This window comes from Ruegeria sp. HKCCD7303 (assembly GCF_013111185.1).
Lineage (GTDB): Bacteria > Pseudomonadota > Alphaproteobacteria > Rhodobacterales > Rhodobacteraceae > Ruegeria.
Genome location: NZ_WVRE01000002.1, coordinates 1 through 57,472 on the forward strand (window position 1 = coordinate 1; position 57,472 = coordinate 57,472).

At 57.2% G+C, this 57,472-nt stretch carries 53 protein-coding genes; 35 read left to right on the top strand and 18 right to left on the bottom strand.

Going from position 1 to position 57,472, the window contains the following annotated elements; translation table 11 throughout:
- Positions 1-312 precede the first annotated feature (312 nt).
- The 6 genes from GS630_RS04605 to GS630_RS04630 all read left to right on the top strand — a co-directional run bounded on the left by GS630_RS04605 (position 313) and on the right by GS630_RS04630 (position 5,658).
- Entirely contained in the window at positions 313-1,455 is a 1,143-nt protein-coding gene (locus GS630_RS04605) for a Coenzyme F420 hydrogenase/dehydrogenase, beta subunit C-terminal domain (protein ID WP_171618724.1), read from the top strand.
- A 255-nt stretch (positions 1,456-1,710) separates the two neighbouring features.
- Positions 1,711-2,706: a tRNA dihydrouridine(20/20a) synthase DusA gene (gene dusA, locus GS630_RS04610; RefSeq protein ID WP_171618726.1), complete on the top strand. Its 996-nt coding sequence runs from the start codon at positions 1,711-1,713 to the stop codon at positions 2,704-2,706.
- Positions 2,707-2,721: 15 nt separating this feature from the next.
- Positions 2,722-3,546: a sulfite exporter TauE/SafE family protein gene (locus tag GS630_RS04615; protein ID WP_171179467.1), complete on the top strand. Its 825-nt coding sequence runs from the start codon at positions 2,722-2,724 to the stop codon at positions 3,544-3,546.
- Positions 3,543-4,325, top strand: a complete 783-nt coding sequence (locus GS630_RS04620; protein ID WP_171179468.1) for a hypothetical protein — start codon at positions 3,543-3,545, stop codon at positions 4,323-4,325. Before GS630_RS04615 ends, GS630_RS04620 begins: the two co-directional genes overlap by 4 nt.
- A 36-nt stretch (positions 4,326-4,361) precedes the next feature.
- Positions 4,362-5,090 carry an STAS/SEC14 domain-containing protein gene (locus tag GS630_RS04625; protein ID WP_171618728.1) on the top strand — a complete coding sequence of 243 codons (729 nt, stop codon included), beginning with the start codon at positions 4,362-4,364 and terminating at the stop codon, positions 5,088-5,090.
- A 367-nt stretch (positions 5,091-5,457) separates the two neighbouring features.
- The gene (locus tag GS630_RS04630) at positions 5,458-5,658 is read left to right on the top strand and encodes a hypothetical protein (protein ID WP_171179472.1); all 201 of its coding nucleotides are present in this window, start codon (positions 5,458-5,460) and stop codon (positions 5,656-5,658) included.
- Between the two features lie 4 nt (positions 5,659-5,662).
- Here GS630_RS04630 and GS630_RS04635 read toward each other — a convergent pair whose 3' ends face one another.
- The 3 genes from GS630_RS04635 to ccmI are packed head-to-tail and all read right to left on the bottom strand — an operon-like array spanning position 5,663 to position 7,596.
- Entirely contained in the window at positions 5,663-5,896 is a 234-nt protein-coding gene (locus GS630_RS04635; protein ID WP_171179474.1) for a DUF1289 domain-containing protein, read from the bottom strand.
- 18 nt (positions 5,897-5,914) lie between these two features.
- A complete protein-coding gene (gene ruvX / locus GS630_RS04640; RefSeq protein ID WP_171179476.1) occupies positions 5,915-6,379 on the bottom strand; it encodes a Holliday junction resolvase RuvX in 465 nt (154 codons plus the stop codon).
- A complete protein-coding gene (gene ccmI / locus GS630_RS04645; protein WP_171618730.1) occupies positions 6,376-7,596 on the bottom strand; it encodes a c-type cytochrome biogenesis protein CcmI in 1,221 nt (406 codons plus the stop codon). Before ccmI ends, ruvX begins: the two co-directional genes overlap by 4 nt.
- A gap of 176 nt (positions 7,597-7,772) precedes the next feature.
- Between ccmI and GS630_RS04650 the strand changes: the two genes are divergently transcribed.
- From GS630_RS04650 to GS630_RS04665, 4 genes are all read left to right on the top strand, one after another.
- Positions 7,773-9,017 (top strand): sarcosine oxidase subunit beta family protein, encoded by a 1,245-nt coding sequence (locus GS630_RS04650; protein WP_171237832.1) that lies wholly within the window; start codon positions 7,773-7,775, stop codon positions 9,015-9,017.
- A gap of 76 nt (positions 9,018-9,093) precedes the next feature.
- Complete coding sequence (locus tag GS630_RS04655; RefSeq protein WP_171237855.1) at positions 9,094-9,423, top strand: sarcosine oxidase subunit delta; 330 nt, start codon at positions 9,094-9,096, stop codon at positions 9,421-9,423.
- Positions 9,424-9,490: 67 nt separating this feature from the next.
- On the top strand, positions 9,491-12,505 hold the full coding sequence (locus GS630_RS04660; RefSeq protein ID WP_171618732.1) for a sarcosine oxidase subunit alpha family protein: 3,015 nt from the start codon (positions 9,491-9,493) through the stop codon (positions 12,503-12,505).
- Positions 12,498-13,064, top strand: coding sequence for a sarcosine oxidase subunit gamma (locus tag GS630_RS04665; RefSeq protein ID WP_171618734.1), 567 nt, complete (start codon positions 12,498-12,500; stop codon positions 13,062-13,064). The genes GS630_RS04660 and GS630_RS04665 overlap by 8 nt, the downstream gene beginning before the upstream one ends.
- A 536-nt stretch (positions 13,065-13,600) precedes the next feature.
- Here GS630_RS04665 and GS630_RS04670 read toward each other — a convergent pair.
- Positions 13,601-14,359, bottom strand: coding sequence for an FkbM family methyltransferase (locus tag GS630_RS04670; RefSeq protein WP_171179486.1), 759 nt, complete (start codon positions 14,357-14,359; stop codon positions 13,601-13,603).
- A 100-nt stretch (positions 14,360-14,459) separates the two neighbouring features.
- Between GS630_RS04670 and GS630_RS04675 the strand changes: the two genes are divergently transcribed.
- From GS630_RS04675 to GS630_RS04685, 3 genes are all read left to right on the top strand, one after another.
- The gene (locus tag GS630_RS04675; RefSeq protein ID WP_171618736.1) at positions 14,460-15,059 is read left to right on the top strand and encodes a superoxide dismutase; all 600 of its coding nucleotides are present in this window, start codon (positions 14,460-14,462) and stop codon (positions 15,057-15,059) included.
- Between the two features lie 4 nt (positions 15,060-15,063).
- A complete protein-coding gene (locus GS630_RS04680) occupies positions 15,064-15,942 on the top strand; it encodes a metallophosphoesterase (protein ID WP_171234547.1) in 879 nt (292 codons plus the stop codon).
- A 219-nt stretch (positions 15,943-16,161) separates the two neighbouring features.
- Positions 16,162-16,623, top strand: coding sequence for a host attachment family protein (locus GS630_RS04685; RefSeq protein WP_171618738.1), 462 nt, complete (start codon positions 16,162-16,164; stop codon positions 16,621-16,623).
- Between the two features lie 42 nt (positions 16,624-16,665).
- Here the strand turns inward: GS630_RS04685 and GS630_RS04690 are convergent, their stop codons facing one another.
- Entirely contained in the window at positions 16,666-17,217 is a 552-nt protein-coding gene (locus GS630_RS04690; RefSeq protein WP_171234546.1) for a TIGR00730 family Rossman fold protein, read from the bottom strand.
- Positions 17,218-17,344: 127 nt separating this feature from the next.
- On the opposite strand from GS630_RS04690, the gene GS630_RS04695 reads away from it, so the two are divergent.
- The 3 genes from GS630_RS04695 (at position 17,345) to GS630_RS04705 (ending at position 21,393) form a co-directional block, all read left to right on the top strand.
- A complete protein-coding gene (locus GS630_RS04695; RefSeq protein ID WP_171618740.1) occupies positions 17,345-18,718 on the top strand; it encodes a LysM peptidoglycan-binding domain-containing protein in 1,374 nt (457 codons plus the stop codon).
- Positions 18,719-18,810: 92 nt separating this feature from the next.
- A complete protein-coding gene (locus tag GS630_RS04700; protein ID WP_216599746.1) occupies positions 18,811-20,601 on the top strand; it encodes an ABC transporter ATP-binding protein/permease in 1,791 nt (596 codons plus the stop codon).
- A gap of 99 nt (positions 20,602-20,700) precedes the next feature.
- Complete coding sequence (locus tag GS630_RS04705) at positions 20,701-21,393, top strand: TylF/MycF/NovP-related O-methyltransferase (protein WP_171237825.1); 693 nt, start codon at positions 20,701-20,703, stop codon at positions 21,391-21,393.
- A 50-nt stretch (positions 21,394-21,443) separates the two neighbouring features.
- Here GS630_RS04705 and GS630_RS04710 read toward each other — a convergent pair whose 3' ends face one another.
- Entirely contained in the window at positions 21,444-25,232 is a 3,789-nt protein-coding gene (locus tag GS630_RS04710) for an efflux RND transporter permease subunit (RefSeq protein ID WP_171618744.1), read from the bottom strand.
- Complete coding sequence (locus tag GS630_RS04715) at positions 25,229-26,455, bottom strand: efflux RND transporter periplasmic adaptor subunit (protein WP_171179504.1); 1,227 nt, start codon at positions 26,453-26,455, stop codon at positions 25,229-25,231. The genes GS630_RS04710 and GS630_RS04715 overlap by 4 nt, the downstream gene beginning before the upstream one ends.
- 227 nt (positions 26,456-26,682) lie before the next feature.
- On the opposite strand from GS630_RS04715, the gene GS630_RS04720 reads away from it, so the two are divergent.
- The 5 genes from GS630_RS04720 (at position 26,683) to GS630_RS04740 (ending at position 32,067) form a co-directional block, all read left to right on the top strand.
- A complete protein-coding gene (locus tag GS630_RS04720) occupies positions 26,683-27,354 on the top strand; it encodes a hypothetical protein (RefSeq protein ID WP_171618746.1) in 672 nt (223 codons plus the stop codon).
- A gap of 45 nt (positions 27,355-27,399) precedes the next feature.
- Positions 27,400-28,722 (top strand): PQQ-like beta-propeller repeat protein, encoded by a 1,323-nt coding sequence (locus tag GS630_RS04725; protein ID WP_171179508.1) that lies wholly within the window; start codon positions 27,400-27,402, stop codon positions 28,720-28,722.
- Between the two features lie 49 nt (positions 28,723-28,771).
- The gene (der, locus tag GS630_RS04730) at positions 28,772-30,235 is read left to right on the top strand and encodes a ribosome biogenesis GTPase Der (protein ID WP_171234539.1); all 1,464 of its coding nucleotides are present in this window, start codon (positions 28,772-28,774) and stop codon (positions 30,233-30,235) included.
- Positions 30,236-30,397: 162 nt separating this feature from the next.
- Positions 30,398-31,381, top strand: a complete 984-nt coding sequence (locus GS630_RS04735) for a fatty acid desaturase (protein WP_171179512.1) — start codon at positions 30,398-30,400, stop codon at positions 31,379-31,381.
- An 89-nt stretch (positions 31,382-31,470) separates the two neighbouring features.
- Entirely contained in the window at positions 31,471-32,067 is a 597-nt protein-coding gene (locus GS630_RS04740; RefSeq protein ID WP_171618748.1) for a helix-hairpin-helix domain-containing protein, read from the top strand.
- Positions 32,068-32,122: 55 nt separating this feature from the next.
- Here GS630_RS04740 and serS read toward each other — a convergent pair whose 3' ends face one another.
- Positions 32,123-33,415 (bottom strand): serine--tRNA ligase, encoded by a 1,293-nt coding sequence (gene serS / locus GS630_RS04745; RefSeq protein WP_171618750.1) that lies wholly within the window; start codon positions 33,413-33,415, stop codon positions 32,123-32,125.
- Positions 33,416-33,487: 72 nt separating this feature from the next.
- A complete protein-coding gene (locus GS630_RS04750; protein ID WP_171618752.1) occupies positions 33,488-35,152 on the bottom strand; it encodes a mechanosensitive ion channel family protein in 1,665 nt (554 codons plus the stop codon).
- Positions 35,153-35,353: 201 nt separating this feature from the next.
- Here GS630_RS04750 and yajC point away from each other — a divergent pair, with 201 nt between their 5' ends.
- The 10 genes from yajC (at position 35,354) to GS630_RS04800 (ending at position 42,296) form a co-directional block, all read left to right on the top strand.
- A complete protein-coding gene (gene yajC, locus GS630_RS04755; protein WP_171090782.1) occupies positions 35,354-35,641 on the top strand; it encodes a preprotein translocase subunit YajC in 288 nt (95 codons plus the stop codon).
- Positions 35,642-35,674: 33 nt separating this feature from the next.
- Positions 35,675-37,336 (top strand): protein translocase subunit SecD, encoded by a 1,662-nt coding sequence (gene secD, locus GS630_RS04760; RefSeq protein WP_171179520.1) that lies wholly within the window; start codon positions 35,675-35,677, stop codon positions 37,334-37,336.
- Position 37,337: 1 nt separating this feature from the next.
- Positions 37,338-38,306, top strand: a complete 969-nt coding sequence (gene secF / locus GS630_RS04765; protein ID WP_171179522.1) for a protein translocase subunit SecF — start codon at positions 37,338-37,340, stop codon at positions 38,304-38,306.
- A complete protein-coding gene (locus GS630_RS04770) occupies positions 38,299-39,045 on the top strand; it encodes a TSUP family transporter (RefSeq protein ID WP_171618754.1) in 747 nt (248 codons plus the stop codon). The genes secF and GS630_RS04770 overlap by 8 nt, the downstream gene beginning before the upstream one ends.
- A 9-nt stretch (positions 39,046-39,054) precedes the next feature.
- Entirely contained in the window at positions 39,055-39,411 is a 357-nt protein-coding gene (locus tag GS630_RS04775; protein ID WP_171179526.1) for an Mth938-like domain-containing protein, read from the top strand.
- Positions 39,412-39,506: 95 nt separating this feature from the next.
- Positions 39,507-40,121: a heme ABC exporter ATP-binding protein CcmA gene (ccmA, locus tag GS630_RS04780; protein ID WP_171179528.1), complete on the top strand. Its 615-nt coding sequence runs from the start codon at positions 39,507-39,509 to the stop codon at positions 40,119-40,121.
- Positions 40,118-40,774 carry a heme exporter protein CcmB gene (gene ccmB / locus GS630_RS04785; protein ID WP_171179531.1) on the top strand — a complete coding sequence of 219 codons (657 nt, stop codon included), beginning with the start codon at positions 40,118-40,120 and terminating at the stop codon, positions 40,772-40,774. The genes ccmA and ccmB overlap by 4 nt, the downstream gene beginning before the upstream one ends.
- Positions 40,775-40,835: 61 nt before the next feature.
- Complete coding sequence (locus GS630_RS04790) at positions 40,836-41,609, top strand: heme ABC transporter permease (protein WP_171179533.1); 774 nt, start codon at positions 40,836-40,838, stop codon at positions 41,607-41,609.
- Positions 41,606-41,764: a heme exporter protein CcmD gene (gene ccmD / locus GS630_RS04795; protein WP_171179535.1), complete on the top strand. Its 159-nt coding sequence runs from the start codon at positions 41,606-41,608 to the stop codon at positions 41,762-41,764. Before GS630_RS04790 ends, ccmD begins: the two co-directional genes overlap by 4 nt.
- A complete protein-coding gene (locus GS630_RS04800) occupies positions 41,757-42,296 on the top strand; it encodes a DsbE family thiol:disulfide interchange protein (protein ID WP_171237811.1) in 540 nt (179 codons plus the stop codon). Before ccmD ends, GS630_RS04800 begins: the two co-directional genes overlap by 8 nt.
- 26 nt (positions 42,297-42,322) lie before the next feature.
- On the opposite strand, the gene GS630_RS04805 is transcribed toward GS630_RS04800, so the two are convergent.
- From GS630_RS04805 to acnA, 3 genes are all read right to left on the bottom strand, one after another.
- On the bottom strand, positions 42,323-43,024 hold the full coding sequence (locus GS630_RS04805) for an SDR family NAD(P)-dependent oxidoreductase (RefSeq protein ID WP_171618756.1): 702 nt from the start codon (positions 43,022-43,024) through the stop codon (positions 42,323-42,325).
- A gap of 139 nt (positions 43,025-43,163) precedes the next feature.
- The gene (locus GS630_RS04810) at positions 43,164-44,666 is read right to left on the bottom strand and encodes a BCCT family transporter (protein WP_171179541.1); all 1,503 of its coding nucleotides are present in this window, start codon (positions 44,664-44,666) and stop codon (positions 43,164-43,166) included.
- Between the two features lie 117 nt (positions 44,667-44,783).
- The gene (gene acnA, locus GS630_RS04815; RefSeq protein WP_171618758.1) at positions 44,784-47,474 is read right to left on the bottom strand and encodes an aconitate hydratase AcnA; all 2,691 of its coding nucleotides are present in this window, start codon (positions 47,472-47,474) and stop codon (positions 44,784-44,786) included.
- Positions 47,475-47,700: 226 nt separating this feature from the next.
- On the opposite strand from acnA, the gene GS630_RS04820 reads away from it, so the two are divergent.
- Positions 47,701-48,402, top strand: a complete 702-nt coding sequence (locus GS630_RS04820; RefSeq protein WP_171618760.1) for a thioredoxin family protein — start codon at positions 47,701-47,703, stop codon at positions 48,400-48,402.
- Here GS630_RS04820 and GS630_RS04825 read toward each other — a convergent pair whose 3' ends face one another.
- From GS630_RS04825 to purB, 4 genes are all read right to left on the bottom strand, one after another.
- The gene (locus GS630_RS04825; RefSeq protein WP_171179548.1) at positions 48,403-49,326 is read right to left on the bottom strand and encodes a lysophospholipid acyltransferase family protein; all 924 of its coding nucleotides are present in this window, start codon (positions 49,324-49,326) and stop codon (positions 48,403-48,405) included.
- Positions 49,327-49,452: 126 nt separating this feature from the next.
- On the bottom strand, positions 49,453-50,547 hold the full coding sequence (locus tag GS630_RS04830; RefSeq protein WP_171179550.1) for a flagellar motor switch protein FliG: 1,095 nt from the start codon (positions 50,545-50,547) through the stop codon (positions 49,453-49,455).
- Positions 50,548-50,616: 69 nt separating this feature from the next.
- Positions 50,617-51,165 carry a hypothetical protein gene (locus tag GS630_RS04835; protein WP_171179552.1) on the bottom strand — a complete coding sequence of 183 codons (549 nt, stop codon included), beginning with the start codon at positions 51,163-51,165 and terminating at the stop codon, positions 50,617-50,619.
- Positions 51,166-51,544: 379 nt separating this feature from the next.
- Positions 51,545-52,849 (bottom strand): adenylosuccinate lyase, encoded by a 1,305-nt coding sequence (purB, locus tag GS630_RS04840; protein WP_171237804.1) that lies wholly within the window; start codon positions 52,847-52,849, stop codon positions 51,545-51,547.
- Between the two features lie 88 nt (positions 52,850-52,937).
- On the opposite strand from purB, the gene GS630_RS04845 reads away from it, so the two are divergent.
- From GS630_RS04845 to GS630_RS04855, 3 genes are all read left to right on the top strand, one after another.
- Positions 52,938-53,270, top strand: coding sequence for a hypothetical protein (locus GS630_RS04845; RefSeq protein WP_171618762.1), 333 nt, complete (start codon positions 52,938-52,940; stop codon positions 53,268-53,270).
- Between the two features lie 166 nt (positions 53,271-53,436).
- A complete protein-coding gene (locus tag GS630_RS04850; protein ID WP_171618764.1) occupies positions 53,437-53,997 on the top strand; it encodes a hypothetical protein in 561 nt (186 codons plus the stop codon).
- Between the two features lie 12 nt (positions 53,998-54,009).
- Positions 54,010-54,339 (top strand): hypothetical protein, encoded by a 330-nt coding sequence (locus GS630_RS04855; protein WP_171234521.1) that lies wholly within the window; start codon positions 54,010-54,012, stop codon positions 54,337-54,339.
- 30 nt (positions 54,340-54,369) lie between these two features.
- Here GS630_RS04855 and GS630_RS04860 read toward each other — a convergent pair whose 3' ends face one another.
- Positions 54,370-55,584 (bottom strand): bifunctional alpha/beta hydrolase/OsmC family protein, encoded by a 1,215-nt coding sequence (locus GS630_RS04860; protein WP_171179564.1) that lies wholly within the window; start codon positions 55,582-55,584, stop codon positions 54,370-54,372.
- Between the two features lie 473 nt (positions 55,585-56,057).
- Positions 56,058-57,401, bottom strand: coding sequence for a dimethylsulfonioproprionate lyase DddP (gene dddP, locus GS630_RS04865; protein WP_171618766.1), 1,344 nt, complete (start codon positions 57,399-57,401; stop codon positions 56,058-56,060).
- Positions 57,402-57,472: the final 71 nt, after the last annotated feature.

Sequence of the window (57,472 nt, forward strand, 5' to 3'; positions counted from 1 at the left end):
CTGAACTGAGCGTCGAAACCGAAAATGTCGAAGTCGACAACTGCGCTCATCAGGTGATCCTGAAGCTTGAGCAAATGGGGTTGATTTCGGGCAGTTGGGGAGAGGGTTGGTGATGGCTGTACCTGCCTTGAAGGCTTTTTGGGGCCCAATCGTCCAATGTAAACCCAACTGCCGGAACGGTGCCGTTACAGCCCGGGGTGATTTTGAGTGAAGAACATGGACCCCAACACACGCTTTTCAAAGATTTTGAAGGACGGATTGTGCATTGGCTGCGGTCTTTGCCAATCTGTGCTTGGGTCAGCAAAACTGCATATGGCAAAGGCGCAGGACGGAGAACTGCGCCCGCAGCTTCGAGGCGAGCTGACACGGGCGGATGTTGACCTTGTCTACGACGTTTGCCCTGGTACGCGTTGCGAGGCGATCCCATCCGAAGAAGCGAATGCCGCCCCCTTTGATGACCTGGTCTGGGGACATTACCACAGCCTGTCTCTGGCTTGGGCGGCTGATGCCAACACGCGGTACGAGGGCTCTACCGCAGGTGTCTTAACCGCGCTGGCGCAATACCTGCTACACTCAGGGCGGGTCTCGTTCATCTTGCATGTGAAAGCCTCGGAACAAGAGCCGACTTTTGGCGAGGCCACGTTTTCGACAACGATGGAAGAGGTTTTGAGCGGGGCAGGGTCTCGCTATGGTCCGACGGCACCGCTGATTGGACTGGTTGCGGCTTTGGACCGGAACGAACCCTTTGCCGTTGTTGCAAAGCCGTGTGATCTGAACGCTATACGCAATCTTGCGCACAAGGATGCGCGTGTGAATCGCTTGATCAAGTATATGCTGGCCCCGGTCTGCGGCGGCTTTATGCCCGATCAGGCCATGAACCGCTTTTTGTCGGACAACGACATCCCCAAGCAGGACATCAACGCTTTGCGGTACCGAGGTCGTGGGTGTCCGGGCCCAACGACAATCACTACAAATGACGGTCGACGTCGCGATTTTCATTATCTTGATTTTTGGGGCGAAGACGAAAGCAAATGGTCATTGCCTTTTCGCTGCAAGATTTGTCCCGATGGTATTGGCGAGGCCGCAGATATTGCGGCCGCTGACACCTGGCCCAATGCCACGCCGGACCGAGAAGGGTCAGTAACGGATCCTGGTACCAATTCAGTGATTACCCGCACGCAGCGTGGCGAAGCGCTTTTACAAGCAGCACTTGCGGACGGGTTTTTGGCCGCCGGAGGACAGGTTGATGTTGACTACATGAGTAACACGCAGCCGCATCAGGTATCTAAAAAGCGGTTTATGCATGCCCGATTCAAAGGGCTGAACCGGGCTGGTCAACTAACGCCGGCGACCTTCGGTCTGCGCCTGGAAGAGCTTTCCGATCAAAACACCAGAGAGGAAAACACCGCTCAGGAACGAGGAGCATTCGAGCGCGCTTTGAGGGTAAACGGTTAAAAATATACGTTTTTCTCTGCTGGCCTTTTGTGATCATAGGCACCGCAAACCGGTTTGAGACGGTCACGTCTGGTATGACCACGACAGTCACGAGACGTTGGCTTCTCGCACAGTGCCTTCGGCGTGCTGTTCGCGCCGCCGTGATGTGTTACACCCCAAGAACGCTCGAATCGTGATCTTTGGAAAACCCGAGGAGATACGGCTAAAACCGGGGATATCGCACGCAATGGAGTTTAGAGCTGTGGAGCTGGCGCTTTGAAAAACAACGCACAAAAAGCAGCGCGTTTAAGCGTGGCACCCATGATGGATTGGACAGATCGACACTGTCGCTTTTTCCATCGACTGCTCAGCACCGAGACCTTGTTGTACACCGAAATGGTGACAGCGCCGGCGCTTGTACGAGGCGGGGCGATGCACCTGTTGGAGTATTCGCCAGAGGAACATCCGGTGGCATTGCAGCTTGGCGGTTCGGACCCGGATGAACTGGCGCAGGCCGCACGGCTGGGGGCCGAGGCTGGATATGATGAGATCAATCTCAATTGCGGTTGCCCATCGGACCGGGTGCAATCGGGCACGTTTGGGGCGGTTCTGATGAAAGATCCGGGCCGTGTTGCCGAGTGCGTGTCCGCGATGTGCGCGGCTGTGGATGTTGACGTTACGGTCAAGTGCCGCATCGGGGTTGACGATCAAAACCCTGACGATGTGCTGCCTGCATTTCTGGACCAGATCCGTAACGCGGGCTGTCAGAGGGTGACAATCCACGCACGCAAGGCTTGGTTGCAGGGGCTGAGCCCCAAGGAAAACCGGGATATTCCTCCGTTAGACTATGATCTGGTGCACCGGATGAAGGCGACGTTTTCAGACCTTCATATCTCGATCAATGGCGGTATCGCTTCATTGGACGCGGCGAAGGCTCATCTGGATGCAGGCCTGGATGGGGTGATGATCGGACGGGCCGCGTACCACCAGCCCGGAGATATTCTGTCAGAGGCTGACCCGCGCATCTTTGGCATCGGAGATGCACGAGATCCGATTGCGATCGTTCAACAAATGGTGCCCTATATTGATAAGCATCTTGCCAAAGGCGGGCGGTTGCACCAGATCACGCGCCATATGCTCGGTCTCTTTGCAGGCCGCCCCGGGGCCCGTGCATGGCGGCGCGCCTTGTCAGAAGGGGCCGTGCACAAGGGGGCAGGGCCCGAAGTGATGTTGCAGGCGTTGGACCACATTGCGCCGATGGCAGAGGCTTAACAGGCAGGGGGAACAATGCCCGAGACGATGTTGCTGGCTCAGATGCTGGGCCTTTTGCTTGTGATCGGAGCGCTGGCTGGCGTTCTGGCAGGGTTGCTTGGGGTCGGCGGAGGTATCGTTCTTGTCCCCGCGTTCTTTTATGCCTTCCAAACCCTCGGATATGGCGGCCCGCAACTGATGCAGCTGTGTTTGGCGACATCGCTTGCCACGATCATTGTGACATCGGTTCGTTCAGTTATGGCGCATAACAAAAAGGGTGCCGTTGATTGGGACATTCTGCGTGGATGGGGACCGGGTATCGTCGTTGGCGCAATAGTTGGCGTTATGGTCGCCTCCGCCCTGCGGACCGAGGCCCTGCAGGCTTTGTTTGGCGTTCTGGGTATGGTGATTGGCGCGTATCTTGGGCTGGGCCGTGCTGAATGGCGACTGGGCGATGTTATGCCGGGGGGGATCAAAAGGGCAGTTCTGTCGCCCATGGTAGGCTTTCTTTCGGTTCTGATGGGGATCGGGGGTGGCAGTTTTGGTGTTCCGCTGATGAGCCTTTATAACACCCCGATCCACCGTGCCGTCGCAACAGCGGCAGGCTTTGGTGTGATCATTGCCGTGCCGTCTGTTATCGGTTTTCTGTTTCTTGAAATCGCTCCCGAGCATCGGCCTCCGCTCACCATCGGAGCGGTCAATCTTGTGGCTTTCGGGGTCGTTGTTGCCATGACAATGATGACTGCGCCCTGGGGGGTGAAACTGGCCCATGCGATGGATCCGAAACCCTTGAAGCGGGTCTTTGCGGTATTTCTGACGCTGGTTGCACTAAACATGCTGCGCAAGGCGGTTGGGCTATGAGTGATTTCTGGACCAAGGGCTGGGTCAAGTTTCCTTTTGATCCAACGCTTGCCGAATGGATTGGTCACGCGTTGCCCGCCGCACGGGCGTCAACTTCGGACCCGGAACATGCAGAATGGTTGGATTGTGAAGGAACATGGTTCATCGGCGTGGATGCATTACCCAATGACCCGCAGGGCAGGGTCGGGTCGTCTGGGCCTTTGACCGGACTGGCCCTGTCGTTCATTCGCGAACACTATGGTGATTTACCTCTGCACAAAGGGCAGGTTTCGGTCATCTATCCGGGCTACCCACGCCCGCGGCGTTGGGAAAACGAAGCCGCCACTCGGTATCGCCGGAATAGGGATGCTGCCCATGTGGACGGTTTGCGCCCAATGGGCCCGGATCGTCGTCGGCGTGTGGATGAGCCACATGCGTGGATATTGGGCATTCCCCTGACCGAGGCCAGCGCGGATGCGTCACCCATGGTGCTGTGGGAAGGCAGCCATCATATTCTTGGTTCTGCCTTCAGGGATGCGTTGCGTGGCACACCAGACGAGGCTCTGCATGAAGTAGATGTGACGGATATCTACCAAGCCGCGCGACGCGAGGTTTTTGAGACCTGCCCGAGGATCGAATTGCCTGCCGTACCGGGGGAAGCTTACCTGTTACACCGCCATTGTCTGCATGGTGTTGCGCCCTGGGCTGACGCGGCCACAGCCGGACCAGATGGACGGATGATCGCCTATTTTCGACCGGAATGTACCGGGGGTGTGGCCGAATGGATCAAAACTGCCTAACCTTCTGTCATTATTTGGCTTTGGAGGTTTTGAGGTATGATTAAGGTCCATACGAATTCTGATGGTGCCCTGATTGAAGTCGAGTTTTCAGGGCAAGTCACAAGCGCCGACTACACAAACACCTTGGTTCCTGCGATCGAGGCCGCGTTGACCGAAAATGATACGGTGCGTCTACTGGCCATCGTGCAGCCTGAATTCAAAGGGTATGATCTGGGCGCTGCATGGTCGGATACCAAGCTGGGGCTCAGTCATTGGCGTGGCTTCGACCGGATCGCAGTAGTTGCCGATCAGGGCTGGGTGAAAACCAGCGTTCGTCTGGCCGCCCCGATCCTGCCGTGTCCCGTGCAATTGTTTGATCTGGCTGATCTGGAAGCCGCCCGGCGTTGGATGCGCGAGTCGCTGGGCTCGATCCATGTGACCGACTTGGGCGGGCCGGGTGTGCAGATCAGCCTTTTGGGTAAACTGGACCCCGAGGAATACCAGCAGGCAGAGCGTGATCTGGATGGCTTGCTTCAGGACCGCGACGGGTTTCGCTTGCTGATCGACCTGCGGGAATTCGATGGATGGCAGGGACTGTCTGCGTTAGCGGCGCATTTCCGGCTGGCCAGTCGCCATATCGGTCAGTTGGACCGAGCTGCGATTGTTGGCGACAAAAGCTGGCAGCATATGGCCCAAAAAGTCGCCAGTCATGTTCTTGGCACTCGGACTCAGTTTTTCCCGTCTGAAGAGTTCGACAACGCAAAAACCTGGCTGGCTGCCGGATAAGCCCGCAGTGTGCTTAAGGTGGCGGCGATCAATCCCCAGGGCATTGATCGCTGCATCGCGCTCGCGAAATTCATGATGATTCGCCAACAATGGTTGGGTTGCAAAGTGCACACTTGTTATTTGCGTTTTGCTCAGACCTGAACGCCTAATAATGACGTGAGGGAACTTCAGGCGTTTATGGGTTTTTACTGACGGGTGCGTCAAATACGATCTGGACCTGAGTGTTTTCCCCCTAATTTTCGTTGGAAACACCTTTAGCCACACTTTGTCGCTGCGGGTCACCACTTACATAAGACGCGAGCTAGAACCCCTCGGAGCTCGCTTTCGATCCGCAGCGGCAGAAATGTTATTTAGCGGGAATAACAAGATGAAATTGAATGCTCTGTTTGGAAAGCTGTTAAGCCGCGCCGCGTCTGACAATCGGCGTGTGAAACCAAAAAGTGAAACTGTTCGACATGACCGGGCGACGCGATCCGAGATGACGGTTCTGCTCTGCAAAGAATTGCATAAACCTGTTTCGAAGCTGGCCGGACATGCGCAAATCGACGCGCGAGATAAGCTGGGCTAACTGCTCAGGAGTCGTTTAAGCGACCCGCACGTCCGCCGCGCCGTTTGGCAAGCCGGGGTTTGCGCGCGGGCAAGTCATCCATGATTTCTGCACGCTCAGAGCTGTCCATCTTGGACCAGCGCGTGATTTCGTCAATCGTGCGATAGCATCCGGTGCAGATGCGTTCAGTCGGGTGAACGACACAGATCTGGACGCAAGGGCTTTCGACCTCATTCCGTTTCCACACCATATTCGTCATTGACGGTCTCCGACCTCGTTACAAAAAGCGCAACCTGTCCAGCGCCCCTTGCAAGATATAACCTGCGGCTACGTGATCAATAACCTGTCCGCGACGTTTTCGTGTCGTATCCGCCTCCAGCAGTGCTTTTTCTGCCGCAACCGTGCTGAGCCGTTCGTCCCAGAATCCAATGGGCAGATCGGTCAAACGGGACAGATTTCGCGCAAAAGCCCGTGTCGACTGGCAGCGCGGCCCCTCAGACCCATCCATGTTTTTCGGCAGTCCCAGTAAGATACCACCGATTTCACGATCGGTCACAATCTCGATCAAACGCGCGGAATCCAAGGTAAATTTTTTGCGCCGTACGGTTTCCAGCGGACTGGCAACCCCGCGCATCCGGTCGGACACGGCAACGCCGATTGTCTTTTCACCAAGATCCAGACCCATCAGTGCTGTCATCGGCGGCAACGCTGCAGCGAAGTCCTCGAACGCATCGTGGATCATTGGGCAATCCCTGCCTGCAACGCGGCTGCGTCGAGGATTTCAAGTGCTTCGGAATTCCCGGCAAAGACTTGCATGGCCTCTTTGTGAATATCGATGGCCCTTTGACCCTGACCCAGAACACCCAAAGCTGCAATCAGACGTGCCCATTCCTCGGGCGCGCCGCCTTCGGTGGCCAGACGGTCTGACAGCTGGTTCACCATCCCCTGAATCATCTCTTGCCGTTCTTCGGGCGTCAATTCCGCCGCGGCGGCCATATCTTCCTGACTGGGGCCGGCCGCGGTGCTGAGGTCTGGTGCATTGAAAACACCTGCTCGAAAGGCCAGTTCATCGATCTGCGCCCGAATGGCACCGACCCAGGGCGCGCCGCTTGGGGAATCCTGTAAGGTTTGCACCCACATGCGATAGGCCAGGTCCGGGCGACCGACCTGAGCCAACATCTGCCCCCAGTAGTAACGCGCCGGACCATGGCGACGGTCCCGGTTCAACGCTTCGGTCAGGGCCTGTTCAGCCTCTGGCGAAACATAGCCGCCCGCCGCGAGGATCATCATCTCGGCAAGGTCAGCGTAAGCGTCGGCCGTTGCTGCGTCCCCGGACAGTTCAATCACGCGTTGCTGCGCGGTATATCCTGCCTTGAAGTTGCCAGCGTTGGTCTCGTGCTGTGCCAGCAGCATTTGCCCCTGCAGGTCATCCGGACGGTTGGCGACCGTTTCCCGCAACTGATTCAAAAGCGCTTCATAGCTTTCGTCCAACTGCGCAGGTTGCGGTGGGGTCGCCAGCTGTTCTGCGGCGTTTTGGGGCGGACGGTTGGCGCGAACCTCTTCCGCAAGCTCCAGCCTTGCGGTCAATGGCATGTCGGGCAAACCCACGGCACCGGTCCGATCATACAGTGCCGTCGCACCACCGATCAGGATAAGCGCAATCACGACCACCGAGATGATGGAAACGGCTCGCGAAGGCCCAGATTCGGCGTTGCCCTTTTTCATTTGTTCGTCGGCGGCCAGAATGCGACGGGAAATCTCGGTTCGGACCCGTTCGGCGTCTGCCTCGCCAATCACACCGCGCGCCAGGTCTTTGTCGACCCCGGCCAATTGTTCGCGATAAACCTCCAGATCATAAGCGGCTGAAGGTTTCTCCCCACTGCGATTGCGCAGCAGAGCGAAGCAAAGGAATGCCGCAATCAGGAGTGCGACAATAAAAATCAGAACCCAGAACGTCATGGTCCCTCCGAAGATGTTGCCCTGACTTAGACCCACGGGCCGCCCGACAAAAGGGACAAATGGCCGCGAATGAGCGACATGTCGCAATAGTGCGATATTGCGGCGTTGCGCGGCAGGGGTAAACTGCGCACACACGGCATATCTGCGCCCAATCACCGAACCGGATGGATTCGCACATGAAACACTATTCAGCCTTTGCTGTGGCGCGGGAAGCTCTGCGCTATCACACCGGATGGGAACGCGCCTGGCGTTCGCCCGAACCCAAGAAGAAATATGACGTCATCATCATAGGTGCTGGCGGGCACGGTCTAGCGACCGCGTACTACCTTGGAAAGAACTACGGCATACAGAATGTCGCGGTGATCGAAAAAGGCTGGCTGGGTGGTGGTAACACGGGCCGGAATACCACCATTATCCGTTCGAACTATCTGCAGGATCCATCGGCTGCGCTGTACGAAAAAGCGCGGGGGCTTTATGAGGACCTGAGCCAGGACCTGAACTATAACATCATGTTCAGCCCGCGCGGTGTGATGATGCTGGCGCAGACACAGCACGAGATTCGCGGTTATCAGCGCACGGCCCATGCCAATGCTCTGCAGGGTGTGAAGACCGAATGGATCACCCCCGAGCGCGTCAAGGAACTGGTGCCGATCATCAATCTGGAGGGTCCGCGCTATCCGGTTCTGGGCGCGTTGTGGCAGGAACGCGGCGGCACCGCGCGTCACGATGCTGTGGCCTGGGGCTATGCCCGTGCCTGTTCTGCCATGGGGATGGATATCATTCAGCAATGTGAAGTCACAGGCGTGCGCTCGGATAACGGGCGGGTCGTAGGCGTAGATACCACCAAAGGTGCCATTGATTGTGACAAGCTGGGCATCGTCGTTGCCGGCCACTCTGGTCAACTGGCCGAAATGGCGGGCTTCCGTCTGCCGCTTGAAGCGATTGCATTGCAGGCTCTGGTATCCGAACCGATCAAGCCTTGCATGGATGTGGTCGTAATGGCGAACACCGTGCACGGTTATATGTCTCAGTCCGACAAGGGTGAGATGGTGATTGGTGGCGGCACCGACGGGTTCAACAACTTTACCCAGCGCGGATCGTTCCATCACATCGAGGAAACCGTGCGCGCGCTGGTCGAAACCTTCCCGATGATCTCACGCCTGAAAATGCTGCGGCAATGGGGTGGGATCGTGGATATGACCGGCGACCGGTCCCCGATTTTGTCCAAGACACCGCTGGGTGGCTGCTTCATCAACTGTGGTTGGGGTACTGGCGGCTTCAAGGCGATCCCGGGATCGGGCTGGGGCATGGCACAGCTGATGGCCACAGGTCATTCGCCGCTGACCGAAGCCTTTACTCTGGATCGCTTCAAAGAGGGCCGCTTCATCGACGAAAGCGTCGCCGCCGGGGTGGCGCACTAATGGGTCTGCCCAAGGTCGCCAAGTAACAGAATTCAGGTCGGCTTCGATGCCGACCGACCGCCAAAAGGATGACAACATGCTGATCCTGAACTGCCCTTACTGCGGCGTTGACGCCGAAGAAACCGAACTGGCCGCTGGTGGCGAAGCGCATCTGAAGCGTTTTGGCCCCGGCTCGTCGGATGATGAATTCCACGACTACCTTTTCATGCGTGAAAACCCCAAAGGGGTGCATTTCGAACGCTGGCGTCATGCCAATGGTTGCGGCAAGTGGTTCCACGCCGCGCGCTGCACGCAGACGCTTGAGGTGTTCGGCACTTATTCCGCACAGGTCACCGAGCCGCCGAAAGAGATCAAGGATGCCATCACAGCCAAACGTCCTGACTGGACGTGGAGAGAGTTCTCCTGATGCTTCATCTTTTCAAAAATACTCCCGCCGGAGGCTTTGATGCCTCCACCTGCGAAAGGTCCGCAAAATGAGCACCCGTCTCGCAAAACAAGGCCGGCTGATTGACCGGTCGAAAAAGGTCACGTTTACGTTCAACGGCACTTCGATGCAGGGCTACGACGGCGACACGCTCGCTTCGGCCCTGCTGGCCAACGATCAGATGATGATGGGCCGGTCGTTCAAGTACCACCGTCCGCGCGGCGTCGTCGCCAGCGGTGCGGAAGAGCCGAACGCGCTGGTTGGTCTGGGGCAGGGTGCCCGGTTCGAGCCGAACCAGCGCGCCACCACGACCGAGCTGTTCAACGGCTTGACTGCAATCTCTCAAAACCACTGGCCGAACCTCGATTTTGACATCGGTGCAGTGAATACAGCGCTGGCGCGGTTCCTGCCGGCTGGTTTCTACTACAAAACGTTCATCCATCCGAAGCCGTTCTGGAAACACGTCTACGAGCCCTTCATCCGCCAATCTGCCGGTCTGGGCAAAGCGCCCGACAAGGAAACCAAGGACGCGGACACCTATGAACACTTCTATGCCTTTACCGATGTGCTGGTGATTGGCGGTGGTGTAGCTGGGCTGCAAGCAGCGAAAACGGCCGCGCAATCCGGTGCCAAGGTTCTGCTGATCGAGCAGACCGCGCATTGGGGTGGTCGCGCTCCGGTTGACGGCGGTACGGTGAATGGCGAGCCTGTGGATAAGTTCGTGGAACAATTGGTTTCCGAACTCGAAACAATGGACAACGTGACCATGCGCGCGCGCTGCATGGGGGCAGGCGTCTATGACCACGGTTACGTGCTGGGATATGAGCGTCTGACGGACCACACTCCGGGCGTGCAAGGCCCGCGTCATCGGTTGTGGCGTATCCGGGCCAAACAGGTTGTCACCGCCACCGGCGCAATTGAGCGTCCGTTGTCATTCGCGGGTAACGATGTGCCGGGCGTGATGCTGGCTTCGGCGATGCGCGATTATGTTGTGAACTGGGGCGTAACACCCGGTGAACGTGTGATTGTTGCCACCAATAATGACGACGCATACCGCACTGCGATCCAGATGAAACAGGCCGGTGTTGATGTTCTGCGCGTGGTTGACGCCCGTGCATCTGCGGGCCCTCTGGCGCAAGAAGCGCGGGACCTTGGTATCCGCGTTGATCCCGGCAAGGCCATCGCGAAGGTCAAGGGCGGCAAACGCGTCAAAAAGGTTGCCATCTGTAACCAAGAGGGTGTCGGCGGCGCGCGCGAGGAGGTCGAAGCCGATGCGGTCGCCATGTCGGGCGGCTGGTCTCCGGTTGTGCATATGTGGTCGCACTGCGGCGGCAAACTGATCTGGGACGAGGCGCACGCGCATTTCCGCCCCGATCCCGACCGCCCGCCGCTGGGTGCCGATGGTGAAGGCTTTGTTATTGCTGCCGGCAGCTCCAATGGTCCGTTGGCTCTGGCAGATGTTCTGAAAGATGCAGACGCAGCGGGCAAAGCCGCGGGCAAGGCCGTTGGTCATACGCCCAAACGCACCAAAGCCCCGGTTGGTGAAACCACTGCCGAGGCACCGATGGAAGCTGTTTGGCTGATGCCTGCCAATGCTGAAATCCAACTGCGCATGAAATCCTGGCTGGACTTCCAGAACGACGTCAAAGTGTCCGACGTTCAGTTGGCGGCGCGCGAAGGGTATGAAAGCGTCGAGCACACCAAGCGTTACACCACGCTGGGCATGGCGACTGATCAGGGTAAATTGAGCAATATCAACGGCCTGGCGATCCTTGCTGATGCACTTGAATCTGAGATCCCCAAAGTCGGCACCACCACCTTCCGTCCGCCCTATACGCCCATTTCGATGGGTGCGATCGGTGGCGAGGCGCGGGGTGAAGTGTTCCAGCCGATCCGTCAGACTCCGATGCACAACTGGCACGACAAAAACGGTGCCGATTGGGAACCGGTGGGTCATTGGCGCCGGACGTATGCCTATGTCCGTCCCGGCGAATCCGTGCATGACGCGGTGAACCGCGAGGTGAAGAACACCCGCGAAAACCTCGGATTGCTGGATGCCTCGACGCTGGGCAAACTGATCGTCAAAGGGCCGGACGCGGGTAAGTTCCTGGACATGATGTACACCAACATGATGTCCACGCTGAAGGTCGGCAAATGCCGCTATGGCCTGATGTGTTCGGAAAACGGCTTCCTGATCGACGATGGTGTTGTTGCCCGCATCGATGAGGATACGTGGCTGTGCCACACCACCACCGGCGGGGCCGAGCGTATCCATGGTCACATGGAAGAGTGGCTGCAGACCGAATGGTGGGACTGGAAGGTCTATGTCGCCAACGTGACCGAACAATACGCTCAGGTTGCGGTGGTTGGCCCGAACGCGCGCAAGGTGCTTGAGAAGCTGGGCGGCATGGATGTCAGCAAAGAGGCGCTGCCGTTCATGGAATGGCGCGACGGCAAGATCGGTGACTTCGATTGCCGCGCGTACCGCATCTCGTTCTCGGGTGAGCTGTCTTATGAGATCGCCGTTCCGGCAAGCCAAGGTCAGGCGTTCTGGGATGCCTTGATGGCGGCAGGTAAAGAATTCGGAGTGATGCCGTACGGCACCGAATGTCTGCACATCCTGCGGGCCGAAAAGGGCTTTATCATGATCGGTGACGAGACCGACGGCACCGTGATCCCACAGGATCTTGGGCTGCATTGGGCCTTGTCGAAAAAGAAAGAGGATTACCTGGGCAAACGGGCCCATTCGCGTACCCATATGGCCGATCCAGAGCGTTGGAAACTGGTCGGTCTTGAGACTGTGGATGGTTCTGTCATTCCCGACGGTGCCTATGCGGTGGGCGAGGGCGTCAACGCCAATGGTCAGCGCAACATGATCGGGCGCGTGACCTCGACCTATTACTCGGCCAATCTGGGCAAAGGCATCGCCATGGGCCTGATCAAGCACGGTCCGGATCGCATGGGTGAGATTGTCGAATTCCCGGGCACCGACGGTAAAACCTACAAAGCCAAGATCGTGGACCCGATCTTCTTCGACAAGGAAGGGGAGAAGCAGAATGTCTGAACCCATCAGCGCACTGAACCACGCCAGCTATGACGGCATCGCCAAGATCGCGGAATGTGGCCTGCAAGGCATGATCACACTGCGCGGTGATCTGTCCGACAAGGTTCTGGCCAAAGCCGTCAAGGATGCAACCGGACAGAAGGTGCCCGGTCAGCGTGAGGCTTCGTTCACTGGCGACACCGGCGTGGCTTGGATGTCCACCGATGAATTGCTGGTGCTGGTGCCTTACGCCGAGGTCGAGGCCAAACTGGCGGCAATGACCAACGCGCTCAGCGGCACGCATGCTCTGGCGGTCAACGTCTCGGATGCGCGTGCGGTATTCAGCATCTCGGGTGCCAGCGCGCGTGAAGTGTTGGGCAAGCTGGCTCCGGTTGAGCTGTCGGCAGAGGCATTCCAACCCGGCCAGATCCGCCGTTCGCGCCTTGCGCAGGTGGCTGGCGCATTCTGGATGGACGACGATCAGACCTTCCGCGTTGTGTGCTTCCGTTCCGCTGCGGACTACGTCTTTAAGTTGCTTAAGGTTGCCGCGCAGCCGGGCAGCGAAGTCGGCGTTTACTGATAGAAAGTAGAAAGCCCCGGATCACCCGGGGCTTTTCTTAGCTTTGAACACTGCAGATGCCAACGCCGGATGGCTTGTTCGCAAAGTTACCCTGCAAAAAGGCCATGCGCACAGTAACGGACTTATCGGAAGGTTTAAGGTTTGCCTGAGAGCGAACACGAACGTTTCCGCCTGCAGCCATGGTTTGGTCCAAGTGCCAGACAACACGATAGCCTTTCGCGCCTCGATCTTAAAATTGTGCCGCCTCTCATTCCCGGTAAGAGCTGGCTGCTAGTGAAGACGCTTGTGCTGTATCAATCTTGAACCTGTACTCTGGCGCGATCCAGCGGTGGGCGTCCTGTTTTGTCATCTTACATAAGCATATAACCGTTTCGGCTGCTCCTGTTTGTACAAGTACCAGCGCAGAAAACTTCAATAAAAATATTTTATTACAATGATTTATTTATTGAATTCAGGTGGGTGCAAGCACCCCGATACACCCAGAAGAGGCAAGATCTATTCGTTGAAGTTTATAGAATACCGGCCCCGGCGTTTCTTTATTGCAAAAGGATTGTACGATACCGGCTTAACCCCTCTGGCTTCAAAAGCTCCGCCGGTTTCAGCGGTTGCATCTTGTCATCCGAGAGAGAGGGGTAAAAATCCAGCGCCTCCAACAATCCGGCCACCCGGTCGCGTCTTTCAGCCTCGGGCAGCAATGGAGCATGCAGCGACAAAAACAGGGCGGGGCGATGTTCTTTGAGCCACGGTGCGAGGGTTGGTAAGACAAAGAACTCTGCCCCCTCGATATCCATCTTAACCAACGACACGCCGGACAGATCGTTTGCGGTTGCGAATTGGTCCCACGCGATGGTCAATGCATCAGAGCCATGCGCTCCGTCATGCAGAAGCGAACTGGTGGAATCCCCCGGCTCGCCCCGAACGGACGCCATGCGGGCCACGCCAAATTTGTCAGACAAGGCAACGCCCAAGGCCGAGACATTTTGAATGCCATTCAGATCCAGATTCCAAGCCAGATGCCGGTACGCTGTGGGGTCGGGTTCGAAGCACCACACATGCCGCGCTTTTCGCGCGCCATATAGGACCGTGGGACCGATCCAAGCCCCGATGTCCAGATAATCGCTATCTTGGGAAAGGAACTGATCCAGCACCGCAAAGGTTTCCGGTTCCCAAGCGCCAGCAGAGGCTTTGCGCCAGAATTTCGAATGGTAGGGGTCTAGGCGAAATGGCTCGCCGTTCAACGAACCTTCATAGTATCCGCGGGCGCGGTAAAACATCTTGCGCGCCTGTGTCAGCATCGCGGACCTCCGGGTTTTATCGTCTCGCCCCTTGACCTGCGGCGGCTGCCACAGCATTTAACCGTTGGGAACCGCAACTTTTATTTAACAGGGGGCCGACATGGCTTTTGAACTTCCTGATCTTCCTTATGCACATGACGCGCTGGCAGCCAAGGGTATGTCCGCGGAAACGTTGGAATATCACCACGACCTGCACCACAAAGCCTATGTCGACAACGGCAACAAGCTGATCGCCGGCACCGAATGGGACGGCAAGTCGCTGGAAGAGATCATCGTTGGCACCTATGACGCAAACGCAGTTGCGCAGAACGGCATCTTTAACAACATCAGCCAGCTGTGGAACCACAACCAGTTCTGGGAAATGATGGGCCCTGGCGACAACGCGATGCCCGGTGAGCTGGAAAAAGCGCTGACCGAAAGCTTTGGCTCGGTTGACGAATTCAAGTCGCAGTTCAGCGCGGCTGGTGCCGGTCAGTTCGGCTCGGGCTGGGCGTGGCTTGTCAAGAACGCCGACGGATCGATGGCCGTGACCAAGACAGAAAACGGCGTAAACCCGCTGTGCTTCGGTCAGACCGCACTGCTGGGTTGCGACGTGTGGGAGCACTCGTACTACATCGACTTCCGCAACAAACGCCCGGCATACCTGTCGAACTTCCTCGACAATCTGGTGAACTGGGAAAACGTCGCATCGCGGATGTAATGAATTGAACCGACGTCGGTTTATAAAGGGCCTGCTGGCGGTAACGCTGGCAGGTCTCATCACGTCAGCCTACGGGTTTTTCATCGAACCCGCAGTGCGGCTGCGCGTGCGTAAATGGCGCGTGCGTCGGGACGATTGGACCGCACCACCGCTCAAGATTGCGGTGCTGTCGGATTTGCACGTGGGTGAGCCCTATGTTGGTCTGGATCGCATAAGGCAGGTTGTGCGCCGTACAAACGCATTGGCACCTGATGTTGTCCTGCTGCTGGGCGATTTCTTCGCAAGCCACAAAGGGGTCTCTGAAACCGTCGAGATGCAGGATCTGGCACCTGTATTGGCGGGGCTAGAGGCAAAGAACGGTGTCTTTGCCGTGCTGGGCAATCACGACTGGTGGGATGACAAGCCAGCACAGCGCCGTGGGGCAGGACCCAATCGCTATACCGAGATTCTGGAACAGAACGGCATTTCGGTTTTGTCTAACACCGCCGTGAAACTCGAAAGCCCTGGCATCTGGCTGGCGGGGCTTGAGGATCAACTGGCGATCTGGCGCAACGGTAAACCAAAAGGGCTTGATGATCTGGAAGGAACTTTGGCGCAGATCACCGACGATGCTCCAGTTGTGATGATGGCACATGAGCCAGATGTTTTCCCTCAAGTGCCAGACCGGGTGGCCTTGACCCTTTCGGGGCATACACATGGCGGCCAAGTGCGCCTGTTTGGGTGGTCACCTGTTGTGCCGTCGAAATTCGGCAATCGGTATGCTTACGGCCATGTGCGCGAAGGTGCGCGTGATCTGGTGGTGTCGGGCGGTATCGGATGTTCGATCCTGCCGGTGCGTTTTGGTGTGACACCGGAAATCACCGTTGTCGAAATGTCGGCCTAAAAGATTGATGAGCCGCCGGTGAAAACCCGCCGATGGGTTTCATTTCCGTACAACCACATCTTGTTTGCTTCGCTACAGAACACATCTTTGTAGGGCGGAGGGAGAGAACCGCAAACCAATTCAAACAACGACCGGGCTACGCATCACTGGTGCGTAAACAAACCCGTACGCCCGTCAGGTCGAGGGATACCCAGAGAACAACCTTAACAGGAGATCGCAATGGTCGCACTTACACAGGGAACTTGGGTTATTGTTGCAGATGGAGAGAAAGCGCTGGTGATGGAGAACATCACCGATGCTGACGATCCCAATCTTGTTGTTGTCGCTGTCGAGGAACAGGACAACCCAGCCTCAAAGCCGACTGACCGCGCTGGTCGCCGAAATGACGGCGGACCAAAGCAGAAATCGGCCCTTGAGGACCCAACGTGGAAGACCCATGCAAAATCTCTGTTCGTGCAGGATTTGGCGAATTTGCTGAATCGCAAGGGGTTGAAAGGGGCAAATAATCGATTGGTACTGGTAGCCAGCCCTCATGTTCTGGGTCTGCTGCGCCGCCGGTTGCACAGTGAAGTGCTGGGAAAAGTCGTGGCCGAGGTCAACAAGACCCTGACCAACCACCCTTTGCATAAGGTTGAGCAGGTCGTGCGCCACAGTTTGCAACACAAGGCGCGTTTGGCCTGATCAACAAGGCGGGCGGTTTTGCCGGCCGCACCGTTTCTGGTGTCAGTTCAGCTTGTTCCGCAAGGTGACCATGGCGGCATCTGCATCTTCTACCCATGTGATGAAATCTGCCAGCGACGCGTCGGCAAAGCCTTGTCCGATCACCTGACCCAACAGCGTCTGCAACGCATCCCAATAGCCATTCACGTTCACCACGACGATGGGCTTGTCGTGCAGTCCCAACTGACGCCAAGTGAGGGCTTCGAACAATTCATCCAATGAGCCCGGCCCTCCGGGCAGAACGACCACCGCGTCGGCGTTCATGATCATGACCTTCTTGCGCTCGTGCATCGTCTCGGTGATCACAAAGTGGGTCAGATCGGTTTTGCCGACTTCCCGCTGAACCAGATGAACGGGGATGACGCCAAAGGTTTCGCCTCCGGCATTTTGCGAGGCGCGGGCCACTTCTCCCATCAAACCCACATCCCCAGCACCATAAACCAGCCGCCAGCCTTCCTGCGCCAGCAGCGTGCCGAAGTGCCTTGCAGTTTCAGAATAAGACTTCTCGGCACCATTGCGTGACCCGCAATACACACACACTGATTTCTGAGACATGAAAGAAGGGCTCCGGGGTTGTGTCAGAGGTTTTGACCCGTGATAGCGGGATTGATAGATTGCCTCAACTGTCCGCCGGAAAGCTTTTGAACGAAAAGCTTTTGCAGCGCGGAGTGAAAGGAAAAGAATGAACGCCAATTCGGGAAACGAAAGCTCGGGCAATTTCATCTGGGGGGTGATTGCAGGGCTTGTTGCAGTATTGGGTGCAGGTGGCTTGTACCTGTCGGGCGTCTTCACCAACGCACCGGAACCTGACGCAAGCACACCGCAGGAAACTGCTTCCGTTCCAGCAATCTCAGAGCCAGCAGATGAGGCACCGAAAGAAGCGGAAGACGTTACTGCCGCAGAGCCGTCCAATCCGGATACTGCGTCGTCAGACGAAACACCCGCACCTGCTGAAGACCTGGCGGAGCAAGCGGAAGAACCTGCTGAAACGGAGGCCGCCGAAGTTGCAGGGGAAGTGGCTGCGCCTGCGCCGGTCGCGCCTCCAGTCCTGGATCAGATTTTTGTAGAAACTGACGGCACCGCGCTTCTTTCGGGTGACGCAGCACCCGGCAGTCAGATAGAAGTTCTGCTGAACGGCGAAGTCGCACATTCTTTTACCGTGGATGGCAGCGGTCAGTTTGCTGAATTTGTGACGATCCCCTTCAGCGACACCGCGCAGGGACTTGTGTTGCAAAGCACGGACGGGGCGCAAGCAACGCGATCCGACGACTATCTGATTGCCGCTTTGCCCAAACCAATCGAAGAAGAACCTGTTGCCGAAACAGCGCCCGAAGCCGAGCAGATCCCATCCCAGGACACGCAGGAGCAGGTGGCTGCAATCGAAGAGGTTCAGCCGGATTCTCATGCTGAGGCTGACGTTTCGGAACCTGAAACGTCAGAGCCCGAGGCCGAGACAGTTGAAACTGCTGAACTGACCGATGAAACCCCACAGCAGGATCAGCAGGTCGCCGTGCTGCGATCTGGCGAAGAGGGCGTTGAGCTGGTGCAGCCCCCGGTCGTGCGGGATACCCCACCCGAGCAGGTCGCACTGGACACGATCGGATATTCCGAAACGGGCGATGTGCAGCTGACAGGGCGCGTTCAGGATGGGGCCGCCATTCGGTTGTACCTGAACAATCGTCTGGTCGCGGATCTTGCCCCGGAACAAGATGGATCCTGGCGCAGCGATCTGGAGGGAATTGACCCAGGCGTCTACACGCTTCGGGTAGATGCGGTAAACACGGATGGGACGGTCCTTAGCAGGGTCGAAACTCCGTTCAAACGCGAACCACTTGACGTTCTTCAGGCTGCAACGGGCACGGCTCAGGCAGATACGCCTCAAGCGACCCCTGCAATCCGGTCTGTCACGGTGCAGCAGGGCGACACGTTGTGGGCCATCTCACGTGATCGATTTGGCGACGGGGTCTTATATGTGCGGCTGTTCGAAGCCAATCGTGACTTGATCCGCGATCCGGATCTGATCTATCCCGGGCAAATCTTTACAATCCCGGAATAATCAGCCCTTCTGGCCTTTTATGGGCAGAGGTCTAACTCTGACCGCAGACAAGGCACGTGATGAGACGCACATCTCCTAGGACTTCAGATGACATGGTGTCGGATAACGAACGCAGCTCGGGCTGGCGGACGATCCGCAAGGTTGCCCCATATCTATGGCCCGACGACGAACCTTGGGTAAAGCGTCGCGTCGTCATCGCCATGGGTATGCTTGTTCTGGCCAAGCTGATTGCGGTTTATACACCCATTTTGTATAAGGGCGCTGTTGACGCGCTGGCAGGCGAGGGTGTGCCGCCATTGGCGCTGGGCGCAGTTGGATTGACTGTGGCCTATGGTGTGGCGCGAATGATGACGGTGGGCTTTCAGCAATTGCGGGATGCCGCCTTTGCCCCCGTCGGACAACGCGCGTTGAGGGCGCTGGCGCTTGAGACGTTTCAGCACATCCACAACCTGTCGATGCGCTATCACGTCACGCGCCGTACTGGCGGGCTGAGCCGTATCATCGAACGGGGCGTCAAAGGGGTTGAGTTCCTGCTGCGGTTCCTGCTGTTCTCGATCGGGCCGCTTATTCTGGAGCTGATGCTGGTCGCCATCATCCTGATGTGGCTGTTTGATGTCTGGTATCTGGTTGTCGTCGCGGTCACGATTGGTCTGTACATCTGGTTTACTTTTGCCGTGACCGAATGGCGCGTGAAGCTGCGGCGTGAGATGAACGATCAGGACACCGAGGCCAACCAGCGCGCCATCGACAGCTTGCTGAACTTCGAAACCGTCAAATATTTCAACGCCGAAACCCGTGAAGCTGAACGGTATGACGTGTCGATGAAAGCCTATGCAGGGGCTGCGTTGAAGACGGCCTATTCATTGGCATTTCTGAACTTTGGACAATCGTTCCTGATCACCTGCGGTCTTATTGGGGTGATGGTTCTGGCCGCAATGGGTGTGCAGAACGGCAACCTGACCGTCGGCGATTTCGTCATGGTCAACGCCTACATGATCCAGATCACAGTGCCGCTGAACTTCCTTGGGACGGTCTATCGGGAAATCCGGCAGTCCTTGGTCGATATGGGTCAAATGTTCGACCTGCTTGAACAACCCGCCGAAGTTACAGACAAAGCCTGCGCGCCGAACCTGAAGGTAAATGGCGGCGAAGTCACGCTTGAGGACGTGCACTTTGGCTATGATCCCGAGCGTGAAATCCTCAAAGGCGTGTCCCTGACTGTCCCGGCTGGAAAAACCGTGGCCATTGTGGGGGCGACAGGGTCGGGTAAATCGACCATCGGGCGGCTCTTGTTCCGGTTCTACGACGTGACCAAAGGGGCGTTGAAGATCGATGGTCAGGACATTCGCGACGTGACCCAGACCAGCCTACATGCCGCCATCGGTGTCGTGCCGCAAGACACGGTGCTGTTCAACGACACGATCCGCTACAACATTGCCTATGGCCGCGATGGTGCCACCATGGACGAGGTCGAAGCAGCAGCCAAGGCGGCACAGATTCACGACTTCATTTACTCACTACCCGAAGGGTATGACACCAAAGTGGGCGAGCGTGGCCTGAAGCTTTCGGGTGGTGAAAAGCAACGTGTCGGGATTGCACGTACCTTGCTGAAGAACCCACCGATCCTGTTGCTGGACGAGGCGACCTCGGCGCTGGATACGGATACTGAGCAGGACATCAAAGATGCGCTGGCACGCGCGGGTGAGGGGCGGACGGTGATCACCATCGCGCATCGTCTCAGCACCATCGCCGAGGCCGATCAGATTGTGGTTCTGGAGGCGGGAGAGATCATCGAACAGGGTAAGCATGACGAGTTGCTAGCTCGGGGGCGCCGTTATGCCCAGCTTTGGAGCCGTCAACAAGCTGACGCCTTGGCATCCTAACCGGTTTTTTACTTTTGAGGGTGGCGCATTCCGGTCGGGTCAGGTTTGAAGCTGATCAACGCAAAACGGATAGGTCTGAAAAAGCAGACAGGAGGAGTAATGGAAGGATCGGAACTTGCTCGGCCCGAGATCAGAACCGTGCGCCGGGTGTGCCGAGAACATCTGACCATGGTCGGCCGCCAAAGTGCCTTTGCCACCGCACATGCTGCGGCGCATGTGGTGGACCAAAAGATACCAGGTGATTTCGTCGAGTGTGGAGTTTGGCGTGGGGGGAACGTCATCATTGCTGCCCGTGTTTTCATGCAACGTAATGATGTGCGAACTTGCCATTTGTTTGATACTTTTGCCGGCATGACGGAACCGACTGCCGAGGATATCGGACCGAACGGTGAGACTGCGATTGTAGAATTCGAGCGTCAAAAGACAGAAGAAGGTTCGACCTGGTGCATGGCTTCGCTGGAAGATGTCCAGTCCAATGTTGCGGCCTTTGATCTGAACCCTGACATGTTCGTCTACCGGAAGGGTGATGTGTTGGAGACGCTGAAAGATGAGGCCAACCTGCCTGAAACGATCTCGGTGCTTCGGCTGGACACGGATTGGCACGATTCAACCAAGCTTGAGCTGGAAACCTTGTACGCGCGCCTGTCCCCCGGCGGTATCGTCATCATTGACGACTACGGGCACTGGAAGGGCGCGCGCAAGGCAACGGATGAGTTTTTCAAAACATCCGGGTTTAAGCGCCCGTTCTTTTTTGGGCTTTCAAACGGCGGTGTTATTGGAACGAAAATCTGAACCATGGGGCATCACCTTTGAAAAAGGCGCGCCGACGGGCGCGCCTTTTCTCATTCCGCAGCCTTCAGGGGGTGCCCCGGTGGGTGTGGTTCTGAAGTATCCGCATCCGGGTTTTCGGAAGATGGGGTAGTGTCTGTATCCTCCCACACAATCTCGGTTGCTTGCATTTGACGGGCAGAGCGTCCAATGGCCATGTCCTGTGCAATCTGGCTTGATCGGCCCGCAGTTACTCGCGCCAGCAAGCGGCTGAGCCACACGGCATAAGTTGTCACCCAAACCCGCAACGCCAAAAGGGAAGGCGTCACGATAAGTGTAAGAACCGTCGCAATACCCAGACCAAAGACCACCGCTGTCGCCAGCTGTTTCCACCACAAGGCAGTCGGGCTGTCGATGGAATAGCCGCCATTGATGAAATCCAGCGAAAGACCGAACATCATGGGCGTCAGACCTGCCATTGTCGTGAGGGTGGTCAGCAGAACCGGACGAATGCGCGATTCTGCGGTTCGAATGATCGCCTCGATCCGAGGCATGTACGTGCTGTATTCTTGATAGGTATCGATCAGAACGATGTTGTTGTTCACCACGATCCCCGCCAAAGCCACGATGCCTGTGCCGGTCATGATGATCGAGAAGGGTTGTTCCATCACGATCATACCGATCAGAACGCCAGTGGTTGATAGGATTACCGCCAGCAACACCAGCACCGAATTGTAGAACGAGTTGAACTGCGCGAGCAGGATCACGAACATGAGCCCCAGCGCGCCCATGAAGGCGTTCACCAGAAAGGCACCGGATTCCGCCTGTTCTTCCTGATCTCCGGTCCATTCCCAACTGATAGAATTGGAAAACGGACCCGTTTCCAGCCATTCGGTCAGAACAGCAATCCGTTCATTTGGGTTGATCAACGCGAACTGTGCGTCTCCGCCCTCAACCGTGCTGATGAGTTGATCCACGCTATCGGCGCCGGTCAATTGAACCAATTCGTAGGACTTTCCGCCACCGCCGTTCAGGACCGTGCTGGTGGGGGTATAGCCTTCAGCAACTTCCCGAACCACGGCAAGACGGATGAGTTCACCATCGGGGCCTTCGGTCGTAACCTTGCTCAAACCTGGTTCAACGTCGGCTTTGACGTCGTAGTAGCGTTGTTGGTCAACCCGGTTGATCTCGGCCAGTTTGGCCACCGGCTTACGACTTACGAAATTCGACAGTGGCACCAAACCATCCGGAGTGCGGACCTTGAGCGTGTCCAAAGTTGATAGCACGCGATCTTCTTCTGGCAGGCGCACGCGAATTTCAATCTCTTCATCGTTGCTGTCCGGGCGCATCTCGCCCAGCAGAATACCGCGTGTCACCAACTGCACCATGGCTCCAACCGTGGCCACGTCAGCTCCGAACCGACCGGCCTTGGCGACATCCACATCGATTTGCCAGTCGATGCCGGGCAAGGGAAGGGTGTCTTCGATCTTGATCAGTCCCGGCGTGGTGTCGAAAACCTCGCGCGCGGTGAGCGTCGCCGAGGTCAGATCCTCCCACCCATCACCCTTTATGCGCAGATGCACGGGCTTTGCCGAGGCCGGGCCTTGTTCCAACGGCAGGATCTCGACAACGATGCCGGGGATCTCAGCCAGTTGCGCGTTGAGTTCGTCAATCACGAAGTCACCGTCAAATTCAGGCGCAACAAAGTGACGATCAAACAGGCCCCACAGAACAGATTCCGAGACGTTGGGACGGTCTTCCCAAGGAATGATCTCGAACTGAACACGGCCCACTGTATCGGCAGGTTCCTGAGCGCCCCCGTTGTTCTGGTTCAGACCGCCTTCGCCCGCGAAAGAAAACACGTTGATGACGGCAGGGTGGGCTGCGATCACATCCTCTGCCGCCAAGACCATGCCATCTTTTTCCGCAAGCGAGATGTTTCCCCGCGCGCGGACATAGGCGGTGGCTTGTTCCGGTTCGCTTTCCACGAAAAATTCGACGCCTCTGGATTCCTGCGGGAACCAGACGAAGGCAACGGTGTAGACGGCAAAGAACACTGCGGCCAACGACACGATAGGCATGATCGGATTGCCAACGAGGAACTTGACCACATGGCCAAATGGGGTGTGTTCATCGGCTGTGTGAACGCGCTCTTCCACTTTGCGTTCGATCCTGGCAGCGCTCAGGGTCACGGATCCTGCAAAGGCCCCGAACAGGAACAGAAGCGCACCAGCAATTGAACCGCCGGGTAGCAGGTAATCCGGGTTCAGGGTCTGCATCGCGCCCAGAAAGATCATGTACAGCGAAGGAGGCACCAGCACAGCCCGCAGCCACCACGGCGTGCGCGCGCGCAACCAGATCGACGAGCGGTCGAAGACGCGGCTTAGCCGCCCTGACACACCGCCCATGACCGGCAGGTAAATCAGCGCCACGATCAGCGACGCCGACAAAACAAAGATCAGCGTGACGGGCAGCATACCCATGAACTCACCCGGTACGCCGGGCCAAAACAGCATGGGCAGGAATGCGCAAAGCGTTGTCGCAGTCGACGACACGATGGGCCAGAACATGCGCTGCGCCGCCTCAACATAGGCGTGCATCGGTCCGACGCCCTGCTTGATGCGTTTATCGGCATATTCCACGACGACGATGGCACCGTCCACCAGCATACCGACCGCCAGAATAAGACCGAACATCACGATATTCGAAATGCTGACGCCCATAACCGCCAGGAAAGCAAAACACAGAAGGAATGAGGTGGGGATCGCGAAACCCACCAACAACGCAGCCCGCGTGCCCAGCGAGGCCAGCACTACGATCATCACCAGTGCAATCGCGGTCAGAACCGAGCCTTCCAACTGGCTGACCATCGAACCCACGATGCGGCTCTGGTCGTTGGACGTGCCCAGATCGACGGCGGCCTGAAGTTCAGGTGGCCACTTTGTTTTCGCTTGCTCGATGGTCTCTTTGACCTGAGCAACAGTATCGATCAGGTTGAAGCCCTTACGCTTTACCACTTGCAGGGCAACAGTTGGTTCACCGTTGAACCGGGCCGTACCGGCGCGGTCTTCGAAGGTGTAATTGATCTGCGCCAACTCACCCAAAGTCACAACCCGGTCGCCATTGACCTTGATCGGCAAGCCATAAACGTCCTGCGCGGTTTTGAACGATGACGGGATCTTGACCGAGAATGTACCCTGCGCGGTTTCAACTTCACCCGCGGCGATCAACTGGTTGTTGTTGCGAACCACATTGATCAGCTCATCTGCGGTGACGTTGTATGCCTCAAGCCGTAAGGGATCGATGACCACCTCGAGCATCTCGTCGCGATTGCCCGCGATACCAGCCTCAAGTACCGAATCCAGTGCCTCAAGCTCGTCCTGCAAGTCTTTGGCAACGCGGGCCATCGTGCGTTCAGGAACTGCGCCGGTCAGGTTGACGATGACGATGGGGAATTCTGAAAAGTTGATCTCGGTCAGCGAATACTGTTCCGCACCTTCAGGAAAATCCGCCTGCGCCGAATTCATCGCGTCGCGGACGTCGGCCATGATCGCGGTTTTGTCCCAGCCGAAATCAAACTCCAGCGCGACCCCTGCATAGCCTTCGGCGGCGGTCGACGTCATTTCCTTGAGGCCATCGAGATCCGCCAGTTCGGTCTCCATCGGCTTGATCAGAAGATTTTCGGAGTCTTCCGCTGAAATGCCGGGAAACTGTACCGAGACAAACAGGGCAGGGATTTCAATATCCGGCTCACCCTCTTTCGGCAATGAGACATAGGCAAACCCGCCGATGACCAACGAGATGGCGATAAACGCCAGGACCATACGGGCTCGATGCGCGGCCCAAGCAACAACGCCCGTCATTGTGATGCTTCCCGATAGGTGGGTTTCACAGTGACGCCGCGGGTCACAAACTCTTGCCCGACTACGATGATGTCAGTCGTTTCCGGCAGCCCGCCGATCCAGACACCTTCTGCAGTGTCGCGCAGAATTTGGACTGGCTTGAAGTCGACAATGTTGCCTGCGCCCACCGTGCGAACCCCCAATTGACCCTCATTGCTGAGCGTCAGCGCGGATTGCGGCAGCAGATGCGCCTTGGCGCCTTCGGCGGCGATTTGAATGGTTGCGGTTTGGCCGTCACGGATGGTCAGATCCGGGTTGGGGACAGTGATCTCTACCTCGAACGTCCGCGTTGCCTCATCGGCCGAACGGCTTAGGAACGTCACCCGCCCATTAAGTTGCCGCCCAGTGACCAAAGTTGCGGATGCCTCGGAACCGACAACCACGCGGTTGACCTCGGTCTCGGGCACAAAGCCCACCAGCTTGATCGGATCCAGCTGAATAACCGTCGCGCAGAGCGATCCGGGCTGCATCAGGCTGCCCAGCTCAGCGGTGTCGCTTTCCAGCAGACCCTTGAAAGGTGAGGTGATGACCACGCGACCGGCCTCGCGCTGTGCGGCCTCAACGGCCGCAGTTGCGGCTTCAATCCCGGCACGGGTGGCTTCCAATCCGGCCTCTGCCGACTTCACTCCGGCCTTGGCGGTGCTCATCGCGGCTTCGCTGGAAATCCGGCGGGTTTCCGAGGCAAAGCCTGTTTCCGCCAATTTACGCGATGCGGTCAGGTTGATCTCGGCCTCTGCCACCAGCGCATGCGCCTCCTGCAGGCGGGCTTCGGCCTCGGGGATACGGCTTTCGGCTTCAAGCTTGCCGGCCATAGCTTCGGCCAGTTGGGCCGGGCGTGTGCCGGGGTCAAGCTCGCACAGAATGTCACCTGCCTCGACAAAGGCACCTTTGCGCTTGGGTTCTGAGATGACGGTCGAAGTGGTTTCTGACAGAACTTCGACCTGGCGATTTGCTTTGGTCTGACCGCGGAGCAAAACCGCGCTGTCAATCTCGCGGGCTTGCGAACGCAGGGCGACAACACCCACTGCCGCGATGTCTGAAGTTTCCGCAGCGGCGGCCTCACCTTGCGTCGTTTCATCGCCTTCGCCACGCCCCGCGAAGGCAAACAGCGCATCGCGTTCGAATACAAGAAAATACAGAGCAACAATGACCAGAATGGCGTTGATGAATGAAATCAAACGCATACGGGGATTCTCCTAGAATTTTTTGCCCAAGAACGCGAGGCGCTCACTTTTCGAAATGGGACTTATGCTATGTCTTTTCTACACTGAACTGAATAGTTTGGTTCACTTTTTTTCGCAAGAGCAGTACCCGGCGGCGAAAATGTGCAAATTCGGACCCTTGGCTTGGCGTTGGTGCCGGGGTATGACATGGCGCACTTAGACAAGATATACAGCCCAGGGGGCACGGGATGAGCGACACGGACAGTTTTATTGATGAGGTCACGGAAGAGGTGCGCCGCGACCGAATGTATCTGTTATTGCGCCGCTGGGGCTGGGTAGGTGTGGTTGCCGTTGTGCTGATCGTGGGCGGCGCGGCCTTCAATGAATACCGAAAATCCCGCGATGCGGCGCAGGCGCAAGATCTAGGAGACTCGATTCTTGCCGCGCTGACGGAAAACGATTCCGACGCGCGTGTCGCAGGCCTGCAGGGTATCGGGGCGGCGGCTCCGGGCGGAGACGCGGTTTTGAACATGCTGTTGTCCGCCTCGCAGGTCGATGCCGGATCGCGCGAAGACGCGGTCAACAGCCTGAACGCGGTGGCCGTTCAGGGCGACTTGCCTGAAATTTACCGCGCGATTGCAAGCTTCAAAGCGTTGTTGTTGCAAAGCGACACACTTCCTGCAGCCGACCTTAGGCAACAGTTTGAGGCGCTGGCAGCGCCTGGCGCACCGCTGCGTCTGCTTGCCGAAGAACAGTTGGCCCTGATTGATGTGTCCGAGGGCAATGTCGAGGCTGCGCTGGATCGGTTGCAGGCGCTGCGGCAGGATGCTGAAGTCGGGATTGACCTGCAACAGCGTGCCGCGCAATTGATTGTCGCGCTGGGCGGGGAACCAGAACCCCTGGTGGCGCAACAAGGTTGATCGGGTGGTGAACAAAGACATTTTGACAGGCGAGTTCGGAATACCATGGTAACAAGACTATTCTCCCGCGTGGGACTGCCGGTCGCGGCACTGGCATTGACCGCTCTGGCCGCCTGTGAAGAACCCGAGACCATTCTGCCCGGTGAACGTGAAGACATCCGCCCCCTGTCGGATTTGGAAACTGTTGAAAGGCAGGGCTCTCAGCCCATCAGTCTGCCGTCGCAGCAGGCAAATGCCAATTGGTCGCAAAGCCCAGGAACTCCGGCCTATCGAACAACAAACGCCGCGCTGCGCGCGACACCGCAGCGGGTTTGGTCGGCCTCGATCGGTCAGGGGGACTCACGCAAGCAACGCATCACCGCCGAGCCAGTCGTTGCAGGTGGGTTGATCTATACGCTGGATGCAGGGGCAACGGTTTCAGCTGTCACACCCCAGGGCCAGTTGGCCTGGAACACGGATTTGATTCCCGCAAGTGATGGGGACTCGGACGCAACGGGCGGTGGAATGGCCTATGCCGATGGTGTTCTTTATGTCTCTTCAGGTTATGGTCGCCTGACCGCACTGGATGCGAGAACCGGTGCCATTCGGTGGCAGAAGCGTCTGCAAGCCACCGGCAGCGGCGCACCGTTGGTTAATGATGGCCTGCTTTATCTGGTGGCCGGAGATGAAACGGGTTGGACTATTGCCACCAAGGATGGACGTATCGCCTGGCAAATCGAAGGTACGCCGAGCGTGGGCAACGTGTTGGGTGCACCAGCGCCTGTGATCGCCTCGGATCTCGCTGTGTTCGCCTTCGGCTCGGGCGATATTGCGGCGACCTTTCGGCGGGGCGGTATCCGCCGTTGGAACGCATCGGTCGCCGGTGGACGCCGAGGGCGGGCCGCAGCCCAGATTGTTGACGTGACAGGCGGCCCGATGGTGTCGGGAAACACCATCTATATCGGCAACCATTCAGGCCGGACCGTCGCCTTTGACGTTGCGACGGGTGAACGTCGGTGGACCGCCGATGAGGGGGCCGTGGATGCCGTTTGGCCCGCAGGTAACAGCATCTTCCTGGTCAGTGACCGCAGCCAGCTGGTGCGTCTGAACGCGGCGGATGGCTCGGTTGTCTGGGCGCAGGATCTGCCGGGTTTCGTGAAAGACAAACGCGGCCGCCGTGGTCCGATCTTTGCGCATTACGGTCCGATCCTGGCCGGTGGCCGCATTGTGATTGCGTCCAATGACGGGTATTTGCGGTTCTTCAATCCGGTCAACGGAACACTGGTTCATCAGGTCGAAGTGCCCGGAGGCGCGACAACAGCGCCGGTTGTTGCCGGGCAAACGCTGTATGTCGTTTCGACCAAGGGTGATCTACACGCTTTCCGTTGACGGCAAGATGCGCTAAAGGGCGCATCTTGAGTCTTGAAAGTTGAGTATCATGTCGCTGACCCTCGCTATCGTGGGGCGCCCGAATGTGGGCAAATCCACTCTGTTCAATCGCCTTGTGGGCAAACGTCTGGCCCTGGTCGACGACCAGCCGGGCGTGACACGTGACCTGCGCGAGGGCGAGGGGCGTCTGGGCGATCTGCGCTTTACCGTGATCGATACGGCGGGGCTTGAGGATGCAACCGACGACAGCCTTCAGGGAAGGATGCGCCGCCTGACCGAGCGCGCGGTGGACATGGCCGATGTGTGCTTGTTCATGATCGATGCGCGCACGGGGCTGACCCCCACGGATGAGATGTTCGCCGAGATCCTTCGCAAGCGCGCGAAGCACGTGATTTTGGCGGCCAACAAAGCAGAAGGTTCTGCTGCGGATGCGGGAGTTCTGGAAGCTTATAATCTGGGGCTGGGAGAACCCGTGCGCCTGTCTGGCGAACACGGCGAGGGCATGACCGACCTTTATTCTCAGCTCATGCCACTGGCTGATGCGGCCGATGAAGCACAGGCAGAGGAAGCCCCCGAGACCGATATCGAACTGGATGAAGATGGCGAGGGTGAAACACCTCTGATCACTGCTGCCAAGCCATTGCAAGTGGCGGTGGTTGGCCGACCAAACGCGGGCAAGTCGACATTGATCAACAAGATCATCGGTGAAGATCGCCTGCTGACAGGCCCCGAGGCTGGGATCACGCGAGACGCCATCAGTCTGCGTGTCGACTGGGCTGATCCTGATGGTGACAGCACCCCGATGCGTATTTTCGATACAGCGGGGATGCGTAAAAAGGCGAAGGTTCAGGAAAAGCTTGAAAAGCTCTCGGTGTCCGATGGTCTGCGGGCCGTTAAGTTTGCAGAAGTTGTCGTGGTCTTGCTCGACGCGGCGATCCCGTTCGAACAGCAAGACTTGCGCATCGCCGATCTGGCCGAACGCGAGGGTCGGGCCGTAGTTGTTGCCGTCAACAAATGGGACGTCGAAGAGAACAAGCAGGAAAAACTGCGCGAGCTCAAGGAGTCCTTTGACCGACTTCTGCCGCAACTGCGCGGTGCACCCTTGATTACAGTGTCTGCGAAAACGGGCCGGGGGCTGGAGCGCCTGCGCGCCGCGATTTTGCGCGCCCATGACATTTGGAACCGCCGGGTGCCGACTGCTGCGCTGAACCGCTGGCTGACCGCGATGCTTGAACAGCACCCGCCACCAGCGCCGCAGGGTCGCCGGATCAAGCTGCGCTATATGACTCAGGCCAAGACCCGCCCGCCGGGCTTTGTTGTGATGTGTTCACATCCTGATAAGATGCCCGCCAGCTATACCCGCTATCTGGTCAACGGCCTGCGCGAGGATTTCGACATGCCCGGCACGCCAATCCGTCTGACTCTGCGTGGGCAGGGGGATAAGAACCCCTACAAGGGTCGCCGCAAGAAAAACGCGGGCGCACTGGCCAAGCATCTCAAAGGGCGCGCGTAACTGCGCCAATTTTCAGCGTTTTTGCTGCGAGGGCGTGACAGCGTCCGTTCTGCGCGCTAGCATTCACTAGTGTGCATTTGTTTTACTGCGCACGCTTGTACCGGGGCCAACGGGGCATATTTTTAGTTTATATTTAACCGGGCCATCGTGGGAGAGGGCTGGATGGATCTGAGGGAATATACACGGCAATACGCTGTTCAGGACAACAGGCTGGCAGCGCTTGGCTATTTTGGAACTTTTGCGGTGTATTTTGCATCGCTGGCGCTTGCGATTGGATATGTGGATCGCTGGTATGTCATGGTTCCCGCAGGCGCGGTCTTTGCCTTTTCGGCGGTGCGTCTTTATGTTTTGCAACATGATTGCGGCCATCATTCGCTGTTTGAGACGCGCCAGCAAAATGAATGGGCGGGGCATGGGTTGTCACCGTTTACCTTTGCGCCCTTTGAGGTGATGAAACAGAATCATAACCTGCATCACGCAGGGATCGGCAATCTTGAGCACCGCGAAACAGGTGAAATTCACACAATGACCCTGCGCGAATGGAATCAAGCTGATTGGAGCAAACGTCTGTTCTATCGGCTGTACCGCAACCCTTTCATCCTGGTGCCCGTTGGCGCGTTGTTCACATACTTCATCCGGTACCGCTGGCCTAAGAATACCGTTCGGTTTGGGGTGAAGGGCGTGTTGTTGCACAACCTGTCCATCGTTGTTTTTCTGGGGCTACTCTACATGATTGCGGGCGGCACCGGAATTCTGGTCTGGCTTGTGTTCTCGCTTTTGGGTGGAATGTTGGGGGTTTTCCTAGTCTATCTTCAACATAATTTTGAAGATACCTATTGGGACCGACGCCCGGATCTGGATCCGCAACTTGCGGCCCTACAGGGTTCATCCGCGCTTGATTTTGGATGGTGGTTCGATACGGCGGTTGCATGTATAACATTGCACGACATTCACCACTTTAACGCGCGCATTCCGTCTTATCGCTTGCGTGCGTGCCATTACAGCCTGCCGCCTGAATACACCCCGCGGCGTATCAAATTCCCCGAAGCAGTCGCAGCGCTGAACCTTAAGCTTTGGGACGAGGATACCAAACGTCTGGTGCCGTTCCCCAAAAAAGGCCGGACGGCTGATTTGGCCCATAGTTAAGCAGAGTTGCGCCATTTGGTGCCGCGGCTTGAAGCCTCGTATATCTTGTGTATATACGTTAAATCAGGGAGACAGAGAAAGGATCCGGAATGACCGCAGTGACCGATGTTAAAGGTGTGGGAGAGGCGCTTGCCGCGGCTTTGTCCGCGAACGGCTTTAAGACAGCCGAGGCGTTAGCGAAGGCCAAACCCGAAGATCTGGTCAAGGTTCCCCGGATCGGTTTGGCAAGAGCTGCCGTGCTGATTGCTGCGGCGAAAGATGCCACGGCTTCAAAACCAGCTGCGCGCCAGGTTCCGGCCCGCAAACCCGCCGCCCGCAAACCTGCTGCCCGCAAACCAGCTGCGCGAAAACCTGCGACGCGACGCCCAGTTGCACGCAAGACCGTTGCGGCCGCCGCTGCCGAGAAACGCGCCGAAGAGGCGGCGAAGAAGGCTGCAGAAGAGAAAGCAGCCGCTGACGCGGCCGAGGCCAAAGCCCGCAAAAAAGCCAAGGCCAAAGCCAAAGCTGAAAAGGCCGCTAAGAAACGTGCCGAGATGGAAGCTGCGTTTTCGAAAGCAAAGGATAAGGTGAAGGCCAAGTCCAAGAAGGACAAAAAGTCCAAAAAGGACACAAAGAAAAAAGATGCTGGCAAAAAAGACAGCAAGAAGAAAGATAAGAAAAAGGATAAGAAAAAGGCGAAGAAGTAAGACTTCCTCGCCTTCCCATCTTATTGGACCGGCTCCCGACTGGGGGCCGGTTTTCTTATGTCAGCGTGCCGTCCAGCTGCAGGGTCAGCTTGCCGCCCAGATAGGGGCTCAGAACGTCTGGTAGGGTCACGGTACCGTCAGCGTTCTGACCGTTTTCCAGGACAGCGATCAAGCAGCGCCCCACGGCAAGGCCTGAGCCATTCAGCGTATGGACATATTCCGGTTTTCCACCACCCTCAGGGCGGAACCGCGCATTCATGCGGCGGGCCTGGAATTCACCACAGGTCGAGACCGAGCTGATCTCGCGGTAAGTATCCTGACCGGGCAGCCAAGCCTCGATGTCAAAGGTGCGGCGCGCGCCAAAACCGATGTCGCCGGTACACAGGATGACGGTGCGGTAGGGGATGCCCAGTTTTTCCAGAATGCCCTCGGCGCAGCGCAGCATACGCTTTTGTTCGTCATCCGATTTGTCCGGATGTGTGACCGAGACCATCTCGACCTTTTCGAACTGGTGCTGGCGCAGCATACCGCGTGTGTCCTTGCCCGCGCTGCCGGCTTCGGACCGAAAGCACAGAGAATGCGCGGTATAGCGGCGGGGCAGGTAGCTTTCCTCGATCAACGTGTCGTTGACGATATTAGTCAGCGAAACTTCGGATGTCGGGATCAGCCACCAGCCTTCGCGTGTCTGATAGCTATCTTCGCCAAATTTCGGCAACTGACCCGTGCCATGCATCATCTCGGACAGAACCAGTACCGGGCCGTTCACCTCGGTCAGCTCGTTCTCGTTGATATGCGTGTCCAGCATGAACTGCGCCAGTGCGCGGTGGATGCGGGCAACGCCGCCCGACAGCAGCACAAAGCGCGAGCCAGAGAGTTTGGCTGCGGTTTCGAAATCCATACCGTGCTGGACGGCTTCAATCTCGAAATGCTCTTTGGGCGCAAAATCCAACTCTCGTGGTGTGCCCCAGCGGTTGATCTCGACATTGTCGTTTTCATCGGCCCCTTCGGGCACATCCTCGGCGGGCAGGTTGGCGATGCGGATCAGCTGATCGGTCAGCAGAGCGTCCAGATCTTTGGCTTCGGTCTGCATCCGGGCAATCTCGGCCTTTTTCTCGGCCACCAATGCGCGCAGGCGTTCGAACTCTGCCTCGTCGCCACGACCCTTGGCAGCACCGACTTCTTTGCTGGCCTTGTTCTGTTCGGCTTGAGCTGTCTCGGCGGCCAAGATTTTGGACCGGCGGCTTTCATCCAGCCGCAGCAAATCTGACGACACCGGCGCGTCCCCACGGCGCGCAAGGGCGGCGTCGAAGGCGGCTGGGTTTTCGCGAATGGCGCGGATGTCGTGCATGTCTCAGATCCTTAAATGCGTGAATCACTGAAACCGCTTATGCACCATCTGTCGGGCGGGGTGTAGCACCGGTTACGACTTATCGTCCTCGGCGTGGATTTCATGCGCCAGATGGCCATCCCATTCCTCTGCCGGGATTTTTGGTTCCGGTGGGTCAGCCATATAAGAGGGCGTCATGATCTGTACGCCATTTTCATTGAACACGGCGACAATGTTGCGGTGCAGGTCCGAGCGTATTTTTGGAATGATGCTGCCGCGCGTTGTGTAGCCGTTGATCTGATAGTTGATCGCGTAGTCGGCCAAAGCGGTCCACAATACAAAGGGTTCGGGCTTGGCTTTGATCCCCTTGGTGCGATTGGCAGCTTCGATCAGCATCGCCTCGACCTTCTCTGGGGGTTCCTCATATCCAATGCCGACCGTCGTGTGCAGCAACAGCCCGCTGCCATCGGTCTTCTTCGAAAAATTCACCACATCCGAGTTCATCAGCTGGGCATTTGGGATCGAGATCAGTTCATTCTTGATGGATTTCAAATGCGTCTCCATCAGCTTGATCTGCACAACGTCTCCTATGTGATCTCCGATCTGGATACGGTCACCGATTGAGGTGGATCTTCGGTAAATAACGAACAGGCCCGCCAGCATGTTGGACACGACCGAGTTTGCGCCCAGCGAAAGCATCGCGCCGACCAGAATGGTCAGTCCCTGAAACGCGGCCGAGTCCGAGCCGGGGATGTAGGGGACAGCAAAAACCAACGCGATCAGAATCACGATGACACGGGCGATATTGAACGTCGGGTTGACCCAGTGTTTCTCGAAATCACCCATATCGAACGAGCCTGCTTCGACCGCATCGAAGAACACGCGCATCCCTTTGATGATATACATCGTGACCCATGTGATCAGGCCCAGCATGATCAAGTTGGGAATGTAGCTCAGGATACCCTTGAATATCAGCAGTACGGGTTCGGTCAGGTAAGTGAGCAGCAGCTGCGCGAAATACCGTGTTTCAGCAAATGCAAGAAGGACAAAAGACAGATAATAGTAGAAACCCAGAAAGAAGATAATCAGCAGGATGAAATTCAATCCGTACCGGATCAGGGCTGCGATCGCTTCGGCCTGGACGCTTTTGGCAGTCGCCGTTTCAACATCCTTCAAATACCGCTTTACCAGTTTCAGGGTACGCCGCCTGATCCGCCGATGCAGCCATAGGATCAGCGCCACGAAAGCGACAAAGCCAAGTGTCCATCCCGCAGCCTCAATTGCACCTGACACCCGCGCCTGGTCTGTGCGGTTGGCACGATAGGCGAGGATGGCCTCTTCGATCGCCTGACCATGGAGGAAGCTGAGAACATCCAGCTCCATCTGATCCAATTCGGCATCTGCAACGGTCACGATTGACACGATCACACCGTCAGCCCGAATGCGAACGCCCAGATCGGTTTCTTCGAATGCGATGTCGACCGCAGGACTTTCCGAAGCTTCGGCAACCTCAATGATCTTGTCCTGAACGCTTTCCGCCCGTTCCGGCGCGGGCAGGGCACTGGACCCACGCAGGAAGAACAACATTTCGCCGTCCACGATTACAGGCGCTTTGAAACTGTCCGTTTCATCTGCCTCGGGCTCAGTGATTTCAGCGGGTGTTTCCTGCGATTGCGCCGGGCCGGAAAGCGTCAAACCCACCGATATGGTGATCAGTAAATAACATAGCAAAAGGAAAGGCTTGAATGGCAGTGTCATATGTCCCCCTACGGTTAAACTATAACCGGTTTTGCATGTGTTCCTAGGACATATCTGCAACGCTTTTCCCTTAGTTGACGGGTCGTATTCTTTTTCACGTGGGACACATCACCGCCTTTGCTTGCAAACAGGCATCTCAAAGCATAGGTTCCGGCCAAATTTGCGGAACGGTGCCGCAAGATCTGAACAAAGGAATATCCCATGGAAGGTGGCGCAATCGCCCAGTTTCTCCCGCTGATCCTGATTTTCGCGATCATGTATTTCCTGCTGATCCGTCCACAGCAGAAGAAAATGAAAGAACATCAGGCCATGGTCGAGGCCGTGCGCCGCGGTGATCAGGTGATCACCCAGGGTGGGGTGATCGGCAAGGTGTCGAAGGTCAAGGAAGGCGAGAACGAGATCGAGGTCGAGATCGCCGAGGGCGTCAAGATCCGCGTGGTTAAATCGACCATCGCTCAGGTTCTGAACAAGACCGAACCTGCGAAGTAATTTCGCTCGACAATCCCTTGAAAAGGCAGGGTAATGCTGCAAATTGATACCTGGAAGCGGGTTCTGATTTGGCTGGTCTGTGTGACCGGCCTTCTCTTAGCCCTGCCAAACGCGTTTTACACACGGGTCGAACAATCCAACGACGCACAAGCGGCCATTGAGCTTGGTAACGATACGCCTGAATTGCAGGCTCAGGCTGCGGAATGGCCCACTTGGTTGCCATCTTCGCTGGTCAATCTTGGTCTGGATTTGCGCGGTGGTGCGCATTTGTTGGCCGAAGTCCGGGTGCAGGATGTATACGAATCCCGGATGGAGGCCATGTGGCCTGAAGTTCGGGACGCGCTGCGTGACGAACGCGCGACGGTTGGAACGATCCGTCGCCAGGAGTCTGCCCCGGATGAGATTCGCGTACGCATCAGCCAACCAGAGGGAATGCCCAGAGCGCTTGAAGTGGTGCGTGGACTTGCCCGCCAGGTGCAAACCCTGACCGGTGTTGGTGCCACGGATATTGAGGCGCGCGCTGATGGCGACACGATCGTTGTGCAGCTTTCCGAGGCCGAAAAGCTGGCATCCGATGATCGCACCGTGCGTCAATCGCTTGAGATTATCCGCCGCCGGATTGACGAAGTTGGCACCCGTGAGCCCACTATTCAGCGCCAGGGCGCGGACCGGATCCTGATCCAGGTGCCGGGCATCGGCAGCGCCGGAGAGTTGAAAAACATCATCGGAACCACAGCTCAGCTGACCTTCAACCCGGTTGTTAACAGGGGCACCGACCCGGATGCCAGCGTGGGCATCGGCGAAGAAGTTGTACCTTCGATCGACGAAAGCGGTGTCTATTACATTATTGAATCCGCCCCGGTTGTGACCGGTGAAGAACTGGTGGATGCACAGCCTTCGTTTGACCAAAACGGTCGCCCTGCGGTCAGTTTCCGGTTCAACACGTCTGGCGCCCGCAAATTTGGTGATTATACCCGCGACAATATCGGCGCGCCCTTTGCGATCGTGCTGGATGACGAAGTGATTTCCGCCCCAGTGATCCAAAGCCACATCCCCGGAGGATCTGGCATTATCACTGGCAACTTCTCGGTTGAGGAAAGCACCAATCTGGCCATCTTGTTGCGTGCGGGTGCGCTGCCTGCCGGTCTGGAATTCCTGGAAGAACGCACCATCGGTCCCGAATTGGGACAGGACAGCATCGATGCAGGTAAGGTTGCCACAATCGTGGCCTTTGTTGCCGTTCTAACCTTTATGGCGCTCAGCTATGGTCTGTTCGGAATTTTTGCCAACATCGCGTTGATCATCAACGTCGGTTTGTTGTTCGGCCTGCTTTCCCTGATCGGAGCAACCCTGACCCTGCCGGGCATCGCCGGGATCGTTCTGACGGTCGGTATGGCGGTGGATGCCAACGTGCTGATCTTTGAACGCATTCGGGAAGAATTGAAATCTGCCAAAGGGCCAGCCCGCGCCATCGAGCTGGGCTATGAAAAGGCGCTGTCGGCCATTCTGGACGCCAACGTGACAACCTTCATTACGGCGACGATCTTGTTCGCGATGGGCAGTGGCCCGGTGCGCGGGTTCGCAATTACCCTGGGCATTGGTATTCTGACATCGGTCTTTACCGCGATCTTCGTGACACGCCTGATGGTTGTCATGTGGTTCGAACGCCGCCGTCCTAAAACGATCGAGGTTTGACATGAGACTGAAACTCGTACCCCAGAACACCTCGTTCGATTTCTTCAGCCGCTGGAAGGTTTGGCTGGGTATTTCCGGCCTGATGATGGTCGTGGCTTTTGCTTCGTTTATGTTGCAGGGCCTGAATTTTGGCATCGACTTTCGGGGCGGTACGACCATTCGAACTGAAAGCACGCAACCGATTGACGTCGGCACGTACCGCGACGCAATCGCGCCATTGGAACTTGGCGATGTGACAATCACCGAGATTTTTGATCCGACCTTCGGAGAGGATGAAAATGTCGCGATGATCCGCATTCAGGCGCAGGCCGATGCCGAGGCGGTTGAGGCAGCAACGATCACGGCTGTGGAGCAAGCGCTGCAAGCCGTGATTCCGGATATTCAATTCGTATCGGTTGAATCGGTCGGCCCTAAGGTTTCCGGAGAGCTTATCCAGACAGCCGTTATCGCCGTTGCATTGGCCATCGGCGCGGTGCTTGTTTACATCTGGCTGCGGTTCGAATGGCAGTTTGCGCTGGGGGCGGTAGCTGCCCTTGTGCATGACGTGATCCTGACCATTGGCATATTCTCAGAGCTGCAAATCCGGTTCGATCTTGCCATCATCGCGGCGCTTCTGACTATCGTCGGCTATTCGTTGAACGATACGGTGGTTGTTTTCGACCGCGTGCGCGAGAACCTTCGGAAGTACAAGAAGAAAGACCTGAAAGAAGTTCTGAACATCTCGATCAACGAAACCCTCAGCCGGACGGTTATGACCTCGGTCACGACCCTGCTGGCGCTGATCTCGCTTTATGTTCTTGGCGGGGATGTGATCCGAGGGTTCGTCTTCGCGATGATCTGGGGTGTGATCGTGGGTACTTATTCCTCGGTCTTCGTGGCTTCGACCATCCTGTTATGGCTGGGGGTCAAACGCGACTGGTCCAAGCCGTCGAACACGGCAGGCAACCAGTTTGCCAATATTGATGCCTGAGCTTTTTGGCCAGCCCCCGCAAGGGCTGGCCATTATCCTTTTTGCGGCTTTTCTTGGCGGCGTTGTGCGCGGATTTTCGGGCTTTGGAACCGCGTTGGTCTTCCTGCCCCTTGCCTCCCCCTATCTCGGCCCATTCGGCGCGCTGATCGGGTTGACGATCATGGAAATTTTTGGCCCGCTGCCCAATCTGCGCCGCGCGTGGAGCGATGTGGACAAAGGCGATCTTGCCCGCTTGACCGGAGGTTGCGCTTTGCTTCTGCCGCTGGGCTTGTGGGTGCTGACCCGCGTCGACCCCGATGTGTTTCGATATGCGGTCAGCCTGCTCGCGCTTTTCATGCTCGCGGTTCTGGTATTGGGGCTGCGGTATAACGGCCAAGTCACTCGCGCGATGGTCTTGGGCATCGGTGCCGCTGCCGGGTTTCTGGGCGGTGTCGCTGGGCTTCCGGGTCCGGCGGTGATCCTTTTTTATATGTCCCGTCCGCTGTCGGTTCAGGTCATTCGCGCCACGATACTGTTGTTTCTCTTCGCGTTCGACTTTCTCATTCTCGGTTACCTGACTGGGATGGGTCGTGTTACATGGGCGGCTGCAGCGCTGGGTCTTGCACTGGCAATACCGAACCTGGCGGGGAATTGGCTGGGCGGATGGATGTTCCGCCCCGAGCGTGAGAGGCTTTATCGTGCGGCAGCTTATATCGCCATCGCACTGGCGGCCTTGTCGGGCCTGCCGCTTTGGGGATAGAAAGCGCATATGCGCCTGAACGAGATCACCTACACCAGTGCAGTACCGGTCGACGGCTACGGCCCCGGCTTCTTCCGCGTCGGCGGGCAAGTCCACGACGGCCCGGTTCTAATCGGCCCAACCGGAACAACAAGATGGGGCGGCTATGATGACACAGTGCCGCTGCTGAACCTTGCAGATGACATCGACGTCCTGTTCATCGGCACTGGCAAGGAAATGTCGCACATTCCCCAAACCCTGCGTGCTATTTTGGAAAATGCCGGAATTGGCGTCGAAATTATGAACTCTCCCGCCGCCTGCCGCACCTATAACGTGCTGCTCTCGGAAGGTCGCCGGATCGCACTTGCCTTAATCCCACTTGGATAGGGTGTTGCAATCCGCCCTTGGCTATCCCCAAGCCAGCTAAGCCCTGCGGCAAATCTTGCCTTTTGCCTCTGAGGACAATCCGCTAAGCGGGTTTCATGACACTGACTGTATCCGACTTGTCGATCACCCGTGGTGGCATTCCCGTGCTGGAAGGTCTCAGCTTTCAACTGCGGCCTGGTAAGGCGCTGATTCTACGTGGACCAAACGGGATCGGTAAAACGACGCTTCTGCGTACTTTGGCGGGTTTGCAGCCGCCGCTTGAGGGTACCATCGAAGGTGCCGAGGACCAGATTGCCTATGCTGCCCACTCGGACGGGTTAAAGCCGACGCTGACCGTGACCGAGAACCTGACGTTCTGGGCCTCGGTCTTTGGCACCAGCGGCATACAAAGCGCATTGGATGCGTTTGATCTGAATGAGCTGGCTGATCGCCATGCCGGTAACCTGTCAGCCGGTCAGAAACGGCGGCTGGGGCTTGCGCGGATGCTTGTGACTGGACGGCCGATCTGGATGCTGGACGAACCCACCGTGTCGCTGGACAAAAACGCGGTGCAGATGTTTGCCGACGCGGTGCGGGCACATCTGGCGCAGGGCGGGTCGGCCCTGATCGCAACCCATATCGACCTCGGCCTGGACGGAGAGGTTCTGGATGTGGGACCCAACAAGGCCAAACCCAAACCCATTGACGATTTCGACGGAGGCTTCCTGTGATCGCCCTTTTGCTGCGCGACCTGAAACTGGCCTTCCGTGCAGGCGGCGGGTTTGGTTTGGGTCTGGCGTTTTTTCTGATCGTGACCGTGATGGTGCCGTTTGCAGTTGGTCCGCAATCTTCGCTGCTGTCCACCATCGCACCCGGTGTTCTTTGGCTGGGAGCGTTGCTGGCCTGTTTGCTGTCGCTCGACCGCTTGCTGGCTTTGGATTGGGAAGACGGGTCGCTGGACCTGTTGGCCACCGCGCCGCTGCCGCTGGAATCAGTTGTAACCATCAAGGCTTTGGCGCATTGGCTGACCACCGGTTTGCCTCTTGTCCTGGCCGCTCCGTTCCTGGGAGTTTTGTTGAATCTTCCTGTGCCGGGTTTCTTCTGGCTGGTGATTTCACTGCTGATTGGCACCCCGGCGATGAGCGTGATCGGAACATTCGGTGCAGCCCTGACCGTTGGATTGAAGCGTGGCGGTTTGTTGCTGTCACTGTTGGTGCTGCCGCTATACGTGCCCACCCTGATTTTCGGAGCCGAGGTCGCCCGGCGCGGAGCCACAGAGATGGAGGTGCAGACGCCGCTGCTTATGCTGGCCGGCATCACGGCGGCAACGATCGCGCTGTTGCCATTCGCCAGCGCGGCGGTATTGCGGATCAATCTGCGGTGAACCGTCTCAACTTTGACCAAGGTCAATTGAGAACCACCCCAATTCAGACTAGATAGGGCCCATGTCTATTGCAGCCAAAGCCAACGCCCTCTGGGAATATGCCAACCCGCGTAAGTTTCTTGCGACGAGTGAGCGTGTTCTGCCGTTTTTCTGGATCACCTCACTTGCCTGCATCTGTGTTGGCCTGATCTGGGGCTTTTTCTTTACGCCGGACGATTACAAACAAGGGTCGACGGTCAAGATCATCTATCTGCATGTGCCTGCGGCGCTGATGGCGATCAACTGCTGGCTCATGATGTTGGCGACGTCGCTGGTTTGGCTGGTAAGACGTCACCATGTCAGTGCGCTTGCTGCGCGGGCGGCGGCACCGATTGGGATTGTGATGACCCTGATTGCTTTGCTGACTGGTGCGATCTGGGGCCAGCCTATGTGGGGCACCTGGTGGGCCTGGGATCCGCGACTGACATCGTTTCTGATCCTGTTCCTGTTCTACCTTGGATATGTCGCCCTGTGGGAGGCGATTGAAGACCCGGATACGGCGGCCGACCTGACCTCGGTCCTGTGCCTTGTAGGGTCGGTTTTCGCGATCCTCAGCCGCTACGCGGTGAACTTCTGGAATCAGGGACTGCATCAGGGCGCATCTGTCATGCGCGCAGCAGCGGTTACCGGGACAGACACCGAAGAGAAGGTTAGCAACATATTCTTCTATCCGCTGCTGGTCTGCATCATCGGCTTTGTTCTGCTGTTCATCGCATTGGTGCTGTACCGTACCGGAACCGAAATTCGGGCACGTCGGATCAAGGCACTGATGGCGCGGGAAAGGGTAAGTGGATGATTCCCGATCTTGGAAAATACGCTGACGCGGTTCTGTCGTCTTATGCCGTGTCGATCGTTCTTCTGGTGGCCTTGATTGCGTTCAGTGTGATGCGAGGACGCAAAGTGCGTAAAGATATGGAAAAGGTCGAGCAAAGGATGTCGCGCAATGGCTAAGATTTCGCCCTTGATGGTCGCTCCACCGCTTATTTTTGCTGCCTTTGCCGTGCTGGCCGGGATCGGCATGTTCCGAGATGATCCAAATGCCTTGCCATCCGCGCGTGAAGGGCAGCCCGCCCCGCCAGTGGTCCTAAGCGAGTTTCCTGGCAAAACCCCGTTCGATGACGCAACTCTGCGCGACGGAGAAGTTAAGCTGGTCAACTATTGGGCCAGTTGGTGCGCCCCTTGCCGGGCCGAACACCCCAATCTTGACGCTTTGGCGAAAGAAGGCATTCCGGTCTATGGCATCAACTACAAAGATCAGTTGGCCAACGCAGACGCATTTCTGACCGAGCTTGGCGATCCTTACACCGCGATGGGACGGGACGAGCAAGGCCGCATGGCGCTGGATTGGGGCCTATACGGCGTTCCTGAAACGTACGTGATAGACGGCGATGGCACTGTCATCCTGCGCTTTGCCGGGCCTATCACGCAACGGGTGATCGAAAGCACGATCCGCCCTGCCTTGGAAAAGGCTGCGGGTGGCTAAATACCTGAAAGCGGCAGCACTGGTTTTTACAATCGATAGCCTCCGGTAACGCCGAGGACTTCACCCGTTATGAAACCTGCCGCATCAGAGGCCAGAAACCGAACGACCCGCGCGATATCCTCTGGCACACCGACACGCCCAAGGGCGGTGTCTTTGACGAACAATTCTGTCAGATCATCCGGGCGCGGGACCTCGGGGATGTTGATCGCGCCAGGGGCAATCGCATTGACGCGAATACCCTGCGGGCCCAGTTCCTTAGCCATGGCACGGGTCCATAGGTTGAGCGCAGCCTTGCTGGCCCCATAGGTCGCGGCATCGCGCGGCGGAAGGGTCGCATTCATGGAAGAGATATTCACGATGGATGCCCCAGCTTGCAGTTGGGGCAGGGCGGCGGTCAGAAGGGCCACGGGCACAAGCAAATTCAGGTCAAGAATGTCCCTGTGGTCCTGTTGATTGAACGCCTCTTTGGGTGTCGCGCGCACAAGCCCCGCATTGTTCACAAGAACGTCCAGCCGTCCGAATTGTGCGATGACCTGTTCAATAACCTGAGCCGGTTGATCTGGCTGAGTCAGGTCTGAACGGATCGCCAAAACATCGCTGTCCAACACATCCAGCTCAGGCGCGCTGTTTAACCACGTGAACGCAATTTTGTGATCTCGACCAAGGTCTTCGACGATTGCCCGGCCAATCCCTCGGGCGCCGCCGGTTATCAATGCAACTTTGTCCATAGGCACACCAAATCTGTAAAGTGGATGTGTTTCAACGCTTAATCTGATCGCCTTGGAATAGCGTCAGCTGCGCAGCAAAATCCAGATCATCGCCGCGATGAACGCAAAGGTTACCAGGTTCATCAGAGTATCTGTGAGATCACCGATCAGCATCGTGCTGGCCCTCCTCTCTGAGACCGCGGAACAGGCAGACCATCAGCAGGACTGAAATGAAGACAAAGGGCAAAGCACCCAGTGAAATCAGGATCTTGACCGAGTCCACTGACCCAGAAAGGATCATCGCCACGCTCAGCAGCCCCAGCAAGGCCCCCCATATCAGGCGCACGCGCGGAGGAGGGTTCTCGTCTCCTCCGGTCGAGAAGGTGCCCAAAACAAATGCAGCGCTGACGACACTGGTCACAATGAACAGAAACGCAGCCAGTACCGTTGCAAGTGTTGTGATCAAGGACAGCGGCAGCCGGTCGAGCAGAGCAAAGGTCACGCGTTCAATGTTTGTCTGCGTATAGGCCAGAAGTTCGCCTGCGCCGTTGAGTGCCTCGAACAGGCCAATGCCGCCAAAAGCGCCGAACCAGAGTATGGAAAACAAAGTGGGGGCGAACAGTACCCCGATCACGAACTCTCGTATCGTTCGACCACGAGAGATGCGCGCCACGAAGACACCCACAAAAGGCCCCCAGGCGATCCACCAAACCATGTAGGTGAGGGTCCAGTCGCTGAACCACCTGGTGACGTCGTCGCCAAAAAACGTGAAGGTTTGAAAGCCGCGTGGGATGACGTTTGTGACATAGTCGCCAAAGCCCTGAACCACAGTATTCAAAAGGTATTCAGTTGGGCCAAGAATAATGGTGTAGGCCACGAGGCCGATCGCAATCAGCATGGCAGCGTTAGATAAGCGCGCCATGCCTTGCCCCAGATCGATCAAGAGTGCTGGGATATACGCTCCGACCATTGCCAGAAACACGACGGTAATCAAAAATGCTCCGACCGTTTCCCGGCCTCCCAACACCGCAATTCCATCTGCGACCTGAAAGACGCCCATGGCCATTGAGCCACCCACGCCAATGGCAATCGCAATGATCGCCATGAAGTCTGAAAGCCATCCGACACGTTCGGCCCAGCGTTCACCGGGAAACAGGCTTTTGATCGGGGCGCTGACCATCATCCCGGTGCCGCGCCGGAAGCTGAAATAGGCGATGGTCAGCGCAGTCGATCCGTAAATGGCCCAGGCGTGTAAACCCCAATGGAAGTTTGTTGCCAGCATTGCCTGTTGTGCGGCGATGAATTCCGGTGCCATGCCTGAGATGAAATTGAAGTGGGTTAACGGTTCGGCCACCGCCCAGAACAACAGACCGACCCCCATCCCAGCTGAGAACAACATCGATATCCAGGTGGCAGTCGAGAATTCTGGTTCTTCGTCATCGCGACCAAGGCGAATGTTCCCATGTTTTGAGAATGCCAGAAACAGACACCCGATCAACATGCCCGAGGCGGCGAGCATCACGAACCATCCCCGGCTGTGGAAGGTCTGTTGGACAATACCACTGGCCCAAGTCACCAAACTCTGGATGTCGATGACACCCCATATCCCGATGACCGCAATGACGCTGAGAGAGCAAACCAGCAAGGCGTTTGGTTTTTGCATGGCGAACGGTTTCCGTGAGTGACTTTACCCAACAGTTTCAGGTTTTCGAATGAATGGCTAGAAAACAAAACCCCCGGCGCTTGGCCGGGGGTTTAATTCGCACGTTATGCTGTCAAGTCACGATGCCTTCGCAAGATTACGCAGTACATAGTGAAGCACGCCGCCGTTTTCGATGTACTCAATCTCGGGTGCGGTATCGATGCGGCACTTCAGGGTGATGGTCTTCTCACTTCCGTCGCCATAAACGATTGTGCAGGGCACCTCTTGCAGGGGCTCAACCGAATCCAATCCGTGGATTGAGACGGTTTCATCCCCTTTCAGGCCAAGCGTCTTGCGTGTGTCACCCCCTGTGAATTCGAATGGAATGACGCCCATACCAACCAGGTTTGACCGGTGGATACGCTCAAAGCTTTCGGCGATGACGGCTTTCACACCCAGCAACGCGGTGCCTTTGGCCGCCCAGTCGCGCGACGAGCCTGCACCGTATTGTTCGCCACCAAAGACAACCAGCGGTGTGCCCTGTTCCTGATAGGCCATCGATGCGTCGTAGATCGATGTTTGTTCGCCATCCGGGCCTTTGGTGTAGCCGCCTTCGACGCCATCCAGCATCTTGTTCTTGATGCGGATATTGGCGAAGGTGCCACGCATCATGACCTCGTGATTGCCGCGGCGTGAGCCGTAAGAGTTGAACTCGCGCGGCTGCACTTGACGTTCGATCAGATACTGGCCAGCGGGCGAGGTCGACGCAAATGACCCGGCAGGCGAGATATGGTCGGTTGTGACCATGTCGCCCAGAATCGCCAGCACCTTGGCCCCTTCGATATTCGAAATCGTGCCTGGCTCTGCGCCCATACCTTGGAAATAGGGCGGGTTCTGGATGTATGTCGAGGTTGGTGGCCAGTCATAGGTTTCCTGTTGAGGCACCTCAACTTCGCGCCATTTCTCGTCGCCTTTGAACACGTCGGCGTATTTCGATTGGAACGCCTCGCGGGTCACGGTCGCCTCGACCAGTTCCGCGATTTCGCTCTGGCTTGGCCAGATGTCTTTCATGAAGACATCGTTGCCATCCTTGTCTTGACCAATCGGTTCGGATGTCAGGTCGATATCCATTGTTCCCGCCAGTGCGTAGACAACCACCAGCGGCGGTGAGGCCAGATAGTTTGCGCGCACATCCGGCGAGATTCGACCCTCGAAGTTGCGGTTGCCGGACAGAACCGACGTGGCAACCAGATCGCCTTCGGAAATTGCCTCGGATATTTCTTTCTGGATCGGGCCCGAGTTGCCGATACAGGTGGTGCAGCCATATCCCACAAGGTTGAACCCGATCTTGTCTAGATCGTCTTGCAATCCTGCAGCTTCGAGATAGGCCGACACCACTTGCGATCCCGGCGCCAGAGAGGTCTTGACCCAGGGCTTGCGATCCAGTCCCAGTGCCGCGGCCTTGCGGGCCACCAGACCCGCGCCGATCATGACGTAGGGGTTCGACGTGTTGGTGCAGGAGGTGATCGAGGCAATCACGACTTTGCCCGACTCCATGCCATAGTTTTCGCCCTTGACTTCGACCTGCTTGCCCATCGGGCGTTTGAAAGTCTCTGCCATTTCCTGCGTAAAGGCCGCCTTGGCGTCGGTCAGCGCAACATAGTCCTGCGGACGCTTCGGGCCCGAGATCGCCGGAACGATCGTGCCCATGTCTAGCGTCAGGGTATCGGTGTAGATCGGAGCGTAGTCCGCGTCACGCCAGAGGCCGTTTTCTTTGGCATAGGCTTCAACCAATGCCAGACGGTCTTCGTCACGCCCGGTGTTGCGCATGTAGCGTAAGGTTTCTCCGTCAATCGGGAAGAAGCCGCAGGTCGCGCCATATTCGGGCGCCATGTTGGCGATTGTTGCACGGTCTGCCAGTGGCAGACGGTCCAGCCCTTCGCCATAGAATTCAACGAACTTACCGACAACGCCCTTTTCGCGCAGCATCTCCACGACTTTCAGAACAAGGTCGGTGCCGGTGGTGCCTTCGACCATCGAACCCGTCAGTTCAAAACCCACAACCTCGGGGATCAACATCGAGATTGGCTGACCCAGCATCGCGGCCTCGGCCTCGATCCCGCCAACGCCCCAACCCAGAACGGCCATGCCGTTCACCATAGTGGTGTGGCTGTCGGTGCCAACCAGCGTATCGGGATAGGCGACTTCTTCGCCGTTTTGATCCGTGTCGGTCCAGACGGTTTGAGCCAGATATTCCAGGTTCACCTGATGGCAAATCCCAGTGCCGGGCGGCACCACGCGGAAGTTGTTAAAGGCATTCTGACCCCATTTCAGGAACTGGTACCTCTCCATGTTGCGTTCATACTCGCGGTCCACGTTCATCTGGAATGCACGCGGATTGCCAAATTCGTCAATCATGACCGAATGGTCGATGACCAGATCAACCGGGTTCAGCGGGTTGATCTTTTGTGCGTCTCCACCCAACGCCTTGATACCGTCGCGCATCGCGGCCAGATCGACTACAGCTGGAACGCCGGTGAAGTCCTGCATCAAGACGCGGGCAGGGCGGTATGCGATTTCGCGCGGGTTCTTACCGCCGTTTACACCCCATTCAGCAAAGGCCTTGATGTCGTCGGTTGAGACAGAAAACCCGTCATCCTCGAACCGCAGCATATTTTCCAGAACCACTTTCAGTGCGGCAGGCAGTTTTGAGAAATCCCCCAAACCGGCCTCTTGCGCGGCGGGGATCGAGTAATAGGAAATGGACTTACCATTCACGCTCAGGCTGCGGCGTGTCTTGGCGGTATCCTGTCCGACTTTGATGGGCATCAGTGGCCTCCCTCTCAAATGACTTGGATAATAGGATTTGCTGTTTGTTATCTGCATCACGAAGGCCCTTGGTTCAAGGTTGAACGGGCACAAAGGAGTAATTTTTGTATACCAGTGTACACATTTGCGAAGGTAAAGATGTATTCCAGCCTCAAGAAACCTTGATTGGTCGTTGAATGCCAAAGCAGCTATTTCTGAAAATCAACCGCCCAAACCGAGAGTCCACATGTTCAGATCCGCCGCTGTAACCGCCCTGATGTCCTGGCTTATGGCTGCCTATGCTGCGGCTGAGAGCGATCCTGTGGTGGTTGAGTTGTTTACGTCGCAGGGGTGCTCCTCTTGCCCTCCGGCAGACCGGTTGATGCACGACCTGGCCAAGCGGGACGATGTGATTGGCCTGGCGTTGCACGTGGATTATTGGGATTACATCGGTTGGAAGGACGAATATGCCGACCCGGATCATACTTTGCGGCAGCGGGCGTATGCGCGGGAAGGCGGTCGTTCGATGATCTACACGCCACAGATGGTGATAAATGGGCAGCATGATGTTGTGGGCGCGCAGTCCCGCGAGCTCGATCGTCTTATCGACGCTCATCTCAAGGCGGCACCCGAAGCGTCGGTGACTGCAACCCGGACAGCAGATGAAGTAACCGTGAATGTGACGCCCGTAGAATTGCCGGAGGGCGAGACCTACGACGTGCGTATCGTACAGTATTCGCCGATGCGCCACGCCTCGATCCGCCGCGGAGAACTGGCTGGGCACGATCTGGACTATGCCAACGTTGTCGAAACATGGCAGATGGCAGGGCAGTGGGATGGGGCTGCACCACAAACCTTCTCAGCCCAGCTTGGGTCAGACCTGCCGGCGGTTGTTTTGGTGCAACGTGCGGGTCATGGTCCCATTGTCGCCGCAACGCGGGTTAAGTGATCAGGGCATCTCGTCCGGTGCAATGCCAAGCCCGTTCCAATGCTTCCAGCGGCGGTGGATCCAGAACCACTGACCCATATGCTGACGTACCATCTTCTCAAGGTCGTCATTGGTGAATTGCGTCATCGTTTTCGGGTCAGTGTGCGGAACCGGATCGTGCAGTATGATTTCGAAATCGATGCCGTTTGGCTGGCGCACGGCATAACATGGGATCAGTTCCGCGTTGTATTTCATCGCCAGTTCCGCGTTCAGCACAGATGTGACAGCGGGTTTGCCGAAGAATACAAGCTCTTCCCCGCCCATCGCATGGAGATCGGACACAATTGCAATGATCCCGCCCTTTTTCAGCGTGCGCACCATCTCAACCATTCCGCGCCGCCCCTGCTCGAACATGGGCGCACCGGTTTTATAAAAGGCCTCGACATAGGCGTCGTTGAAGTAAGGATTAGCCATGCGGCGATACAGGCAGCCAATCGGTTGGCCGCTGTGTTTTTGCAAGGCAATGCGCGCGGCCAGATAGTGCCCAAAATGCGCAGTGATCATCATGACCGGACGCCCTTCGGCGATGGCCGCATCAAAGGCCGCAATACCAGGGCCGGAAATTTTCGCTGTACTTTGACGCTCAGTAAATCCTTCTGGCGAGAAATGCTCCATGATCGCCCGACCGGCGTTGTCGGGTACGTCACGGCAAATCTTTTTGACCTCGGCTTCGGACAGGTCAGGGCAGGTGAGCTTCAGGTTCCGCCGGATGCGTGTACGAAACCCCACGACCGGGGTCAAAACGCGCATAATCGCGCCCATGGTTGAGATGCGCCGCTCATACGGGAGAAGGCGCATAGCACCGATAACCCCCTGAAGGAACAGATTGGCGACATAGTATTTTCCAAGCTCAAACTTGCTGAGCTCCGACTTTTCGACGGGCATGGAGGCGTCTCACCGCGTGATGGGTATTTCCGTGCCAGACATACAGGCCGATCTTGGCAAGCTCAAGCGTTCAGCAAGACGATGGGCAAACTGAGCATGTTAAGGGGCAAACCTGCTAACCTGATGCTACTCAGCCTCTTCCTCAGTTTCGACCAGAGCGATTGTTCCTGCATCAACCAGTGTTCGAATGGCGCCAACCACCTGAGTCATCGCTTCTTCGGCCTCGGATTGTTTGACTCGTCCGCGTTCACCCATTTCCTCACGCAGGTTTTCCGCCATGCGTGACGAGATATTTGTCAGCAGAAATTCAACCGATGCCTTGTCGTCATCTGCCGCAGCTCCGGCCAGGGCTGTTACAAGCACGGCTTGGTCCACTTCGCGCAGGATGGCCGGAACATCGCGGGCTGTAATGCGGTTCGAAATATGCGCAAAGGTGAAGATCGACTGGCGTACGAGTTCTGCAAAGGCGGCATCGTCTTCATCCAATGCGTTCAACAAGTCGTCGCGGGTGGCCGCGGCTGACTGGTTTAAGATCGCGCCAACGCGTGCGCTGGGGCCGTCATCAAACGCCTGCACCGGGCGCTGATCCAGTTGCGCGGCCAGAGACCAGCCGATCCGCTCGACCGCCTCTGGGGTAACGTTCGCTGTTTTCGAGACAGCAAAGGTGATCCTACGCGCCACAGGGCCGGGCATTTGCCCAAGCATCTGAGCGGCTTGCGCGGTATCCATCTTTGACAACATCACTGCGGCCACTTCGGTGCTTTCCGCTTGGGCCATGGCTGCAAGATCTTCGACAGGGATGTCGCGCAGCCTTTGCCACGGGTCACCAACCTGTCGTATCCCGGCCACCTTGCGCAGGCGTGCCGCTGTTTTCGGGGCAATCTTGCCGGTTACCGCATCCAACGCCCCAGCCAAGCCATGCGGAAAGGCCAGGCCGATGTTATCCAGTGCTTCGCCGAACTCCTGCGCCACGGCATCCAGTGTCACGCGGTCCACAAGACCCATTTCGCCAAGCTGATGGGTTAATTTTTCTTGCAGATCGTCAGGGAGTTCCTCAAGCGGAAGATCCGCGCCTTCGCTCAGCAGAAGGCGGACGACAATCGCTGCTTTTTGTCGGTTGCTCAATGTCCGGGGAACAAGCCGTGGTTTATCGTCATTCCCCTTGGCAAGCGGAGCAGCTGCTCCGGGTGCCGTGTGTATCAACGCGTTTGTGTCCTGCATCTGCCTGTGGTGCCAAAATTTCTGAACCACAGGCAGATTACGGAGAATCGGGTTAAATAACCTTGAAGTTTAGTAGTTATAGGTCAGCCCGGTGCGGATGGCTTCGCGCAGCGATGCCTCGGCCCAGGTTCCTTCGCCGCCACGAGTTTTGATCTCGCGCCATTGCTCGATCGCCAGATCGGTTCTGCCTTCGGCGACAAAGCCCTGTCCCATATAACTGCGGGCGAGGATGTTGTCGGGGTTGGATTCGATGGCGTTGGTGTAGAAGGCGTTTGCCAGCTCAAGCTCACCCATTTTGCGGTAAGTAAAACCCCAATATGTCAGGACGCGATCATCGTTCTGATCCATGATGCGCAGAATGTTCTGAGCGTTCTCGAATTGCCCGTCATAAGCCAGCTCGCGCACGGCGTCATACAGCTCATCATCGGTGAAATTGGTCTTGTTCGGTTTGACACAACGCCCCGCGTCCTTGTCGTAGACGCGGCCAAAAAGGCACCTCTTGGTCGTGTTCGTTGGTTTTGGTGGGGTCGTGGTGCTGCCACCGTCGCCGGCTGCATACAAAGCCGGCGCAAAGGCAAAAGCCTGAAGGGCAATAGCTGAAACTAAAACAAGGCGCATTTTCCTACTCCGTTCTCTGGACTGCTCTGATCAAGCATAGCGCGATTTGATAAAAGGCTAACAATTGCGCTGCCTCTTTTATTCACAAGTAGGAAAGAAAAACCTCAGCTATTGATAGTTTTTACGCAGCTATGGGCTTCGGCGTCCCATTGTGTTCCCGGCGCGCAGGACTGCGTTTGTTCAGTATGGGCGCTGCAGGCCAAGGCGACAGAGGCTGAGCAGCCAAGGGCCAATGCGCAAATCAAAGTCCGGATCATCAAGCTTCTCCTGTTCGGGAATGCGCGGACAAGATAACCGATTTTTGATGATCTGGCAAAAGAACAAGGCCCGGATCGCTGCGTACGAACCGGGCCCCTGAACTGTTTGATCTGCTTGATTTTTACTCGCCAAACACACGGGCAAAGATCGTATCGACATGCTTGGTGTGATAGCCAAGGTCGAATTTTTCTTCGATTTCTTCAGGGCTGAGCGCAGCGGTGACATCCGCATCTGCCAGCAACTCTTGCTTGAAGTCGGTCCGGTGTTCCCAGACCTTCAGCGCGTTGCGTTGGACCATGGCGTATGCGTCTTCACGGCTGACACCGGCTTGGGTCAGTGCCAACAAAACCCTCTGGCTCATGACAAGGCCGGGGAACTTGTTCATGTTCTCGAGCATGTTCTCGGGGAAGATCAGCATCTTGTCGATCACACCTGTCAGTCGTGCCAGCGCAAAGTCCAGGGTGATTGTCGCGTCCGGTCCGATCATGCGTTCGACTGAAGAGTGCGAGATGTCGCGCTCGTGCCAGAGCGCCACGTTTTCCATCGCCGGGATCACGGCCGCGCGCACCATGCGCGCCAGACCTGTCAGGTTCTCGGTCAGAACAGGGTTTTTCTTGTGGGGCATGGCCGAGGAGCCTTTCTGACCCATCGAGAAGAACTCGGCACCCTCCAGCACTTCGGTCCGCTGCATGTGGCGGATTTCTATGGCGATATTCTCGATGCTGCTGGCGATCACACCTAGCGTAGCAAAGAAGGCCGCGTGGCGGTCGCGCGGGATGACTTGTGTGCTGATCGGTTCCGGCACAAGCCCCATCTGGTCGCAGACATGTTCCTCAACACGCGGATCGATATTGGCGAAGGTGCCAACTGCGCCGCTGATCGCGCCGGTGGCGATTTCCGCTCGAGCGTCACGCATCCGAGACAGGTTGCGATCCATCTCGGCATAGAACCGGGCAAAGGTCAGGCCCATGGTGGTAGGCTCTGCGTGGATGCCATGGCTGCGACCGATGCGAACGGTGTTTTTGTGTTCAATCGCGCGACGCTTGAGCGCGGCCAGAAGGCCTTCGAGATCGGCGATCAGCAGGTCCGCAGCACGGGTCAGCTGTACGTTCAAACAGGTGTCCAGCACGTCGGAACTGGTCATGCCCTGATGCACAAAACGTGCTTCTTCACTGCCGACATGTTCCGCAAGGTGGGTCAAGAAGGCAATGACGTCATGTTTGGTGACGGCCTCGATCTCGTCGATGCGGGCCACATCAAATTCCACATCCTTGGCCTTCCATACAGCTTCGGCATTTTCGCGCGGAATCACACCCAGATCGGCCATGGCGTCGCAGGCGTGCGCCTCGATCTCGTACCAGATGCGGAACTTGGTCTGGGGCGACCAGATGGCGACCATGTCAGGGCGGGAATAACGGGGAATCATTGGCGGCAGCACCTTTATGTGGTTGGGATGAGGCGTTGGCGCGGGGTTTAGCCCCGAGCGCGTTAGGGAACAAGACGTGAGAGCGGGTATGAGACGGTTTGCCCTGATTTTGGCCCTTTGGCCGGGTGTTTTGGCCGCAGATGGCTTCCAGAAATTGTCCGGCGAGGAAATCCTTGCAGCTTTAACGGGCCAGAAATTGGAATATGGCAGCGGGGTCTGGCAAACTTTCGACTCCAGTATGGTCACGCAATATTTCTCGGGTGGGCCGAGTGCAGGTCGCTGGGTGGTGCGCGAAGACCAGTATTGCTCGATCTGGCCACCTTCGGACCTTTGGGCTTGTTACGACGTTTTTCGGAACGAAGATACGATCCGTTTCGTCGACGATGCCGGGGGGCGGACAGATGGCGTATTTGCCCAATAAGCGGGCGTGCTGACCTAACGCGTTCAAGACCTGTTGGCACTGGCCGCAGCGCCAGGAAAGTGGATATGCGCGGGTGCAATCCACCTGATCACGACGCGCCAACACTGGACAAACCGCGCCTTGAAAGTTCAAGCTGTGCGTGAGGAAACTATCAGGTTATTGAGATATGCGTTTATTTTCAGGTCCATTGCTTGCTGCATGCACTGCCATTTGGTTGGGTGGGGTAGGGTCCGCAGCAGCTGATACCCCGGTGACTTATACTCAGGATGGCCGCGCACTGTTCGGCTTTAATGTTCCAGACTTTTGGGCGCTGCGTACAGGTGGTCCGCGCGAAATCGAAGATACCGAGTTGGGGGATACGCGTGCCGTGTCCCGCGTCATGGGGATGCGCCCGGTTACTGATGATACTGTCTGGATGGGCTTTGTCTCGCCCGCTGGTGTCGCGACCATTGAGGATGGTGTCCGCTATTTGCAGGATATCGACAAGTTTCTGGTCAAGGACCCGACCATCACCAGCACCAGCGACACCCGCATCGGTGGATTGCCGGCGCGTGTTTTTCGGGGAACCGGGCGTCGGGAAAGCAAAGGAGTCAGCTTTACCGCGGCCCTAATTGATCTGCCAAAAAACCGCGTTGCAGTTGCCGTGGCCATCCTTCGTGACGGCGCTAATCCAGATTATGCCGACGATCTGAACGCGGTTTTCGCGTCGTTCCGGTCGTTCCAGTAAGGGGAGGGTGCTATGAGTTTGCGAAACATAAGACGGATTTCTCTTGCGCTGGGGCTGGGGGCTGCGACGTTTTCACTGTCGGCCTGTGATGGTGTCTCGGTCGGGGTCGGGGTCGGTTATGGGTATGACCCGTTTTATGACTCGATGCTCTGGAACGATTACTACCGTCGTGACGTCAATATCGACATCGATCGGCCAGATCGACCAAACCGTCCAGATCGGCCAACGCGCCCTGATCGGCCACAGCCGCCGGTTGCCAAACCGCCTGCACGGCCAAGGCCGCCAACGGCGCGCCCGCCCGCTGCACGGCCGCCTATTCACCGGCCATCGCCGCGTCGTTGATCGCAAAGGCCGCACAGGGGCGGCCTTTTTCTATGGCAGAAGCTCAGTTGTTATATGGGCTGAACCCTCAAGCGTCCGGTGCACAGGGCACTTGTCCGCAATTTCCAGCAAGCGTTGCTTTTGCGCTTGATCCAGCGGGCCGATCAATCGGATTTTGCGACGGAACTGATCCACCTTTCCTTCATTTGCGAGCCCGGCGTCCTGTGCGTGAACCTTGTCGTGACAGACATCCACGCTCACCTTTTTCAACGGCCAGTTCTTTCGGCGCGCATACATGCGTATGGTCATGGATGTACAGGCACCCAGACCGGATGAGACAAAGCCGTAAGGCGACATGCCCTTATCCGTACCGCCGTAAGAAGCTGGTTCATCCGCGACCGCGTGGTGATGCGGACCGGCCTGAATATCCTGCATATAACCGCTTGGGTCTGCTTCGGTCACACGGACGACGCCTTCCGGGGCGCCTGGCGGCGGGGCGGGCGGGCACAGTTTCACATACCGCGAAACCCAAGCTGATATCACATCGGCTGCGTATTCGGCATCGGCCGCGCGCGTGATCAGATGATCGGCATCATCAAGGGTCACAAAGCTTTTTGGATGCTTCGCCGCCAAAAAGATGGTGCTGGCATTGTCTATGCTGACCGTTTCGTCGCGTGGCGCGTGCAGGATCAATAAAGCGGCTTTTAGGTCGGTGATCGCTGCGGTCAGGGCGGATTGGGCAATGTCATCCACAAAGGCCTTGCCGATGCGGAACGGGCGCCCACCCAAAGTCACCTCGGCGCTTCCGTCCTGTTCGATCTGAGGCAGCGCCTCTTCGAAGTGATGTGAGACGTGACCGGGATCTGCTGGCGCGCCCAGTGTCACAACAGCCTTTACCGTTGGAATGCCAGCGCGTGCACGCAAAACCGCCGCACCGCCCAGCGAATGGCCGATCAACAAGGACGGTGCCATGTTCCGCCCCGCCAGAAATTGCGCAGCAGCGATCAAATCCTGGACATTCGAGGTGAAGGTCGTATTGGCAAACTCGCCCTCAGAATGGCCCAGCCCCGTAAAGTCAAAGCGCAGTACTGCAATCCCCATCGCTGCCAAGCGCGCCGAAATGCGCCGGGCTGCGGGGATGTCTTTGGAGCAGGTAAAACAATGGGCAAAGAGCGCTGTCGCCAGCACCGGGCCGTCAGGCAGATCCAGTCGTGCGGCCAATTGGCTGCCGTCATGTCCGGCAAAGGTAATGCGTTCCGTGGGCATGTCGGCTCCTTGAATGGGTTGGGGGAACACGAACAATACTGTGTTCATGTTGGTCTGGTCTCAACCCTTATGTCAGTCGCGTCACGGGAAGGTGAGAACTGAGCACGTGTCGTTTCACCCGAATATCATCACTACGCTGAAGGTTTGAAAGGCGATTTGCATTTCTGGGAGTCACATCAGGTATTGTGAAGTAATGTCGGCCAAACATTCATTTCACTTATTCTCGATGTGAACACAACTATGCAGCGAAGATGTTGCATTAGGAGATATACATGTCACACGCAGAATTCACCGCCCGCCCGAGACGCGCCCGCTGTGGGTCATCGCGCTGCTGCTGGCCGGTCTCATTGGATTTGCAATCGGACAGTCCTGGCCCGCAAATCTAACAGGGCCACAGGTTCAAGACGAACCAGTTCTTGAAGACTGGCACGGAAATGTCCGCAGATCGCACTGGTCAGAGTGAGGCTTAGGTCTCACTCCAACCCCATCAAGCGGGGATCAAATGGGTACTTGGTCAGGTTCTCGTACCCGTCTTCGGTAATGAGAACCTGATCTTCTAGCTTAATGCTAAAGTCACCACCGACCTCGCCAACGCAAGCTTCGACACACAAAACCATTCCCGGTTCCAGCGCATAGTCATAGGATCCTTCGACGGCCTTATCCGGATAAGCCACAAGCGGCCATTCGTCACAAAGGCCAACGCCGTGCATCAGGCAGCCGTATTTCTGCGCCTGAAACTTGTCGTCCAACCTGTGAGAGTTTGCTGTCAGTTCCGGAATCATCACGCCGGGTTTGAGCATTTCCATGTTGGTCATGATGTGTTCATGCGCGTGCTGCATGGCATAGATCATGTCTTCACGCGGCTTCTGATCGCCAATCCACCAACTGCGGGAAATGTCGATGCAAATCCCGTATGACCCAATCAAGTCGGTGTCGAACGAGATGATCTCGTTCTGCTGGGTGATCCGAGGGCCGCATTCCTGAAACCAAGGATTGGTCCGCTGGCCCGAGGCCAGAAGGCGCGTTTCGATCCATTCTCCGCCACGTTTGATGTTTTCTGCATGCAGGACAGCCCAAATGTCGTCTTCCGAGGTTTTCCCATCGCCCACATTGGCACGCGCGAACTTTTCCATTTCTGCGACCGCTGTCTCGCAGGCGTGGCTGGCGCAGCGCATGGCGAGGATTTCGTCAGGCCCTTTGATGGCACGGGTCTTTTCGGTCAGCTCTTCGCCTTCCATGATCTCGAACCCTTGCGCCTCAAGTGCACGCAGGCCGTGCAGCATGATCTTGTCGACGGCCAGTCGCTTGTTGCCGCCACTGTGTTCTTCGATCAGCACCCGCACTTCGTTCGAGAACACATCCGCAGCAACGTCGACCTTGTCACCCCGGTCAAAGTAAAACAGATCGGCGCCCGAACGTTGTTCACGCACCAGGGGGTTGAATGTGCTGAGGAAGGGCGAATTCTTGTAGTCCCAAATCACCATATAGCCATCAGCGCACAGCAGAACCGCGCGAAACGGGTTATGCGTGTTCCAAAGCTGCATGTTGGTGCTGTCGGTGGCATAGCGAATGTTCAACGGGTCAAACATCAGCAAGCCGCCATAGCCGCGATCTGCAATGGCCCGTGTCAGTCGCTTCCAGCGGTGTTCCCGCATCCGCGTCAGGTTGGGCAGCTCAAGCCCCGCAGCGGCCCATTCGTCAAAGGCCAACTGCGTTGGCCCGATCTCAATCCGATCATTGTCGTTCGGAGTACCGTCACCCAACGTCGCGCCTTTGCTGGGGTCAATCTTGCGCGTGTCTCGGTAATGTTGATTCATGGCGGGCCTCTTTAAGTGCTGCGGCAAAACTAAAGAGCCGACCCGTATCGTCTGACAAAATTGCGACGGCG

Coding starts and splice junctions, on each gene's coding strand:
- GS630_RS04605 (WP_171618724.1), top strand. CDS start 313: ATGGCAAAGGCGCAGGACGGAGAACTGCGCCCGCAGCTTCGAGGCGAG.
- GS630_RS04615 (WP_171179467.1), top strand. CDS start 2,722: ATGCCCGAGACGATGTTGCTGGCTCAGATGCTGGGCCTTTTGCTTGTG.
- GS630_RS04620 (WP_171179468.1), top strand. CDS start 3,543: ATGAGTGATTTCTGGACCAAGGGCTGGGTCAAGTTTCCTTTTGATCCA.
- GS630_RS04625 (WP_171618728.1), top strand. CDS start 4,362: ATGATTAAGGTCCATACGAATTCTGATGGTGCCCTGATTGAAGTCGAG.
- GS630_RS04630 (WP_171179472.1), top strand. CDS start 5,458: ATGAAATTGAATGCTCTGTTTGGAAAGCTGTTAAGCCGCGCCGCGTCT.
- GS630_RS04635 (WP_171179474.1), bottom strand. CDS start 5,896: ATGACGAATATGGTGTGGAAACGGAATGAGGTCGAAAGCCCTTGCGTC.
- ruvX (WP_171179476.1), bottom strand. CDS start 6,379: ATGATCCACGATGCGTTCGAGGACTTCGCTGCAGCGTTGCCGCCGATG.
- ccmI (WP_171618730.1), bottom strand. CDS start 7,596: ATGACGTTCTGGGTTCTGATTTTTATTGTCGCACTCCTGATTGCGGCA.
- GS630_RS04650 (WP_171237832.1), top strand. CDS start 7,773: ATGAAACACTATTCAGCCTTTGCTGTGGCGCGGGAAGCTCTGCGCTAT.
- GS630_RS04655 (WP_171237855.1), top strand. CDS start 9,094: ATGCTGATCCTGAACTGCCCTTACTGCGGCGTTGACGCCGAAGAAACC.
- GS630_RS04660 (WP_171618732.1), top strand. CDS start 9,491: ATGAGCACCCGTCTCGCAAAACAAGGCCGGCTGATTGACCGGTCGAAA.
- GS630_RS04665 (WP_171618734.1), top strand. CDS start 12,498: ATGTCTGAACCCATCAGCGCACTGAACCACGCCAGCTATGACGGCATC.
- GS630_RS04670 (WP_171179486.1), bottom strand. CDS start 14,359: ATGCTGACACAGGCGCGCAAGATGTTTTACCGCGCCCGCGGATACTAT.
- GS630_RS04675 (WP_171618736.1), top strand. CDS start 14,460: ATGGCTTTTGAACTTCCTGATCTTCCTTATGCACATGACGCGCTGGCA.
- GS630_RS04685 (WP_171618738.1), top strand. CDS start 16,162: ATGGTCGCACTTACACAGGGAACTTGGGTTATTGTTGCAGATGGAGAG.
- GS630_RS04690 (WP_171234546.1), bottom strand. CDS start 17,217: ATGTCTCAGAAATCAGTGTGTGTGTATTGCGGGTCACGCAATGGTGCC.
- GS630_RS04695 (WP_171618740.1), top strand. CDS start 17,345: ATGAACGCCAATTCGGGAAACGAAAGCTCGGGCAATTTCATCTGGGGG.
- GS630_RS04700 (WP_216599746.1), top strand. CDS start 18,811: ATGGTGTCGGATAACGAACGCAGCTCGGGCTGGCGGACGATCCGCAAG.
- GS630_RS04705 (WP_171237825.1), top strand. CDS start 20,701: ATGGAAGGATCGGAACTTGCTCGGCCCGAGATCAGAACCGTGCGCCGG.
- GS630_RS04710 (WP_171618744.1), bottom strand. CDS start 25,232: ATGACGGGCGTTGTTGCTTGGGCCGCGCATCGAGCCCGTATGGTCCTG.
- GS630_RS04715 (WP_171179504.1), bottom strand. CDS start 26,455: ATGCGTTTGATTTCATTCATCAACGCCATTCTGGTCATTGTTGCTCTG.
- GS630_RS04720 (WP_171618746.1), top strand. CDS start 26,683: ATGAGCGACACGGACAGTTTTATTGATGAGGTCACGGAAGAGGTGCGC.
- GS630_RS04725 (WP_171179508.1), top strand. CDS start 27,400: ATGGTAACAAGACTATTCTCCCGCGTGGGACTGCCGGTCGCGGCACTG.
- der (WP_171234539.1), top strand. CDS start 28,772: ATGTCGCTGACCCTCGCTATCGTGGGGCGCCCGAATGTGGGCAAATCC.
- GS630_RS04735 (WP_171179512.1), top strand. CDS start 30,398: ATGGATCTGAGGGAATATACACGGCAATACGCTGTTCAGGACAACAGG.
- GS630_RS04740 (WP_171618748.1), top strand. CDS start 31,471: ATGACCGCAGTGACCGATGTTAAAGGTGTGGGAGAGGCGCTTGCCGCG.
- serS (WP_171618750.1), bottom strand. CDS start 33,415: ATGCACGACATCCGCGCCATTCGCGAAAACCCAGCCGCCTTCGACGCC.
- GS630_RS04750 (WP_171618752.1), bottom strand. CDS start 35,152: ATGACACTGCCATTCAAGCCTTTCCTTTTGCTATGTTATTTACTGATC.
- yajC (WP_171090782.1), top strand. CDS start 35,354: ATGGAAGGTGGCGCAATCGCCCAGTTTCTCCCGCTGATCCTGATTTTC.
- secD (WP_171179520.1), top strand. CDS start 35,675: ATGCTGCAAATTGATACCTGGAAGCGGGTTCTGATTTGGCTGGTCTGT.
- secF (WP_171179522.1), top strand. CDS start 37,338: ATGAGACTGAAACTCGTACCCCAGAACACCTCGTTCGATTTCTTCAGC.
- GS630_RS04770 (WP_171618754.1), top strand. CDS start 38,299: ATGCCTGAGCTTTTTGGCCAGCCCCCGCAAGGGCTGGCCATTATCCTT.
- GS630_RS04775 (WP_171179526.1), top strand. CDS start 39,055: ATGCGCCTGAACGAGATCACCTACACCAGTGCAGTACCGGTCGACGGC.
- ccmA (WP_171179528.1), top strand. CDS start 39,507: ATGACACTGACTGTATCCGACTTGTCGATCACCCGTGGTGGCATTCCC.
- GS630_RS04790 (WP_171179533.1), top strand. CDS start 40,836: ATGTCTATTGCAGCCAAAGCCAACGCCCTCTGGGAATATGCCAACCCG.
- ccmD (WP_171179535.1), top strand. CDS start 41,606: ATGATTCCCGATCTTGGAAAATACGCTGACGCGGTTCTGTCGTCTTAT.
- GS630_RS04800 (WP_171237811.1), top strand. CDS start 41,757: ATGGCTAAGATTTCGCCCTTGATGGTCGCTCCACCGCTTATTTTTGCT.
- GS630_RS04805 (WP_171618756.1), bottom strand. CDS start 43,024: ATGGACAAAGTTGCATTGATAACCGGCGGCGCCCGAGGGATTGGCCGG.
- GS630_RS04810 (WP_171179541.1), bottom strand. CDS start 44,666: ATGCAAAAACCAAACGCCTTGCTGGTTTGCTCTCTCAGCGTCATTGCG.
- acnA (WP_171618758.1), bottom strand. CDS start 47,474: ATGCCCATCAAAGTCGGACAGGATACCGCCAAGACACGCCGCAGCCTG.
- GS630_RS04820 (WP_171618760.1), top strand. CDS start 47,701: ATGTTCAGATCCGCCGCTGTAACCGCCCTGATGTCCTGGCTTATGGCT.
- GS630_RS04825 (WP_171179548.1), bottom strand. CDS start 49,326: ATGCCCGTCGAAAAGTCGGAGCTCAGCAAGTTTGAGCTTGGAAAATAC.
- GS630_RS04830 (WP_171179550.1), bottom strand. CDS start 50,547: ATGCAGGACACAAACGCGTTGATACACACGGCACCCGGAGCAGCTGCT.
- GS630_RS04835 (WP_171179552.1), bottom strand. CDS start 51,165: ATGCGCCTTGTTTTAGTTTCAGCTATTGCCCTTCAGGCTTTTGCCTTT.
- purB (WP_171237804.1), bottom strand. CDS start 52,849: ATGATTCCCCGTTATTCCCGCCCTGACATGGTCGCCATCTGGTCGCCC.
- GS630_RS04845 (WP_171618762.1), top strand. CDS start 52,938: ATGAGACGGTTTGCCCTGATTTTGGCCCTTTGGCCGGGTGTTTTGGCC.
- GS630_RS04850 (WP_171618764.1), top strand. CDS start 53,437: ATGCGTTTATTTTCAGGTCCATTGCTTGCTGCATGCACTGCCATTTGG.
- GS630_RS04855 (WP_171234521.1), top strand. CDS start 54,010: ATGAGTTTGCGAAACATAAGACGGATTTCTCTTGCGCTGGGGCTGGGG.
- GS630_RS04860 (WP_171179564.1), bottom strand. CDS start 55,584: ATGCCCACGGAACGCATTACCTTTGCCGGACATGACGGCAGCCAATTG.
- dddP (WP_171618766.1), bottom strand. CDS start 57,401: ATGAATCAACATTACCGAGACACGCGCAAGATTGACCCCAGCAAAGGC.